The following is a 56222-nucleotide window of genomic DNA, read 5'->3' on the forward strand; positions in this document are numbered from 1 at the left end:
ATCCTCCCCAGGGAGTGGACCCTGGAGAACTACGCCAATGCCCTGGGCCGGAACGGAGTCCCGGCCTCGTTCATCAACAGCATCCAGACCGCCGTGATCAGCACGCTGCTTTCCCTTGTGCTGGCGGTACCGGCGGCCTATGGCATCACCCGGTACAAGACCCTTAGCGGCCGGATCTTCATCATGGCCGCGCTGGTGACCCGGATGGTGCCCCCGGTGGCCATCGGCATCCCGCTGGCGTCCATGATGGCGTCAATGGGCCTTGCCGATACCCCCATCGCCCTGTCCATCGCGCACACCACCATCTCGCTGCCGCTCTCGATCTGGCTCATGTCCAGCTTCTTCGAGGCGGTGCCGAAAGACCTGGAAGAAGCTGCCACGGTGGATGGCTGCAGCAGGCTGGGCGCGTTGTGGCGGGTGGTGATCCCCGTGGTGTCCGGCGGTGTCGCCGTCACCGCGATCTTCGCCTTCCTGGCGTCCTGGAACGAGTTCCTTTTCGCCCTGTTGATGACGGCCATCCGTTCCCAGACAACGCCCGTGGTCATCGCGAACTTCCAGACCCAATTTGGCCTGGACTGGGGTTCCATGACGGCATTGGCCGCCGTCTACTCCATCCCGGTCATCCTTTTGACCCTGCTGCTGCAGCGCAAGATCGTGGCGGGCATGACGCTCGGCGCCGTCAAGGGTTAGACCACCAGCAACGAGTAGCCTACTGGTAACCCCCAGGGGCATCACCAACCATAAGGACGTGGGACGCAGATGAGTAACAGGAACATCGGGATCAAGGACGTGGCCGTAGCCGCCGGCGTGTCCGTGACGACTGTTTCCCACGTCCTCAACGAGGTTTCCTATGCCCGGATCAGCCCCGAAACCAGGGACAAGGTCCGGTCCGCCGCCGAGCAGCTGGGTTATGGCCCCAACCGGCTTGCGCAGGCCCTCCGGACCCAGCGGACCGGGATGCTGGGGCTGGTGAGCGAGGATATCGCCACCACGCCCCACGCCGGCCGGATCATCCTGGGTGCCGATGAGGCCGCGAAGGCCCGGGGGTACAACCTCATGATCATCAACACCTCCGGTTCCGCCAGCCTCGAATCGAGGCAGGCGGATGTTGAGGCCCTCCTGGAGCGCCGGGTGGACGGGATCCTCTACGCCACCATGTACCACCGCACCGTGAAGCTGCCGGCGAACCTGGGCAGCGTGCCCTCCATCCTGGTTGACTCGGTGGCCACGGACGGCAACATCACAGCCGTGATTCCGGACGAAGAAGGTGGCGCACGCGCGGCTGTGGGTGCGCTCCTCGAGGCCGGCCACACGCGCGTGGGCTTCCTCAACAACACCGACGATGTCCCGGCGACACGGCAACGGCTCCACGCCTTCCGGGCCGCACTGGATGAGGCAGGGCTCGATGGCGGCACGGCGCCCGTGGAGGCGGCGGCCTCGGAGGTCCAGGGCGGTTACGAAGCGGCCCTGCGCATCCTGGCCCGCGACGACCGCCCCACCGGGCTCTTCTGCTACAACGACCGCATGGCGATGGGCGCCTACCGGGCCGCCGCGGAGCTGGGACTTTCCATCCCGTCCGACCTCTCCGTGGTGGGCTTTGATGACCAGGAACTCATCGCCGCGAACCTGCACCCGGGCCTCAGCACCGTCGCACTGCCCCATTACGAGATGGGCGCCTGGGCAACCGAACACCTGATTGACGCCGTCGAGGGGAAGACGGACCTTTCCCTCATGGCACTGCATCCGACCATCCTGGGCTGCCCGCTGGTACGCCGCGATTCCATCGCGGCCCCACGCCACTGAGCAGCCAACCCTTCCACTTCCCGGAGGACCGCACCAACATGTCCACCTTCCTTGATGCCGCACGCCCGGAAACACCGGCCGGAACCGCCAGGTTTCGTCCAGCCATCCATTTCACGGCGAGGGACACTTGGCTGAACGATCCCAACGGCCTGGTGTTCCACGACGGCAAGTACCACCTCTTCTTCCAGAACAATCCGTTCGGCAACGTCTGGGGCAACATGTCCTGGGGCCACGCCACCTCTACCGACCTGCTGCACTGGACTGAACACCCGGTTGCCATCGCCTGCGACGACGAGGAGGACATTTTCTCCGGCAGCGTCGTGGTGGACGACGGCAACACGGCCGGCTTTGGCTCTGCGGAGCAGCCCGCACTCGTGGCCATCTACACCAGTGCCTTCAAAGCCGCCTCAGAATTGAACGGCACGCAGGCCCAGTCCCTTGCGTACAGCACCGACGGCGGCATGACGTGGCAGAAATACGACGGAAACCCTGTCCTCACCAGGAATTCGGCGAACTTCAGGGATCCCAAGGTGTTCCGCTACCAAGGGGACCAGGGCTCGTACTGGGTCATGGTCGCGGTCGAAGCGCATCACCAGCAGGTGGTCTTCTACCGTTCGGACGACCTCAAGTCGTGGGATTTCCTGAGCGATTTCGGCCCGGCCAACGCCGACGCCGGTGACTGGGAGTGCCCCGATCTCTTTCCCCTCGCTGTGGACGGGGATCCGGGCAACACCAAATGGGTCCTGATCGTCAACGTCAACCCCGGCGCAGTGGCAGGGGGGTCCGGCGGCCAGTACTTCGTGGGCCAGTTCGACGGCGCCCGGTTCGTTCCGGACGCAGGTTCCCTCGTGGCTCCGGCCGGGCTGCGTACCGTCCCGGACCCTTCGGAGGCTGCGGCGGCGCTGCGGGAATGCCTCTGGCTTGACTGGGGACGCGACTGCTACGCCTCTGTCTCCTTCAGCAACGCCCCGGACGGCCGCCGCATCGTCATCGGCTGGATGAACAACTGGGATTACGCCAACGAACTGCCCACCGCACCCTGGCGGTCGTCCATGACCCTGGCCCGCGAATTGCGGCTCGCCACGGTCAACGGCTCCGCCCGCCTGGTCCAGCAACCAGTCCTGGCAGGGCGAGGCCAGGAGGGAAGGCTCCCGCGTGCCACAGAGCTGACGGACGCGGGATTGCGTGAGCTGAACGCCGCAGGCCTGCGGCTGCCGGACGCAATCCCCGGCGCCGCCCAGTTCATCGAGGCCGAGCTTGCTCCTGGCGGTGCTGACCGGATCGAGGTCCGGATCTTCGGCAGCAGCGACCGGACGACGGGCGCCGTCCTGAGCTACGACACAGCCAGCGCCCGGCTCAGCCTTGACCGTCGGCACTCAGGCGACACCGGCTTCCATGCCAAGTTCGCCTCGGTCGAATCAGCCCCGCTGGTCCTGGAAGACGGTGTCCTCAAGCTGCAGATCGTCGTCGACCACTGCTCCGTGGAGGTCTTTGCACAGGGGGGCAAGGTGGTGATGACCGACCTCGTCTTCCCTGGCGCCGGGCACCTGCAGACCTGGCTCTCGGCCGACGGGGGCCAGGCAACCGTGCTGCACCTCGCGGTTTCATCACTTACCTAAGGAAGGGTCCAGAATGTCAACAGCCCCGCACCTCCCCGGTGGTTCCGGTCCGGACGTGATCGTGGTCGGTGAAGCCTTGGTGGACATTGTCGCCTCAGCCCACGGCACGGCTGAACATCCGGGCGGATCACCGGCAAACGTCGCCTACGGACTCGGCCGCCTGGGCGTCGATACCGCACTCCTCACCTCGATCGGCGTGGACCGCCATGCAACGGCCATCGAAGAACACCTTCGAAGCGCCGGCGTACGCCTCCTGCCCGGTTCCAGGCGGCCGGGCACGAGCGCTACCGCCACCGCCGTCCTGGCTGCGGATGGATCAGCCCGGTATAACTTCGACATCCACTGGGACCTGCCACGAACGGCGCCTGCCACGCTGCCCAAAATCCTGCACACCGGTTCCATCGCCTCCTTCCTGGCGCCGGGGGCGGCAGCAGTCCGGGACCTCCTTGAGCAATCACACCGGCGCTGCGTTGTGACCTACGACCCCAACATCCGCCCCGCGCTGCTCGGCAGCCACGTCCAGGCGAAGACCACCTTCGAGGAACTCATCCCGTTCACCGAAGTGGTCAAGCTCAGCGACGAGGACGCCCACTGGCTCTATCCGCGGCGGCCACTGGAGGAAGTGTCACGCCATCTCCTGGCCTTGGGCGCCGGGCTTGTCGCCATCACCAAGGGATCGGACGGCTCCATGCTGGCAACACGGGACGCCCAAGTGCTGGTTCCCCCGGTCACCGCCGCGGTGGCTGACACCATCGGGGCCGGCGACTCCTATATGTCCGCCCTGATCTACGGGCTCCTGATGCGCGGCGCAGACGGACTGGCGCCGTCAGTCCTCGAAGCGCTGGGACGGATGGCGTCAAAGGCCGCCGCCATCACGGTTGGCCGCCCCGGTGCCCAACCGCCAACATTGGATGAACTGCAGTCAGACGCGCCTCAACACCAGCCGGCGAACCAGTGAGAACACCAAGGAAAGAAGCTATGTCCAGCAGCAACTACTACGACGTGACGGCGTGGCCCATCGGAAACCCGGCCCAGGACGTCGGGGAAGTCATCAACAGCATCATCGCGGACGTCAAAGAACGGCAGACCGCCACCGATGTGGACCACGGCGGAAAGCCGGGCGCGGTGATCTACCTGCCGCCCGGAGACTACCGGCTCCGTACCCAAGTGGTGATCGACGTCAGCTTCCTCAAGATCCAAGGTTCGGGACACGGCTTCACGTCATCGAGCATCCGATTCAATGTTCCCGAAGGCGAATGGCCCGACCTGCACGAACTGTGGCCGGGAGGCAGCCGGATCCTCGTGGACCTCGTTTCCGGTGGTGAGGCAGGGGACGCAGCGGGAGCCGCCTTCCTCATAAAGCGGGACGGCAGCCCGCGGATCAGCTCCGTGGAGTTCTCCAATTTCTGCATCGACGGCCTGCACTTCGTTCAGGACGGTTCGGGCCTTCACCCGGAGAACACCTACGTCAACGGCAAAACCGGCATCTACGTGGCGAGCGCCAACGATTCGTTCCGCATCAACGGCATGGGGTTCGTCTATCTCGAGAACGCACTGACCATTCACAACGCGGACGCACTGTCCATCCACGACAACTTCATCGCTGAATGCGGAAGCTGCATCGAACTGCGCGGCTGGGGGCAGGCATCGAAGATCACGGACAACCTGGTGGGAGCCGGCTTCAAAGGCTATTCAATCTATGCCGAGAACCACGGCGGACTGTTGGTCACTGCCAACAACGTCTTTCCCCGGGGTGCGAGCAGCGTCCACCTCATGGCGGTCACGCGGTCGAGCGTGAGCAACAACCGGCTGCATTCCTTCTACCCCGGGATGGTGGTCCTTGCGGAAGGCAGTTCCGAGAACCTTGTGGCCACCAACCATTTCCTGCGCGACCACGAGCCCTGGACGCCTTTCCTGGGGATCGGCAACGGGCTGGATGACCTCCACGGGCTGCTGTCCGTCAGTGGCAACAACAATTCGATTATCGGCAACCATTTCTCCGAAGTCATCGATTCGCAGACCATCCGGCCGGAGGGCGCCACCCCGGTGATCATTCGGCTGGTGGAAGGGTCAGCCAACTTCGTCTCCAACAACCATGTGGTTGCCCTCGACGTCAATGCCACCTCGAGCGACTCCTGCTTTGAGGCGCAGGTGGACGCCCTCCTGGCCACGGACGCTGCCGACGGGCTCGCCGTCACGGCCGTACAGGTCGATGCCGGATCCACCCGCAATACGATCCTTGACTCCGGAACCGAAGCCCAGGTGGCCGCCGACAGGGCAGCCAACGCTGTCAGGGCAACCCCGTCAGTAGGTGTCCGGGCTGTTACGGGGCCGGCGGGCCAGTAGGGAAACGACCGGTGCAGCACAAGGTCCCCGGTGCCGGTACCGGCCACCGGGGACCTTCCGCCGGGATTCTAGTGCGTCAGGTCCTTGCCCTTGGTTTCGGGGATGGTGAACACGAAGGCCGCACTGATCACCAGCAGGAGCACCGCATAGACGTTGAACACCTGCGGTGCGCCCAGCGAGGACCCCAGCCACTGCTGCAGGTAGGGGGCGGTGCCGCCGAAGACCGCCACGCAGATGGAGTAGGGGACGCCCACCCCCACGGTACGGATCGACGTCGGGAACAGCTCGGCGTAGACAGCCGGAACGATCGCTGCGCTGGCGGCGATGAAGACCAGCATGACGGACATGCTCACCGCCAGCTGCCAGGCGGAGTCCTTGAGCAGGGCCGTCATCGGGAAGTGCATGATCCCTGCGCCGATGGCCCCGGCCCAGAGGACTTTCTTGCGGCCGATCCGGTCTGAGAGCTTGCCCCAGACCGGCAGCGCCGCGATGAAGACGATGTTGGCGGCCACGCCTGCCCAGAGTGCCTCGCCGCGGTCGATCTTCAGCGCCGTGGTGGCGTAGCTTGGCGCCACCACACCCCAGATGTAGTAGATCACCGTAAGGCCAACGGTCAGGCCGACCACCTGCAGCGCCTGCTTGCGGTAGCGGACAATCTGCGGCCAGATCGCAGCCCGCTTGGCCGTGGCTGCCCCCTCAAACGCTTCGGTTTCATGCAGCCGTGACCGCATGATCAATGCGTACAGGCCCATGGCCGCGCCGATCAGGAACGGGATCCGCCAGCCCCAGGCGTTCATCGCTTCCGTGGTCAGCGCCATGTTCAGGACAGCCCCCAGGAGGGTGCCGAACAGGATCCCCACGGTTCCGGACGTGTAGATCAGCGTGGCCCAGAATCCGCGGTGCTCCTTGGGTGCCATTTCGGACAGGTACGTTTGCGACGACGGCAGCTCCCCGCCGTGGGCCAAGCCCTGGACCAGCCGTGCCACCAGGAGCATGAGTGACGCGAACGCGCCGACGCTGGCGAAGGTTGGCGCAACACCGATCATCAGGCTGCCCAGCGAGGCAAGGCCCACGGCGAGCGTCATGGAAGTCTTCCGGCCCACCCGGTCGCCGATCCAGCCGAACAGGAACCCGCCGAACGGCCGGGCCACGAAGCCGACGGCGAAGATCGCCAGGGTGGACAACACGGCCGATGCCGGGTCTTCCTTGCTGAAGAGCTGGCTGGCGATGAAGGGGGTGAACGTGGCATAGATTGCCCAGTCGTACCACTCAACGGCGTTTCCGATGCCGGTGCCAACGATGGTTTTCGCGGTGGACATGCGTCCAGTCTGGGGCTTGCTTACTGCGACGGACATGGTGTTCTTCCTGGTCGGTTGGGTTCGGGGGAGGCAGGTTGCGCTGGTGTCGGAGCCTAGGAGGCCGGGGCGAGGGCACCCAGCCGCGACATGGCGAGTTCCGCGTACAGCGCGGCCCCGTCAGCCAGCACGCCGTCGTCGAACGTTGCGTACGGTGAGTGGTTGAACGGTGAGGTGGCCGGATCGCCGCCGGGGGCCACGGCGCTGAGGCCCACGAAGGTGCCGGGCACCTCGGCCAGCACCCTGGAGAAGTCCTCGGAGCCGCTGAGCGGGGTTGCCCAGCGTGAGAGCCGGCGCTCGCCGAACAGTTCGGTGATCACCCTCTCGGCCGTGCGTGTTTCGTCCTCGCTGGTGATGGTGAGGGGGTATTCCTGCAGGTAGTCGACGGCCACCTCCACCCCGTGCGCTGCCGCGATCCCCTTCAGCAGGCGCGGGACCGCGTCCATCATCTTGTGGCGTGATGCGTCGGAAAAGGTCCGGATGGTGGCCTCGATGCGGGCCGATTCGGGGATGACGTTCCGTTTGGTGCCGGCATGCAGCACGCCCACTGACAGGACCACGGGATCGAACATGTTGAACTGCCGGGTGACCATCACCTGCAGGGCGGTCACCATCTCGGCGGCAACGGTGACCGGGTCCTTGGCCGAATGCGGCGCAGAACCGTGGCCGCCGGCTCCGAGGACCGTGACTTCCAGCCCGTCCGAGGCGCTGAGCATGACGCCGGGCTTGGTGCAAAAGGTGCCGTGCGGCTCCAGTGCGGAGAACACGTGCATTCCGTAGGCTGCCTGGACGCGGGTTCCGGTGGCGTCCAGGACGCCTTCGCGGATCATGTAGCTTGCGCCGTCGAACCCTTCCTCGCCCGGCTGGAACATGAGGACGACGTCGCCGCCGAGCAGGTGCTTCTTGTCGGCCAGGAGCGTTGCGGCTCCCACGAGCATGGAAGTGTGCAGGTCGTGGCCGCAGGCGTGCATGGCCCCGTCCGCCTGCGACGTAAAGTCGACGCCGGTCTTCTCCTGCACGGGCAGTCCGTCCATGTCGGCGCGCAGCAGGACTGCGGGGCGGGGGCCAACGGACTCCCCTCCGGGGTGCCCGCCGCGCAGGACTGCGGTGACCGACGTCGTGTCCTTGCCCAGCGTGATCTCAAGGGGGAGTCCGTCCAGTGCCTGGAGCACCTTCTCCTGGGTGCGGGGGAGTTGGAGTCCGATTTCCGGTTGGCGGTGAAGGTCGTGGCGCAGGCGGATGAGCTCTTCCTGCAGGTCCGTGGCGTCGGCGGTGGTGGGCACGTGGCACTCCTTGGCAATTGGCATTCGGGCTTGTGGACTATTCTGGAGTGGCGTGGTTCACACTCAGCGAAACCGCTGGAATTATGCTCGAAGCCACGCTTTGGAACAGGATTCACGCAAAGGAAGAGCTGTGTCGGAAGAGCTGAGCGAAGACGATCTTGCCCTGATCCAGGTCCTGCAGGCCTCCCCGCGGCTGGGCTGGGCGGATGCTGCCAAGGTCCTCGGCGTACACCCCACCACGTTGGCCGCCCGCTGGGAGCGGCTGACGTCGAGCGGCGCATCGTGGGTTACTGCCCACCTTGCCGGGGATCCGAAGCAGATGCTCCTGGCCTACGTTGCGGTGGACTGCGAGATGACCCGGCGCGAAAGCGTCACAGCCCAGCTGGCAGCCGTCCCGGAGATCGTCACCGTGGAAGAGGCGGCCAGCAACCGGGACCTGATGCTGACCGTCATCACCCGCTCGCTGGAGGAATTCAGCGCCAAGATCGTCTCCAGGCTCAAGGCCATCGAGGGCCTGACCAAGTACCAGGTGGCCCTTTGCACGCGGCTGCACAGCAGCGGGGACGACTGGAGGCTGAACGTCCTGAGCCGGTCTCAGCTGGCTGCACTCCGGGCGCTCGGTACCCAGCCCATGTCCGAACCGGGTCCGGCCGCGGGCCGGCTGCCGGAGAGCCACCTCGACCTCCTGCCGTTTTTGGCCAGGGACGGCCGCGCCACCGCCGCGGACATTGCCCGCGCGCTGGGCCGCCACCCGGCCACGACGCAGCGCCAGCTGAACCGGGTGCTGGCCAGCGGCATCCTGTCCTTCCGCTGCGAAATCGCCCAGCGCTATTCGTCGTTCCCGGTGACGTGCCAATGGTTTGTCAACGTCCCGGCCGGCGGCCACGATGCGGCGGCGGCGGAAATCCGGACCATCAGCAACGTCAGGCTGAGTGCCTCAACCACAGGACCCACCAACTTCGTGATCATCATGTGGCTGCACTCGCTCGCCGACATCATGTCGGCCGAGCTGGCGCTGCAGCAGAAGGTGCCCGGCATCGAGATCGTCGAAAGCGCGGTGATGCTGCGGACGGTCAAGCGGGTTGGTTGGATGCTGCGGGAAGATACGACGGCGACCGGTGCCGTGGTGCATGAAGCGAGCCTGGGCGCTGCAGAGTGAGGGCGCGGTGCGCTACGCCGTGCGGCCGCCGCCGGCCTCGCTGCTTGCCTGCCGCACGTTCTTCCTGTCCCGGATGCTGAGGAGCACTGCTCCGGCAGTCCCGATGCCCAGGGCCACGAGGATACTGGGCCCGGCTCCGCCCGCCGGCCCGAGGGTAGCCGCCAGGATCTGGCGCGACAGCATGGCCATCTCCTGGAAGTCGCCAAGGTAGACGCGGGTCCCGAGGACGTAGTTCACGCTGGTGAAGAGCGCTGGGACAAGCCAGAGCAGGGCTGCGTCGGCTGCCCACACCAGGAGCCGGACGAGCGGCCTGAATCCACACCACGCCAAGGCCACGCCAACCAGGACCGCCGGAAGCCAGCGCCACGCCATGCTGATCGGGGCGGGGACGGCGTCCGCGCCCGCCATGAAGGTGGTGGCGGCGGCCAGCCAGGAGGCGAAGGGCACGGCCATGAAGCCGACGCCCAGCGCGGCCACGGCGCGGGATCTTGCGGCGAGCATCAGCAGCGCCAAGACGCCGGCAGCTATGGCTGCGATGGTGCCCCCCAGCAGGCCGGCGAAGTACAGGGCTGAGCTGGATCCGGGCGCCAATCCACTGTTGAGTGCGCTGAATGACTGGATGGTGGCACCTGTATGGACCAGCAGCACGCCGGACAGGGCGCCGGCCGTAGTGAGGCCGCGGCGGCCCGGTTTCCACACGCGGAGGGCCAAGCCCGCGGCCGCGGCGCCAACGGTCAAGAGCGCCACAATGGTTGTACCCCGGTATTGGCTCAGCGGCAGGAACGTGAGGGGCATGTCCGCCGGAAGGGCGTCGCTGGCCCACAGATTCTGCAGCGGGAGCCGGGCTCCCGTAGCCAGCCACGGAGCGAGTCCCACGAGTGCGGCAGCGATGCCGAGCAGGACGGCGATGCCGGTTTCCGCGGCCGGAGTCCGGCCTGCGGGCGTGCGGTCGGTCCGGCCGCGGCGCCGGGAGGCTGGGTCCGTGACGGATGTTCCGGTGTCCTGCGGCGGGCGGGTCGTGTCCTGCGCGGGGTCTTCCATGGGGTCCCTTTGTTCGCCGACGTTGCTGGTCCGCCGGTGCGGCCTTGGCTGGTTGGACTATAGCCGCAGCAATAATACAGCGTGTGGAATAAATACTTTAATATTTCCGCATTACGGATTTATCTTTCCGGAAACATGGGTTACCTACGTTTGGGATGACCCTGCGGCGTTCTGGCGCCGCCATCCGAAGCAGGCGCCGCTCCCGTATGGCGTCCTTCCCAACGAACAGGCACACAGCATGAAGATCACCGCCTCCACCACGCCGCTGCCGCCGGCCCAGGATGCACTCAGGAAGCCGTTGTACAGGTCCCTTTTCATCCAGATCCTCGTGGCGGTGGTGGCGGGCATCCTCATCGGCCACTTCTGGCCGGACCTCGGCGCAGGACTCCGCCCGCTCGGCGACGGCTTCATCCAGCTGATCAAGATGATCATTGCGCCGCTCATCTTCCTGGTGATCGTCACCGGCATCGCTGCGGTCAGCGACGTCAAGGCCGTGGGCCGGGTGGGTGTCAAAGCCTTGGCGTACTTCACTGGCGCCACGCTGTTCGCCTTGGTCTTCGGGCTCGTGGTCGCCAACCTGGTGCAGCCGGGCGCCGGCCTCAACATCGATCCCGCCACGCTGTCCCAGGACGCACTCAACGCCAAAACCTCCACCGCCCCGCCCAAGGATGCCGGCGCCTTCCTGCTCGGCATCATCCCCACCAGCGTCGTTGGCGCCTTTGCCGGCAACAACCTCCTCCAGGTCCTCTGTTTCTCCGTCTTCTTCGGCGCGGCGATCGTCGTCGTCGGCCGTGAACGCTGCCTGCCAGTGATCACCCTGATGGAAACCGTGCTGGAACTGTTCTTCAAGATCATGGGCTGGGTGATGCGTGCCGCGCCCGTGGGAGCGTTTGGCGCCATGGCCTTCATCATCGGCCAGTACGGCCTCGATTCCCTCGGGACCTACGCGGTGCTGATCGCCGCCTGCTACGGCGCCGCAGCAGTGTTCATCGGGCTCCTCTTCGTGGTGGCATGGGCCTACCCCAGGGTGCCGCTGTGGCAGTTCCTCAAGTACACCCGGGAGGAATTCCTGCTGGCCCTGGGCACGGCATCCACCGAGTCCGTCCTGCCGCGGATCATGACCAAACTGACCAACGCGGGCTGCTCCCGCGCCACTACGGGCCTAGTGGTTCCCACCGGCTACTCGTTCAACCTGGACGGAGCAGCCATCTACCTCTCCATCTCCCTGCTCTTCCTGGCCCAGGCCTTTGGCTACAACCTTGACCTGGGCCAGCAGCTCGCGGCCCTGGGCATCCTGATGCTGACGTCCAAGGGCATGGCCGGAGTTCCCGGATCTGCCTTCCTTGCCTTGTCCGCAACCGCTGGTGCGCTGGGCATCTTCCCGGTAGCCGGCGTCGCGCTCCTCCTCGGCGCCGACCGACTCATGGATTCCATGCGTGTTGTGGTGAACCTGCTGGGCAACTGCGTGGCTACGTTTGTGGTGGCCAAATGGGAAGGACAGTTCGATCGCGAGGCCATGCTCCGGGCGTTCGCCGGCGGGGACGCTGCGACGGAATCCGTCGGTGGAGGCACGACGACGGCAGCCGAGGGACAGCCGGACGTTGCCGCGGTGCCGCAGGGGGAGGCAGCGGGACCCGGCGCCGAGTTCACGCACCCGGGCGCAGTGACTGCACAGCCGGCAAGCGCTGCGTCGGCGGCAGTCCGGTAGGCACGCGCGTCCCGGCCGCCTGTCCTGCCTTCCGCGCCCACCATGTTGCCCCCGCCCGGCGGTCCGTCCCCCTGAGACTGTTGTCCGGCCCGTGTTGCACACTGTCCCTATGACTTTTGCCAATGTGGGAATGCTCGGAACCAAGCCCGGCCAGCGCGATGCCCTGGTGGCCATCCTGCTCCGGCCCAAGCCCGGGATGAGGGAGGCCGGCTGCCTGCTGTACGAGGTGGGGGTGAATGACGAGGTTCCGGACACGGTTTTCGTCTCCGAACTCTGGGAATCCGCCGAGGCGCACCAGGCATCACTGCAGTTGGACAGCACGCGCGCAGCCATCGCTGAGGCCATGCCGTTGCTGTCCGGGGAAATGGCCGGCCACCGGTTCACGGTGTTGGGCTCGCCGCTGGAGTAGGCCGGTGCGCGCCACTCGTTGAAACGCCCGGATTCCGGAGCGGGAATTTTGTTCCGGGATCCGGGTACCGTTCCAGCCTGAGTGGACTACGGTAATCGGGGTAAGGAGGACACATGAAACCGCTGCCCGCGCTTGAACTTGTCACCCGCCTCGAGGACGCCGACTGGCTTGATCCCCTGGCCAAGAGTGTCCGGAAAGCCGTAAAGAAGGTCATCCCGGCCCGTTGGGCCCGCGATGTCCTGCACGGCGTCCCTGTCGGCCACCCGGTCCATCCCCTCGCCGTCCAGGTGCCTATTGGCGCTTGGCTTTCGGCCGGCGTGCTTGATGCAGTTCCGGGAGGCGAGAAGGCCGCCAGGCTCCTGATTGGAGTCGGCGCGGCCAGCGTGGTTCCGTCCGCCCTGGCCGGGTTCACCGACTGGTCGCAGCTGCACCCGCAGCAGCAACGGGTGGGGCTGGTGCACGCAGCGGCCAACGTCACGGCCACCGGGCTTTACCTTGCCTCGCTGGTGCAGAGGGCAAGGGGCAGCCAAGGCAGCGGCAAGGTGCTGGCGTACCTGGGGCTGGCCACGGTGAGCGCCGGCGGCTTCCTGGGCGGCCACCTCACGTACCGGCAAGCCGCCGGGGTGAACCACAGCGAGGAAATCCCGCACCGGTTCCCGTCCGGCTGGCAGCCCTTGGCGCCGTTGGTTGACCTGCCCGAAGGCGGCCTCCACAAGCGCGACGTGGCCGGGATCCCCCTGCTGGTCCACCGCGAGGGTGGCACCGTCAACGTCCTGTCCGACGTTTGCAGCCACCTTTCCGGACCGCTTCATGAAGGCAAGGTCAAGGACGACGGCGGGGACCCGTGCGTCGTCTGCCCTTGGCACCGGAGTACCTTTTCGCTGCGGACCGGCGAGGTCAAGGCCGGGCCTGCCACCGCCCGCCAGCCGGTCTTCGAAACGCGCACCAATGGCGGCCTCGTGGAGGTGTGCCTGCCCGGGGCTGACTGAGCGGGGAGCCCCGGCCTGCGCGCCAAGGCCGTTCGGCCCTACTGCGCGGTACGGAACGACGAAAGAATTGGCCCATGGCGGGTGCCGGCGGAGTGGAACCATGAGTCAACGCCGCAGCGTCAACATGGAGCTGCGTTCGGTGATACGCCACGCGGGGGTGCGACTGGACGATGCGTGTTTCTGAACCCCGGGAGATCGCTTCCGGCCTCCTGCTCCTGACCTCCGGCAGCGGGCCACTGGCTTCGAACTTCTACCTTGTCCGGACCGGGCCGGCCTGGGTGCTGGTGGACTGCGGTTGGGGAAGCGGCGCGGAACCAGCACGCATCGCCGTTGAGCGCGTCCTCGGGCCGGGGGCGAAACCTGACGCGATCTTCCTGACCCACATCCACCCGGACCATTCCGGCGCCGCGGGCGCGTTGGCCCGCGCGTGGAAGGTGCCGGTGTACGCCCACCAGGCCGAGTTGCCCATGGCTGCCGGAAGATATGTCCCCGCGCGGTCCATGCCGCTGGACCGGTGGATTACAGCCCCGCTGATGTGGTCGCTGCCGGCCCGTGCGCGTCGCAGGATTGAGGCCGCGGGTGACATTTCGGACCTCGTGCGGCCCCTTCCCCGCAGCGGTGAGGTGCCGGGCATGCCCGGATGGGTGGCGGTGCCCACGCCGGGCCATACCGCCGGGCACGTTGCCTACTGGCGCGCAGGCGACGGCGTCCTCATCACCGGCGACGCAATCGTCACGGTGAACCTGAACTCCCTCGGCGGGATTCTGCTGGGATTGCCCGACCTGTCCGGGCCGCCCTGGTACACCACGTGGAACATGGACGTGGCCAAGGCCTCGGTCACGCGGCTTGCCGGACTGGGGCCCCGCCTGCTGGCGCCCGGGCACGGGCAGCCGCTGACTTTCGGGATCGCTCCCCGGTTGCGTGCACTGGCCGCGAAGGAGCCAAGGCAGCGGACCGCATTTCGGCGGCGCGCCGCGGGAGCACCCGGGGCTGTCTAATGTGCGGCGATCGAAGCGTCGCCGCTTTGCGGCCGCGGTTCCTCCGGGGCTGGTCAGGCCTAAAGTTCTCAGTCAGCACAGGAACCACAACAAAATACTCAAACGGAGGCCATCATGACGAGCGATAAGAACCGGCCTGACGTCTTTACGCGTTTTACCACCAGGACGGCCAAGATACTCGGACACGCCTGGGTATTCGTCCTCGCCGTGGCTGTACTCATTGTGTGGGCCTTGACCGGTCCGCTGCTGGGGTTTTCAGACACCTGGCAGCTGGTCATCAATACCAGTACGACCATTGTGACGTTCCTGATGGTCTTCATCATCCAGAACACCCAAAACAGGGACACCGCCGCCCTGCATGTGAAGCTCGATGCGCTGATGCTCGAACTCAAGATCAGCAACGCGAAGCTGTACGAGGCCGAAGAGGAAGGCGAAAAAGAAATTGAGCGGCAGCGCCGACGGATCGAGGAAGCAGCCGAAGACGGCGGATAGCAGGGTACCTGTCGTAGGTGCTGGACGATCCGGCGGCGGCTGCATAGCCTGAAATTGACCGCACCAACGGAACTGCGACAGGGCGGAGGTCCCCTCATGACCATCAAGCTGAACGACGCCGGACTTCGTCAGGCCCGGAAGCTGATCAAGGACTCCAGAATCACGCGCGATGCCCGCGACGACTGGAGCGAACATGCCCCGGACACGGAGCAGGAAAATGCGTACATAGACAAGCACGGCTACACCGAATACGGCACCTGGCACCTGGGCGAAGACAGCGACAAAACCCCCGAAACGAAGGGCCGGTACAGCTTTCCCTTCGGGGATTTCCGCCGGCTGCACAGGTGCGCCGTGCTGGCCATCGAAAGCCGGGCCGCCCAAAACAACTACGACGACATCGCCAAGGCGGCAAAGTCGCTGCTTGAGGAACTCGACAAGGACTAGTCGGCCCGGCCAGATCTGCCATGAACGCAGGTGATGAGCCCGGGACCATGCTGGACCGGGCCCAAACACCCGCGGAGCCTGCCCCGATTGCTCAGCTGGGTGCGCTGGCCCATTGGCCCCTGCGCAGCACTGCCGCCAGGCTCAGGTCGTGGTCAAGGACCACGACGTCGGCCTGCATCCCGGCGCGCAGGTCACCGGCCTGCGCCGAGAGACCCAACAATGATGCGGGGACGGCGGAGGCGGAGGTGACGGCATCCCGCAAGGGAACGCCGGCAGCCACGCAGGAGCGGATGACATCCAGCAACGTGCTGGTACCCCCGGCAATGGCACCCGTGGCGTCAACCCGGGCTACGCCGCCGGCAACCGTCACGGCGAGGGAGCCCAGCATGTACTGCCCATCCTCCAGGCCGGTGGCGGCCATCGAGTCGGTCACCAGCGTGATGTTCTCCGGGCCCACGAGGTCAAACACCAACTTCACGGTTTCCGGGGCAAGGTGAACGCCATCGGCAATCAGCTCCACCACGGCCTGCCCGGCCTTGGCCGCACTGAGGCTCGCCGATACCGGCCCGGGCGAGCGGTGGTGCAGTGGCGGCATGGCATTGAACAGGTGGGTCACCGTTGGCCGGTTCCTCCCGGTCGCGTTGCCGGCCGAATCCAAAGCCTCCGCCGCGCGTGCCAGGAAGGCTGCCGCCGTCGCATGGTCCGCGGCGGTGTGGCCCAGGGACGGAATGATCCCTTGGGCCGCAAGCCGGACCGCAAGTTCGGAGGCACCCGGCAGCTCTGCCGCGAGGGTCATCGATACCAGGGATTTCCCCGCCGTGGCCAGCATGCGGGCCACCAAATCCGGATCGGGTTCCAGGAGCAGGCCGGGATCGTGCGCACCGCACTGGTGGCCCGAGAGGAACGGACCTTCCAGGTGCGAGCCGGCAACCAGCTCCTGGCCCGCCAGCTCCCTTAGCATTCCAAGGTTCCGCACCAGGTCCCCGGGCTTTCCGGTGACCAGGCTTGCCACCAGCGTGGTGGTTCCACGGCTGTGCAGGTAGTGCGCCGCCCGCGCCGCGCCATCGGGATCGCCCTCCGAGAAATCCGAACCATAGGCGCCGTGGCAGTGCACGTCCACGAGGCCCGGCATCAAGACCCGGCCGGCGGGTGCCTCGGGCGGAAGAACCCCGGGGAAGCCCCGCGCCGGCCCGGCGAAGGTGACCAGGCCGCCGTCGGCCGCCACCACTCCATCCGCAACATCCAGCGAGGCGGTGACTATGCGGCCGCGAAGAACAACGTCATCGCCCATGGTTCAAGGTCCTTTGTTCGGTGGAATCATCGATGGAAACAGCAGCGGCAATATGTGCTGCCAGTGCGGGGTCCGCGGCGCCGGACCGGTCTCCGCCGCCCGCAGCGCCGCCGTGCCGGGGCCGCGCCGAGGTGTGCACGGCATGGACCCCCGCTTCAAGGAGTGACGGTACCAGCGCCAGGGTGACGCCCCCGCCGGCCATAATCTGGACCGATGGCGCACTGTGGCGTCCCTGCTGCACAAGCCGGCCCAGCATTTCCAACCCCGCGGCGCAGTCGGGACCGCCCCCACTGGTGAGGACGCGGTCAACTCCGGCGTGCTCCAGTAAGGAGAGCACCTCGGCCGGGTCGGCACCAGCTGCCAGGGCTGCGTCGAACGCGCGGTGGAACGTGATTTCGGCTTCCGGTTTCACGGCCCGCGCAGCAGCCACGATGCGGCGGATCGCCGGGATGTCCGGGCTGCCGTCCGGGGACAGGACACCAACCACCACACCCGCGGCTCCGGCGGCCAAAGCCGCGGTGGCATCGTGCTCGATGACATCGAGCTCTTCCGGCGAATAGCTGAAGTCGCCGGGCCGCGGACGCACCAGGACATGGACGGGAAGTCCCAGGCCGCAGGCCTGCCCGATGGTGCCGATGCTCGGCGTGATGCCCTCTGTTTCCGCCAGGGCGGCGCACAGTTCAACGCGGGCAGCGCCCACGGCAGCGGCCAGCCGGACGCCGCCGGCATTCTCCACCGCCAACTCCAACTGCACGGTCCCGGCCCTGGGCACCCGCCTGGAGCTCAGAGTCCCTGCCATGCCGGCTTCCGGCCGAAGGTGTCCTGGTAGTACTCGCGGTGGGCGAGCCGTGAGGCAGCCGCCTCGTCCACGAGCACCGACACGTGCGGGTGCAGCTGGAGGGCCGACGCCGGGCAGACCGCCGCGACGGGACCTTCAACGGCGGCCGCCACGGCCTCTGCCTTGGCCTCGCCCATGGCCAGCAGCAGCAGGTGCCGGGCCTCCCGGATGGTGCCCAGGCCCTGGGTCAGCACATGGTCCGGGACGTCCTCCGGTGCAGCAAAGAAGCGCGCGTTGTCCTGGCGGGTCTGCCGGGTGAGCGTCTTGATCCGGGTGCGGGAGGCGAGCGAGGACATGGGCTCATTGAAGCCCACATGGCCGTCCGTCCCAATGCCCAGGATCTGGATGTCCACCCCGCCGGCGGCGGAGATCCGGGCTTCGTACGCGGCGGCCTCCGCCTGCGGATCCCGGGCCATGCCGTCCAACCCGTGGACCGCGCCGGCGCCGAAGTCCACGCTTGCCGTGAATTCGTCCCGGATGACCGAGTGGTAGGACTGGGGATGCCCGGCAGGCAGGCCCACGTACTCGTCCAGCAGGAAGGCCTGGGCCGAGGCGAAGCTCAGCCCGCCATTCCGGTGCCGGTCGATCAGTTCGCGGTAGGTACCCAGGGGTGTGGAGCCCGTGGCCAGTCCCAGGACGGACGGGCCGCGGCGGACCTGTTCCTCGATGGCATCCGCGGCCGTGCGGGCGACGTCGTCAGGGGTGGGCAGAATGATGATTTCCATGCGGTGTGTTGCTTTCGGCTGGAGGGTGCAGTTGGTGGGCGGTCTACTTTGCGGCTTCGGTTTCCACCGTCACTTCGTCGTCCTCACGGCCCGGCGTGCGAAGGTTCCAGCGCTTGATGACGAACGAGAAGAGGAAGTAGTAGATGGCCGCGTAGCCCAGGCCGATCGGGATCAGCATCCACGCGTTCTGTGCTTTGCCGAAGTTGAGGACGAAGTCGATCAGGCCGGCTGAGAACGTGAAGCCGTCGTGGATGCCCAGTGCGTTCACCAGGGCCATGGAGGTTCCGGTGAGGGCGGCGTGGACGACGTAGAGCGGGAACGCGACGAACATGAACGAGTACTCAAGGGGCTCGGTGATGCCGGTGAAGAACGCCGTGAGTGCGGTGGAGAGCATGATGCCGCCCACGATCTTCTTCTGCGACGGCTTGGCGTGGCGCCAGATGGCAAGGGCTGCGGCGGGCAGGCCGAACATCATGATGGGGAAGAAGCCGGTCATGAAGGTGCCGGCGGTGGGGTCGCCGGCGAAGAAGCGGTTGAGGTCGCCGCGGACCAGGTGGCCGGATGCGTCCGTGTAATCGCCGATGAGGAACCACACGCCCGAGTTCAGGATGTGGTGGAGCCCTGCAGGGATGAGCATGCGGTTGGCGAAGCCGTAGATTCCGCCGCCGAGTACCGCGTTGCCCGCCACAGCCTGTCCCACTGCGGAGAGGCCTGCGTTGAAGAGCGGGTACAGCAGGGCCAGGACGACGCCGGCCACCAGGCTGGTGACGGACGTCAGGATGGGGACCAGGCGGCGGCCGCTGAAAAAGCCAAGGAAGTCGGGCAGCTTGGTGCGGTAGAACCGCTGCCACAGGCCGGCGGACAACAGGCCCACCACGATTCCGGCGAGGACGCCGTAGTTGATCATGGCCGGCTTCCCCGCGGGGTCCAGTTGGCCGTCCAGGACCAGGGGAGACATCGCCTTGAAGACGCCGTCGATCACCATGTAGCCCACCACCGCCGCAAGTGCGGTGGAGCCGTCTGCCTTCTTGGCCCAGCCGACGGCGATGCCCACCGCAAAGATGAGGGGCAGCCAGGTGAAGACGGCGTTGCCTGCGGCGGAGATGACGGACGCCCCGCCTTCGAAGCCGGGGATGGCGCCGAGCAGGTCGGCCTGGCCGATGCGCAGCAGGATGCCGGCGGCGGGAAGGACGGCGATGGGGAGCATCAGGCAGCGGCCCAGCCGCTGAAGGGTGGCGAAGGCCCGATTTGGCTTCTTCTCTGGGGCCAGGGCGGTGGTCTCGGATGTTGGCATGGTTGCACCTCTGCGGGGTTCGGGTGGGGGCTTGTGAAGAATGGGTTCCAGCCGGTACTGTCTGGTTATGACCAGTTCAGTGTGATTCATCCCACGGTCCGGTGTCAAGGAAGGAAAATCCCTCCAGGACGGGCCGCCCGTGGCGAAAGAAGCCAGCATTGGTCGTACCGGGGCCGCCGGCCCAGGTGGAGGAAGATGTGCTCCGTGCGGGCACCGTCAGAAAGGGCAGCCATGTCCAAAGCAGAAAAAATCATCGAAGGCCTGGGCGGAGCCGGCAACATCGTGGAAGTGGAAGCGTGCATCACGCGGCTGCGCACCGAGGTGAAGGACTCCTCACTGGTCAATGAGGCCTCGCTCAAGGCTGCGGGAGCCCATGGCGTCCTGGCCGCCGGCACCGCCGTGCAGGTCATTGTGGGCCCGGAGGCGGACACACTGGCCGAAGACATCGAGGACCTCCTCTAGTGGCGCAGTCCTTGCCGGTCTATGCCCCCATCGGCGGGTCGGTCATTCCGCTGGCCGACGTGCCGGACCCCGTATTCGCAGGCCAGATGGTGGGTTCCGGCGCAGCCGTGGAGCCGCCCGCCGGGGTGGCGTTCGACGTCGTGTCCCCAGTCGCAGGGAAAGTGGTCAAGATGCTGCCGCACGCGTTCGTGGTGGTCGAGTCGTCAGGCCGTGGCGTCCTGACGCACGTCGGCATCGACACCGTCAAGCTCAAGGGCGAAGGCTTTAAGGTGCTTGTGGCGCAAGGCGACGTGGTCGGGGCCGGAGAGCCGGTCATGCATGTGGATCCCACTGCAGCCCTGGCTGCGGGCTACTCAATGGTGAGCCCCGTCGTCGTCCTGGATACCAAGCCGGACACTGCCACCTTGGTGGAGGCCGGGACCGTCAGTGCCGGCGAGCTGCTGTTTACGCTCGGCTGAACCGACTCACAAGCGGACCTCCATGCTGAGGGAATAGCGGTCCGAGCGGTACCAGGAGCGCGAATGCTCGATGGCCAGCGCGCCCGAATAGGACACGCGGTCAAACGCCAGCACCGGCGCTCCGGTGCCAGTCCCCAGGAGTGCCCCGATGTCGGCCGGGGCGCCCTCGGACCGGACGCTTTGGCGCGCCCGGTCGATCTGGTGGCCGAACTGCGCGGCCAGGGCCTTGTAGACGGAGCCGGTGAGGTCGATGCCCAGCAGTCCCGGCGCATGCTGGGGGTTGTACCAGGCGTCGTCCACGCTCACGGGCCGGCCGTCCGCAAGGCGGAGCCGCTTCAGGTGGAACGCCTCCGCGCCCGGGGCGAGGCTGAGTGCGGCGGCCGTGTCCTCGGGGGCCGGGACCTGTTCGGCCACCAGGACCACCGTGCTGGGGACGTGGCCCATCGCCTCCATCTCCTGCGTGAACGAAGCCAGGTGCAGCGTGGACTGGACCGGGGAGTCCGCCACGAACGTCCCCTTCGCCGGAACCCGCACCAAGTGCCCTTCGTTGACCAGGCGGCCGATCGCGGCGCGCACGGTGATGCGGCTGACGCCGTAGGAATCCATGAGGGTCCGCTCGCTGGGAAGCCGGGCGCCGGGCTCCAGCTCCTCCTTGGCAAGTTTGAGGATGATGAGCCGGAGCTGCTCATGCTTGGGGACCTGGGTGTTATTGATGGGCGCGGTGGCCGCCTGCGCCGTGTTGCCGGGTGTGGCGGACATCCAGCCCCTCCTTCGTCTGGAGCGGTCCGGTTAGGACCACTTCCTCGGATTATTCCACACGGAGCCGTCAAGGGGGCGGCGTGCCGGCGGCGGGGGGCCGGACGCCTGGCCGGCAGTGCCAGGAAAGAGGGGAAGGCCAGGACGTCGCTGTCCTGGCCTTCCCCTTTTTTGCCTTTACCTGCCGGGCAGGATGCCTACTGTGCCTTGCTGCCGAACCCTACGCGGGCACTCCCGTCCGCCGGGAGTTCGGGGATGACGTCGCGGGTTGGCGCGCCGCGGAACTTCGGCGAAGGCTCCTGGCCTTCGGTCAGGCGCTGCAGCTCCTGGCCTTCGAAATCCTCTTCCTTGCCGAGCAGGATCGCGGAGTCGTGGTTGGTGATTTCACCTTTGAAGGCCCGCACCATGACGCTGTGGTCGAACTGCCCCTCCCACTTGGACACCACGAACGTTGCCACGCAGTTGCCCAGCAGGTTCACCACCACGCGCATCGAGTCCATGAGCCGGTCGGCGCCGAGGAGGAGCGCGACGCCGGCTACCGGGAAGATGCCCAGTGCGGCGGCCGTGGCCGACAGGGCCAGGAACGACGACCCCGGGACCCCTGCCATGCCCTTGGATGTCAGCAGCAGTACGCCCAGGGCCGCCAGCTGCTGGCCCAGGTCAAGGTGGTGGCCGAAGGCCTGGGCAAGGAACAGCAGGGAGATCGACAGGTAGATCGCCGCGCCGTCCAGGTTGAAGGAGTAGCCGGTGGGAACCACCAGGCCCGTGGTGGCGCGGGAGCAGCCCGCGTTGGTCAGTTTGGTCATGATCCGGGGCATCACCGCTTCGGTGGACGCTGTGCCCAGGGCCAGCAGGAATTCTTCCCGGGTGTATTTGAGGAAATGCCAGAGCGGCACCCGGGCAAAGCCCCAGGCCACGACGAACAGCAGGCCAATGAACACCAGCGCAGCGCCGTAGCAGGCGGCAATCAGGACCGCATACGTGCTCAGCGTGTCCAGCCCGTATTGGCCGATGATGAAGGCCATGGCACCGAACGCGCCGAGGGGAGCCACTTTCATGATCCAGGCCATGATCTTGAAGATCAGTTCCAGGATCGTTTCCATGACGTTGACCACCGGCATGCACCGCTCGCGGCCGATCACGACGATTGCTGCCCCGAAGAAGACGGAGAAGAAGAGGACCTGGAGGAGGCTGTTGCTGGCGAAGGCGCCGATGACGCTGGCGGGAATGATGTCCAGGATGAACGACGCCGCATCCTTGGGTGCCGCGGAACCGGTCTTCGCGTCCAGGTCCGCCTGGGAGAGGGTGGACGGGTCGATGTTCAGCCCGGCGCCCGGCTGGACGATGTTGCCCACGATCAGGCCGAAGACAAGGGCGAACAGCGTGGCCCCGGTGAAGTAGAGCAGGGCCTTGACGCCAACCCGGCCGACCGCTTTGACGTCGCCAACGGCCGATATTCCGGTGACGATCACCAGGAAGATCAGCGGCGCGATGATCATCTTGATGAGTTTGATGAAGCCATCTCCAAGCGGCCTCAGTTGGGATCCGAGGTCCGGCCAGAAATGCCCGATGAGCACACCTGCCACGACGGCGATCAGAATCTGGAAGAAGAGCGACTTATACAGCGGCTTCCTCTTCGCGGGCACCGAACTCGCCTTCAGTGCCTCAGGGTTAGGGATCTTCATTGACCTTTGCCTATCAATTGGGAACAGCCCGTTTTCGGGGCTCGTTTCCAACGTAATCCCGGTCACACTATTCCGCAAGAGGAAAACCAAATTCCACAATACGGAAGTCTAATCCGGCTTTGTGACTGCAGGCAGCGCCAGGCGCGAGGCCAGGTCGGCTGCCAGCTCATGGGCCGGGACCGAGGCGTCCAGCTTCACGAACCCCGCGTACTCCGGCAGTTCCCGGTATCCCGACTGGAATGCGGCGAGGTCATCAAGGGTCTCGGAATCCGTGCCTCGTGCAACGATGCGGCGGTATGCTTCGGCGGGTTCGATGTCCAGGTGGAAGATGGCGTCCGGTTCCGGGAGGCGGGCGAGCAACCATGGAAGCAACCGGCCCCGTGGCAGTCCATTGGCGGTTCGCAGCGCCAGCTGGCAGTAGAGGTGCCGGTCCATGACAACCAAGCCGTCGTAGCGGCTGGCGCGCAGGTGTGAAACCAGCACGTTGCCCACCCTGAGGACGGTCTCGACGGCGTCGGACAACCTGGCGGGCAAGCCAACTCCCAACCTGGCGGCCAGCAGGGACATGACACGCCGGCCCGCATGGTTGTTGACCAACCGGGCCCGGCCTCCCCGGGCCCGGACACCGGCGACCAGGGCACGGGCCGCCGTCGACTTCCCCGATCCGTCGATGCCTGTCAGCACAATGATCATCCGGCCTCCTCCGATGCCCCGTTTAACGCCGCGCCTGGGCGCAACGTCCCGGGTGAGGCGCAATTCACAGGGTGGGGAACGGCCGGGGCCCGGGCAGGCCGCCCGGAGTCAGCCGCCTACATGACCCCGGTAGGTACCAGCAGTGCCCACGCCAGCGCCGGAGCCACCAGGACCACGCCGCCCGCATAGAACATCAGCTGCTTGTAGACCCGCGGGCGGTCGTTGTCGCGGGCGTTGGCCACCACCAGGGCGCCGTCGGTGGAGAAGGGGGAGACATCGACGACGGTGGCGGCGACGGCCAGCGCGGCAATGGTCCCGGAAGGGCTGAGCGAGCTCGTGGCCAGCAGCGGGCCGGCCAGCGGGATGAAGGCGGTCAACAGGGCGGTGGAGGAGGCGAAAGCGGAGCCGACGCCAATCACGTAGCACAGGATGAGGGCGATCAGCAGCGGCGCACCGAGTGCCAGGGCCTCCCCGGCGAGAGTGTCGATCATGCCTACATGCTGCAGCAGGGACACATAGGTGATCATGCCGGCCACCATCAGGACGGTGGACCAGGAGATCCCGCCGATGAACGACCGGTGTTCCCTGACGTTAATGAAGGCCAGCAGGAGGCCCGCGGAGAGCGCAACGAAGCCGATGGGCATGTGGAAGCCGAGGGTACAGACGAGCATGCCGGCAATCAGTGCCAGCGTCAGCACCTGCTGGCCATGCGGGCGGCCGGTAGCGGTGTCGATGTCCTGGCCCCGGACGCCCGCGCCGTCGCGCAGCCTGCCCAGCAGGGCGAACAAGGCGATGGTCAGCACCGAGAGGAGCAGGTTCAGCGCGAAGCTGGCCAGGAACAGGCCCGCCTGGGAGATCGGGAAGCCGTTCCGGAGGGCAATGTCGTGGACCAGGACGCCGGCCACGGACAGCGGTGAGAACCCGCCTGCGTGGGCGCCGTTAACGATGAAGGCGCCCATGACCACCGGGTGGATGCGGGATTCATAGGCGAATCCGATGGCGGCCGGTGCCAGCAGCGCAATCGCGGCGGGGGAGAACGTGCCCAGGGAAGTGAGGGAGGCCGCGATCAGGAAGAACACCCATGGGAGCAGCAGCATCTTGCCGCGGACCATGCGCACGCAGCCCTTGACGATGAGGTCGATCGTTCCGTTCCGCTGGGCCATGCTGAAGAAATACGTGACGCCAATGATGGTCAGGACGATCGTGGCCGGGAAGGCCTCAAGGATCTGCCTGTCCGACATGCCCAGCATGAAGTACCCGACGCCGAAGGACGCCACGAGTCCCATCACGCCGATGTTCAGCGGCCACTTGGTGGCGGCAACAAACATCACCACGAGTATCACCAGCGGGATGATCTGGACTGCAGTCATGCTCGGCTCCGGGTTCTGGGTGGGCGGCTGGCCATGCCGGCCATCGTCCACAGCAGGATACGACGCCGGGCGGAGCCGGACCGGGATGACGTGAAGGTTTCATCGAATACGAAATCCCAGGCCGTAGGCTGGAAGCCGGTCGGGGGTTCCCCGGCCGGTACAGCAGTTCCCAGGTGAAAGGCAGGACCATGACCGTTTCCAGCGACGATCCCCAGAACACCGCAGACCTCCGCGGGCCGGGCGACCCGGACGGGGCCAAGGACGAAACCAAGGACGACGTCACCAAGGCCCCGCAGTCCGGCCAGCACCTGGAACAGCCGGGAGCATCCAACATCCGCGAGGAACAGCAGGGCCATGCTGCCGGAACGGTCCCGGCATCGTATGTGGGTGGCGAAGAGGCTGACCCGGAACAGAAGCCCGAAGAGGCGCTGGCGGAGCCGGGCACCTGGGATGACGAAGTCTGACAATGATCACCCGCGCTGACATCGACCAGGCCGCGCAGCGGACAGCGGGCCTTGTCCGCAGGACACCAGTCCTGCAGGCTGATGCCGGCACCGCCGCCGGCCCGGTCTGGTTCAAATGCGAATTCATGCAGCACACGGGCACGTTCAAGGCCCGCGGCGCCCTGAACCGGATCCTGGCCAGCAAGGAACGGGGTGAACTGCAGGCGGACGTGGGGGTGGTGGTGGCATCCGGCGGGAACGCGGGCCTGGCAAACGCCTATGCGGCGGCCCAGCTCGGGGTGCCTGCAACGGTCTTCGTTCCTGAAGCGGCACCGGCCGTCAAAGTCGGCAAGCTCAGGGCCATCGGTGCCACCGTGGTCCAGGGCGGTTCAGAGTACGCGGCCGCCTATCAGGCCGCCATTGCGCACGCAGAGAAGACCGGCGCCGTCTACTGCCATGCCTACGACCAGCCGGAAATTGCCGCCGGCGCCGGGACCGTGGGCTCCGAGTTGCTGGAACAGGTGCCGGAGGTGGACACCGTCCTGGTGGCCGTGGGCGGCGGGGGACTGATGGCCGGCGTGGCTGCCGCAGTGGAAGGCCGCGCCAAAGTGGTGGCTGTGGAACCGGAAACTGCGCCCACCCTCCACGCCGCCCTGGCGGCAGGGGAACAGGTGGACGTCGCGGTATCGGGCGTCGCCGCGGACTCCCTGGGTGCCCGCCGCATAGGCGACATCGGCTTCTCCGTCGCGGTCCGCTGCGGCGTCAAAAGCGTCCTGGTCTCCGATGAACAAATCGTCGCCGCCCGCTCCGCGCTGTGGAACGACTACCGGATTGTGGTGGAGCATGGCGCCGCAGCCGCCTACGCCGCGCTGGCCTCCGGGGCTTACGTGCCCGGGAAGGATGAACGTGTTGCCGTGATCCTGTGCGGCGCGAATACAGACCCGGCGACGCTCTGAAAGGTCACCGGCCGCCCGGAGGGGCGGCCGGTTCCTTCGCCCGGCAGCCTAGCCGGCGGCCTGGCCGCAGAACTTGCTGTAGGTGCTGCCGGCCTCCTGGTAGCCGGACTGGAGATCGGCGAGCTTGTCCTTGTCCGGGTTCTCCTTGGCCTGCTCATCCGTGTACGCAAGGATCGAAGCGAGGGCGGGCTTGAGATCGTCCGACGCAACGGCGTGGATGGGGCGGATCTGGTTGGCGAGGTTGTTCATGCCCGTCTTGCCGGCGTTGTTGGCGGGGTTCGACACAACAGCCTGGATCCGCTCACAGGTTTCAGCGGTGGTCAGTTGGTGCGAGGCGGAGCAGGCCGTGGCGGAGGCAACGAGGCCGGCGGCAAACAGGGCTGTGGCGAGTTTCTTCATGGGTCCCTCAGTAGTGGTCAGAGGTTTCGATTGTAAGCAGATCGGGTACCTCCCCGCCTTCGGGGCGGCTTTCAATTGCTTCTTTCCTTGGTCCCTTTCTGCCCTGCAGCCGGCTCATCGAGGACCCGCCACGCGCCACCGAGCGCACCACTGGCCGGCAGGAGGACCTGCCGGCCAGTGGTTGAACCCGCTGCTGCAGGGTCAGATGGTCCGCGGGGCCTTGGCCAGGTTGGCGGTCAGCTCAGCGGCCGTCTGCCGCTTCACGTAGGCCGGGCGGTCACGCTCCACCCGCCAGCTTTCCGAGAGCGGGCCGACGTTGACCGTGTCGAAACCGAACTCGTCGTACAGGCGCGTGACCAGTTCGGCGGCCTCCGGGTAGTCGCTGGCGGTGGCCAGCGCACGCCGGTTTTCGGTTCCCGCCGGAGTTCCGTCGGAGGTGATGTCCTTGGCCATGATGTGGTTGAATCCCTTGGCCACCTTGGACTCGGGCAGGTGCTCCTGGAGCAGGCCGGAGGTGGTGGCCTCGCCGTTGTCCAGGGCGGGAATCCTGCCGTCCCGCTCCCAGTAGTAGTTGTTCGTGTCGATGACAATCTTGCCGGCCAGCGGCTCGGCCGGAATGTCCTTGTAGTTCTTCAGCGGCACGGTGACCACGGCAAAGTCCCCGGCGGCCGCAGCCTCGGCTGCGGTGGCGGCGCGGGCCTTGGGGCCAAGCTCAGCCACCAGTTCCTGGAGGGTTTCCGGCCCTCGGGAGTTGCTGATGACCACGTCGTAGCCCAGCTCCACGGCCTTCCGTGCAACCTGGCTGCCAATATGTCCTGCACCGATGATTCCGATTGTTGTCATACGGGCGGCAACACCGGGCCGCGCCAGGATATTTCAGGGCCCTGCCAGTGCGTCAGTCCTGTGGGCTGCGGGAATGCTGTGCGGCCCGGTCCACGATTTCGTGCGCAATCGCATGGACCTTCTTGTTCAGCGACTGGCTTTGTTGGTTGATCAGCTCATAGGCTTCGTCCGCGGTGACGCCGGTGCGGCCCATCAGGATGCCTTTTGCCTGTTCGATGACCGCGCGGTTGCGGGCCGAGGCGGCGACTGCTTCCGTTGCCAGCTGGTGCCGGTCCGTATGGATCGATTGGGTCAGATCCACCACCACACCCCAGACGCCCACCGGGGTACCGTTTTCGATGATGAAGTCCGCCGAGAAGAGCAGCTTGTGCTGCCGGTCCTTTCGGTCCCGGATGGACACGTAGATCGATGACGGGCCGCCCGATGCCGCCACGCGGTCCCAGAACGCCTGCACGGTGGGCCTGTCGTCCGGTTCGATGTGGGCGAGGGCCATGTCCATCGAGGGGATGACGTCGCCACGCTCGTAGCCGTAAATGCGGTACAGGTCATCAGACCAGCGGAAGATACCGTCGGAGAAGAAATATTCCACCAGCCCGGTGGGGCAGTTGAGGTACGCGGGGCTAAGATCCTCCGCTGATTCCGGAAGTGAAGAGATGCTGTTGGAAGTCACAGTGGGGCCGTTCGACGTGCTGTATCCGGGCTCCCCTGGCCCGGAAATTCAAGTGAACAGAATATAGCAGTTCCCGTCGCCGGGATGGGCCCTTGTCCGCTTACATTCCCAGGTAGCGGCCGGGCCGGTGGTTCAGGGCCAGGACCAGGTTCAACAGGGTGGCGCCCACCGCGGACAGGACCACCATCAGCGGAGCAACGAGGACGAGGGATGCCAGGACGATGGCCACGTCAAGCACCATCTGGACGTAGCCTGCGCGCCACGCGAACTTCTCCTGCAGGAGCAGGGCCAGGATGTTGAAACCGCCCAGGCTGGATTTGTGCCGGAACAGGATCAGCAGCCCGACGCCGGCGAGCAGGTTTCCGCCCAGCACGCCGTACAGCGGGTCCAGGTGCACGGAGCCGAATGCGGCCGGGTGCACGCCGGCCAGGACCGAGACCAGTGCGATGGCCGCCCCGGTCCGAAGGGCGAAATCCCAGCCCTTCTTCCAGACTGCCAAGGCGAAGAACGGCAGGTTGACCGCAAAGAAGATGATGCCGAACGGCAAAGGTACGGTGTAGCTGACCAGCAGCGCCAGGCCGGCGGTTCCGCCCGTCACCGCCCCGCTCGACTTGAGCAGGAACAAACCCAAGGATGCTGCGAAGGTGCCGGTAAGGATGCCCAGGACGTCCTCGACTGCCGAATGGCGGACGGCCGACGACGGCCCTGGACGCGCCGCCGTCGGCCCTTCCTGGTGCCCGCGGCCGTCCATGCTGGGTGCGGCGGGGGTTTCCGCGGGGGCGCTCACTGGGCCGCGCCCGTCTGGGGCAGGAAGCGTCCACGATTGGCAAGGACGGCAAGCACCCTGTCGTTCGTGACCGGGTCCGCAAGCGTAATCCGGACGCCGTCCGCTGCGTAGCCGCGGGCCAGGATGTCGGCCTCACCCAGGGCGGCGAGGACCTGTTCGCGGAGCTCGTCGGATGCGCGGAGCCAGTAGAAGTTCGCCTGGCTGTCCGGTACGTCCCAGCCATGGCCGCGGAGGGCGTTGATGACCCGGCTGCGTTCAGCCGCCACCGCCTCCGTCCGCCGGAGGATTTCGTCCCCGGCCGCAAGGGAGGCAACCGCGGCGGCCTGCGCCATCCTGTTCACGCCGAACGGCACGGCGGTGCGCCGGAGGCCCTCCGCGATCTGCGGCCGGGCGATCGCGTAGCCGATCCGCAGGCCGGCGAGTCCGTAGGCCTTGGAGAAAGTGCGCAGCATACAAAGGTTGGGGTACCGGCGGTAGAAATCCAGGGCATCAACGCCGGGTCCGCGCTGGAACTCGATGTAGGCCTCGTCCAGCACCACCAGCACCCGCGGCGGGACGGACTGGAGGAACTCCTCCAGCTGGCCGGCGCTGATGGAGACCCCCGTGGGGTTGTTGGGCGAACACAGGATCACCAGCCGGGTGCGGTCCGTGATGGCAGCCGCCATGGCGGGAAGGTCGTGCTGCTCATTGGCCAGGAGCGGCACGGGCACCGAAATGGCGCCGGCCACCGCCACCAGGATGGGGTAGGCCTCGAAGGAGCGCCATGCGAACACCACTTCGTCGCCGTGGCCGCACACGGCCGAAATCATCTGCTGGAGCACCCCGGAACTGCCCGGGCCGGCAGCGACTTCCTCGGCTGCGACACCGAAATGCCGGGCAATGGCTTCCCGGGCCTCCGGCGCTCCCATGCCGGGGTACCGGTGGATCCGGCCCGCTTCCGCCGAAATCGCCTCCACAACCGACGGCAGGGGAGCGAAGTGGCTCTCGTTGGCGGCCAGGGCGGCCGTCAAATCAGTCTGCGCGCCCTTGCCTGCCACGTAGGCGGGCAGCTGGGCGACGGCGGCACGGAGTTCCGGCATGGCGGCATCGGGAAGGGTAGCGGTCATGGACAGCATGGTGGGGTGAGGCAGGACGTCTGCGCAACACAGACGTCCCGGGCAGGACAGATCAGGCATTTACTTGCCGGGAAAGTGGCAAAATGCTCACTATGCACCACATTGATGCCCTGGACGCCGAGATCCTCCTCACACTCGACCAGGACCCCCAAGCCACCGTCCTTTCACTGTCCCGGACGTTGGGCGTGGCCCGTAACACCGTGCACGCCAGGCTGAGGCGGCTGGTGAACGACGGCAGCCTGGCCCCTTTCAGCCAGCGGGTGCGCACAGCGGCGCTGGGGCTGCCGCTGGTTGCCTTCATCTCGATTTCCATCAGCCAGTCATCCAGCGACCAGGCCGTAGCGGCACTGCAGACCACCCCGGAAATTATCGAAATGCACGCCACGACCGGGGACGCGGACCTGCTCGCCAAAGTGGCTGCGAAGGACCCCGCCGATCTCCACCGGATCACCAACGCGATGCTGGCCATCGACGGCGTCGTCCGCACCAGCACCGCGATGTCTCTGGTGGAAGTGATGCCCACCCGGACCCTGCCCCTGCTGCGGGCAGCCGCGCGGAAGTAGCGGGACCGCCGTCAGGCAAGCTGGTCCAGGGCGTCGATGAGCGCGTCCACGAATGCGGTCAGGATGGCCGGCTGGGTGCGGCCGGTCATGGTCTGGATCTGGCCTTGGCGTTGCCGCAGCACCGGGTGCTCCAGGGTGACGGTCACCAGGTCCTCCTTGTCGCGCCGGTCCAGCGACAGGCCACCCACCAGCGAAACGCCGGCGAACGGAAAGAAACGTAACAGAACAATTTCTCCCATTAGGATCCCGTCAAAGCCTTGACTGAAATTGTCAGGCGCTGATAGACGTTAAGGGCAGAAAGCGTTTCCTCGCAGCAATCCTCCTCAAAATCACTCGTAAGGGGGACTGTCCACTGTTAATGAAACGTTCCAAAATGGCTGGGCGGTGCCCTGTGCTGCCGCCGCATCAAAGGAGATGTTCTTTTGGCAAACCCCTCAATGTATTCCCCGACGCCCCGGACGGGCAGGGCGCCGAAGGCTGCTGCTGCCGCCCTGGCGGCGGCAGCGATTGCCTTCACCGGCCTTCCATCAGCGGCCGCGGACCCCGCGGCGCCGGCACTTCCCGCAACGCCGGCAAATTCCGGCTCCCCGGCTGTCCCGGCAGCGCCGGCAGGGCAGCAGCTGAAGCGGCAGGTGGAAAGCCTTGACCGGGCCCCGGTCGCCGTCCTGACGGACCAGGGCGTCTCGCTGGGCTGGCGGATGCTGGGCCTGGACAAGGACAGCGTGGGCTTCCGCGTCATCCGCGACGGCGTCCAGATCACCGATCAACCCGTTCGTGGCACCACCACCTACGTGGACCGCGCAGGCAAGGCGGACTCCACGTACGTCATCAAGACCGTGGGCAACGGCGAGGGGCAGGACAAGCTGAGCGCCGGGTTCAGTCCGCTGGCCCAAAACTACCTGCCCATCAAGCTGGACAAGCCGGCCGACGGCGTCACCCCGGCGGGGCAGGCCTACACCTACAGTGCCAACGACTCGAGCGTGGCAGACCTGGACGGCGACGGCGCCTACGAAATCATCCAGCTGTGGAATCCCTCCAACGCGAAGGACAACTCTCAGTCCGGGTACACCGGGAACGTCTACGTGGACGCCTACAAGATGGACGGCACCAAACTCTGGCGCATCGACCTGGGCCGCAACATCCGCGCCGGTGCCCACTACACCCAGATGCTCGCCTACGACTTCGACGGCGACGGCAAGGCCGAAGTTGCCTTCAAGACCGCGGACGGCACTACGGATGCCGCGGGCACCGTCATTGGCGACCCCGCGGCTGACTACCGCAACAGCGCGGGTTATGTCCTGTCCGGGCCGGAATTCCTCACGGTGTTCAATGGGGCTGCCGGCACCGTCATGGACACCGTTCCCTATGATCCGCCCCGCGGCGCCGTCACCGCCTGGGGAGACGGCTACGGCAACCGCGTGGACCGGTTCCTCAGTGCTGTGGCATACCTCGACGGCGAGCATCCGTCCATGATGTTCAGCCGCGGCTATTACACCCGTACCGTCCTGGTCAGCTATGACCTGGTGAACGGCAAGCTGGCCAAGCGGTGGAAGTTCGATTCCGACGCTGCCGGGGCCGAATACAAGGGCCAGGGCAACCACAACCTCTCCGTGGCGGACGTGGACCAGGACGGCAAGGATGAGTTCGTCTTTGGCTCCATGACCATCGACGACGACGGCAAGCCGCTGTACAACACCAAGCTGGGTCACGGCGACGCCATCCATACCGGCGACCTCGATCCCTCCCGGCCCGGCCTGGAAACGTTCGCGGTGCACGAGGACATGCGGTCGAGTGGAAACCGCGGTGCCACCTTCCGTGACGCCGCCACCGGTGAGGTCCTGTGGAGCATCCCGGCCTTCAAGGACACCGGCCGCGGCGCCACCGGCGACATCGACCCCCGTTTCCCGGGTTCGGAGAGCTGGGCGGTGGGTGGCGACGCCGCGTGGAACTCCACCGTCGGCTACCTGATGTCCGCCAAGGGTGAGCGGATTTCCGACAAGATTCCTGCCGCCAACTTCATGGCCTGGTGGGACGGCGACCTGCTGCGCGAGATCGTGGACCACGATTTCGACGCCGTGGCCGGCTATGGCGTGCCCACCATTTCCAAGTGGAATTGGGAAACGGAGTCCAGCGACCGGCTGTTGACCGCCACCGGCGCCCGCACCAACAACTACACCAAGGGCAACCCGTCGCTGCAGGCGGACCTCCTGGGCGATTGGCGCGAAGAGCTGGTGTTCCCGTCGGCTGACAGCACCGAGTTGCGGATCTATACCAGCACCTCACACACCGACGTCCGGCTCCGCACCCTGATGCACGATCCCATGTACCGGACCGGCGTAGCGCGCGAGACCGTGGGCTACAACCAGCCCCCGCACCCGAGCTTCTTCCTCGGTGAGGGCATGCAGGCCCCGGCCTTGCCGGCGGTCTACTACGCCGGCAAGGCCAAGTAGCACGGAGAAGAAAGCGCGGCCGCTCCGCCCCATCCGGGGGCGGGGCGGCCGTCTTTTTATGTGCTCGGCCGCGGATGCATGATCCGCATCTGGTCCCAGGTCCGCTCCGAGGCCGCAATGCTCCGGGTGGACCGTTCACGGTCCAGGGAGGCCAGCTCGACGGCCACCGCCTGCACTGCGGCAACGGCTCCCGTGAGGGAGGGGAAGAAGCCCGCGCTTTCGGCGGGGACCACGATCTTATGAACGGCGTGCGCTGCCACCGGCGAACTTGCGGTGTCGGTGATGCTGACGATCCGGGCCCCGAGCTGATGGGCGATGTCCACGGCGCGGACTGTGCTGTCATAGACCCGCCAGAGGCTGATGGCAATGACCAGGTCGTCCGGGGTCAGGCGCGCGACCGCATTGGTCAACGCTGCCACATCGGCATCCAGCAGCCGGACGTCATAGCCGGCGATGATGCCGTTGTGCTCCAGCGCCTTGCCCGGAATGGCATAGCTGCCGGCGGCGACGATGAGGGTCTGCCGCGCACCTGCCATGGCCTCCGCAACGGCATGGATCACGGCAGGGTCCACGGTCCGCTCCAAGTGGGCCAGGTTGGACCGGTCTGTGGTCAGGGATGCCTGCGCCGGGCTGCTCACATGGCCGTTGTGTTGTGCGGCGATCTCCACGGCGCTCAAGGACGCCAGGAAGCGGGAACGGAGTTCGAACTGGAACTCCGCCCAGCCCTTGAAGCCGAGCGTCTGGGCGGTCCGGGTCACGGTTGAGGCATTCGACGACGCTGCGGCGGCTATGTCGCTGACGGAGCCGTAGGAAGCCAGCCGCGGCTGGGAGCGAAGGACGCCCAAGACCTGCAGCTGGCGGGCCGCAAGCTTCCGCCCCTGGGCCTGGCCATCGAGCCATTCGGTCAAGGTGGCGCTGTTAACTTCTTGTTTCACCTATTGACCTCCGCAAGTGATGCACGTAACTTCAATTTACATGCACAGATCTGTGCAAATCCTAAAAACTGTACAACTTGGCCCACTTCGGCAGGATTCCCAATGTCTCTCACAGCACGCCTGGACCGGCTCCCACTCAGTCGTCCACACTACAAGCTCCTCCTCATCGGAGGGCTCGGTTACTCCTTTGACGGCATGGATGGCGCCGTGGTGGCCTTCCTGCTGCCGCGCATCCAGGAGATCTGGGGCCTGAGCACCGCAAGCCTGGGCCTGGTCGGCTCGGCGGCGCCGCTGGGCTTCTTCTTCGGTGCCATCCTGTCCGGCTGGCTGGGTGACCGGTTCGGCCGGAAGAAGGTCATGCTGTGGGCGCTTGCCTTTTACTGCGCCATGTCCGTGGTGGCCGCCGTCGCCCCGAACTTCGAAGTCTTCCTTGTTGCCCGGGTCCTGGCGGGACTCGGGGCCGGCGCGGAGAGCGTCATCATCGCCCCGTTCCTTTCGGAGTTCATTCCGCCCAAGCGGCGCGGCTGGTTCATCGGGACCCTGGCCGGGTTCTTTTCGTTCGGCTTCGTGGCCGCGGCACTCATCGGCCGGTTTGTGGTTCCCCTGGGTGACGACGGCTGGCGGTGGGCCCAGGTCATTACCGCCGTCCCCATCCTCCTGCTTCTTTGGTGGCGCCGCAGCCTTCCCGAATCACCCCGCTTCCTCATGAGCCAGGGCCGTGCGGCGGAGGCTGAACGGGTGGTGGAAGGGTTCGAGCAGAAGGTGCTCCTCGCCACCGGCAAGGAGCTTCCGGTGGTGGAAGCCGGTGGGGAAGACATCACCAAACACGGGCAGAAGATCAGCATCTGGAACGCCCTGAAGGTCATGTGGTCTCCCGCCCTGCGTCGGAGGACCGCCGTGATCTGGCTGATCTGGTTCGTGATCACCTTCTCCTACTACGGATTCTTTTCCTGGATCCCCACCTTGTTGGTGGGGCGCGGAATTACCGTCACCAAGAGTTTCGAATACTCCATCATCATTTACCTTGCGCAGATCCCCGGCTACTTCTCCGCGGCCTGGCTGTGCGACCGGATCGACCGCAAGAACACCATCGCCCTGTACCTGGCGGGCTCGGCCCTCAGTGCGTTCTGGCTGAGCCAGTCCAACGATTCCGGGATGATCCTGGTGGCCGCGGCAACGCTGTCCTTCTTCCTCAACGGCACCTACGCCGGGGTTTACGCCTACACCCCGGAACTCTTCCCCACCTGGATGCGCGCCACCGGCGTCGGACTGGCCAGCGCGGTAGGGCGCGTGGGCAGCATCCTGGCGCCGTCCATCATCGGTGTGTTCGCCGCAACGCTCGGCTTCGGCGGCGTGTTCACCATGACCACAGTGGTCCTGGCCGTGGGCGTTCTCGGAGTCGTCATCTTCGGAACGTCCACGGCGGGCAAATCGCTGGAAGACATCAATGCCCGCACCGAACCCGAGCAGGCTGCCGTGTTGGGAGGCGGCAAATGACGCAGGATCCCAACCCCGCCTTCCAGGAAATCTACGAGCACCTCCGCCGCGAACCGGGCGTCATCCTGTTCACCGCGCTGCGCTGGCTGCCGGGGCCCTCCGTGCTCCGAAGGGTCTCCACCAGCCACCCGGTGGACTACCCGCTGGGTGCCGAAAAGTCGGTGGAAATCTCCGAGGGCTGGCTTGACACCGTCATAGCCAACCAGCAGCCGTTCCTCGCTTCCGATGCCGCCGCCCTCGCGGAGGTGTTCACGGACGTCGCCTTGATCCAGTCCCTGGGCTGCGGCGCAGTGATCAACATCCCGGTGACAAGCCACGGCGAGGTGGTGGGCGTCCTGGCATTGCTCGACGCCGAGGGGCAGTACACCGGCCACAGCCTGGACGCGGCGTCCGCGGCAGTGTCCGCTGCATCCGAAAGGCTTGCCGCAGCCTTCATCGATTCAGACCAAACCATTACGACAGGAAAGGATGCAGTCCTCCCGTGACCTCCTCCACCGAACCACTCGTCATCAGGAACGCCCACGTCCTGGATATCCATGCCGGCACCTTCTCCTTGGCCGACGTCGTGACCTCCGACGGAAAAATCCGCAGCGTTGGGCCTGGTGCGGAAGCGCCGGATAATGCGCGGGTCATCGATGGCACGGGCAAATACGTCATTCCCGGCCTCATTGACGCCCACGTCCACGTGGTGGCTTCCAGCGCGGACTTCCGGTCCTTGACCTGGACGCCCGCCTCGTACGTGTACGCCCAGACTGCGAGGATCATGCAGGGCATGCTGAGCCGGGGCTTCACCACCGTGCGCGACCTCTCAGGCGCCGACTTTGGCCTGGCGAAAGCCCAGGCCGAGGGGCTCCTGGAGGGGCCGAAGCTGCACTTTTGCGGCCGCGCCCTCAGCCAGACCGGTGGCCACGGCGACATGCGCCTTCCCGGCGAGGACCACGAACCCAACGGCCGGGGATGCTGTGGCATCGGGCGGGTGGCGGACGGCGTGGACGCCGTGCGCGCCGCTGCCCGCGACGAGCTCCGCAAGGGGGCCCACCACATCAAGATCATGGCGTCCGGAGGTGTGTCTTCCCCGACGGACCGCATCGACTCCACCCAGTACTCGCTCGAGGAGATGCGGGCCGCCGTCGAAGAAGCGGAAGCGGCCAACCGCTACGTGGCAGCCCACGCCTACACGGCCCGGGCCATCAACCGCGCCCTCGAATCTGGGGTCAGGTCCATTGAACACGGCAACCTCCTTGACGACGAGAGCCTGCGGCTCTTCCTGGAGAGGGATGCCTTCCTGGTGCCCACCCTGGTGACTTACTGGGCGCTGAAGGAAGAAGGCAAGGAGTTTGGCTTGACCGAGGAGATGTGGGCAAAGGTGGATTCAGTCCTCAGCAGCGGCCTGGAAGCGATCGCCCGGGCGCACGAGGCTGGCGTGAAGATGGTGTACGGCTCGGACCTGCTGGGCGGGATGCACCGGCACCAGAACGAGCAGTTCCGGCTGCTGGGCAAGGTCCAGCCGGCCATCGACGCCATCCGGTCCGCGACCACCACCGCCGCCGAACTGCTGGGCCGCCCGGGTGAACTGGGAGTCATCGCCCCCGGAGCGGACGCTGATGTGCTGGTGCTCTCGGCGGACCCGGTGGAGGACATTGCCGTGCTGGCGGACATCGCCGACCACCTGGAATACGTAGTCCAGGATGGCACCGTCGTCGGCGGACGCGCCTGACGCTCCTGCGAACGGAAACGGGCGACGACGGCACCTGGCCAGGTGCCGTCGTCGCCCGTTTGTCCGCGGCGGTGGACTTGTCAGTCCAGGTACTTGCCCACCAATGCCAGGTTCTGGATCACCGCCAGCCCGAACTGCGCCGTGTCATTGGTGGAGACGGTGGGTGCCTCGTCCACGGGCAGTAGTACGTGGGGTGGCTCGATCCGGCGCAGCGTGAAGGCGGATCCGTGGTTCAGGTGCTCGCCACCCTCGGTGAAACTGTCCCAGGCCCGGGCTGCGAGGTCACGATCCTGCAACCTTGCCGCCGCGTACGCCGTCAGCCGGCTGTGCGCCTGCGTCAGGTAGACGCCCTCCAAGGGCTGGCCGACCGCTTCCACCTGCTCCTCCTTGGTGGCCAGGAACAGGCGGCAGTACTGCAGCCAGGCCCGTTCGAAGTCCGCATCCGGCACCAGGTCCACCAGTTCGCTGCAGATCTCCACCAGCCCGAAGACGGCGCTGAGGTGTGAGACCTGGATCTGTTCGCGGCCAGTGTCGAACCGGCCTTTGTCCAGGTCGTACAAGGCTTCGCCGGTGAGGAAGCCGTACTTCAGCGCGCCGATGTCCGCCATGGTGCCCAGCAGCCGGTCCCGGGACCATGGGTTACCGGTGCGTTCCCAGTCGGTGAGCCAGGTAGCGGCCAGGGATCCCCAGTCTGTCCCCAGCCCGACGCCCAGGGCGCCCCGGTTGGGCCGGTAGGTGGCAGCATCGGGGCGCACCTTGCGGACCGGATCCAGGCCCAGGAAGTTCCGGTCGCTGTCCACCAGTTCGCTCAGCAGTTCTCCGGTGCGCTCGTCGGCCGTGAGGTAGTAGTAGAAGCGGCGGTAGGCGGGGGTGCTGATCCGCAGCTGCTTGGCGCTGCAGCCCCAGTGCTGGACGTTGTGCCGGGAACCCAGGCCCTTCCATGGCCCCAGGTGGTACACGTCCACCTCGCCGGTATGCCGGGTCATTGCCTCGGCGAAGCGGAAGATGTCTGCCCGGCCCGAGCGGAGGTAGGAGTACCACAACCACAGGTCGGGGGAGAGCTCGGAGTTGTCCCAGGCGTATCCGCCCACGTCGTAGCGCCACACGTGCCGGTCGAAGTCATACGTGTGCATCACGTCGCCGAAGTTCCAGAAGCCGTACCAGCGGCGCTGCTCCACCTGGCCGGCGTAGAAGTCGAAGAGGAAGTCCAGCTGGTCCTCCAGCCGGGCACGTGCGGGAGTGCTGCGGTCCACCGGGTCCCAGTCACCGAAGACGCCCACGGAGTGCAGGTATTCCGGTGTGGCCTGCAGCAGCGCCGGGGTGGACGCGGCGGCGGCGTCGGCGGCGAGGCCCACGGTGGACGGGGTGGCGTCATAGGCGAACAGGGTCACCTCGTGGGTGCGGGCAATGCCGGTGGGATTGCCGAATCCGGGTTCGTAGTCCTCGTAGGTGATCTCGAGCCCCTCGAGCTGCTCCTCGAACGTGTCCTGGCCCAGGCCGTCGTGGTAGAACCGCAGGTCCATGGGCTGGGCTTCGGGGGAGAACAGCCATGCCGTCAGGGTTGCCTCGCCGGTAGCAGCGCCGCGGATGTCCAGCTGGCCCGGGTGGGACTGCCAGAAATCCTTGATTCCCACGCCCAGGCCTCCGCGGGTGTCGCTCAGGGAGCAGAAGCCTGCCGAGCGGGTGCCGCCGGAGATTCCCACCCAGCCACGGCCGCCGGTGGTCCGCTTGCGCAGTTCGAATCCGTCCGCGTTGAGCTGGGTAAGGGTGTAGTCGCCCCAGCTGGGGATGAGGTGCAGCCGGCCTGAGACCTCGGGGTTCCATGCCTCCGTGGGGGGAGTGGCGCGGCCGGCGATTTGCGCCTCCCGTACGTCCGCGCCGGGGTCCCGGCGCAGCCCGGTCAGGCCGCGCACGGCCTCGGTGAGGAACCCGCCGTCGGCCCCGGCGATCCGGACGTGCCGGTCATGCAGTTCAGCCTCCAGCGGCACGCTGAACCGGACGCCGAGGCCGGCCAGGAAGTCCTGCTCCGGGTCCCCGTCCCAGATGAAGGAGTGCACCATGCGCACGCTGCGGGCGTTGGCGTGGAAGTAGAAGCGCACCACAAACGGCAGCCAGTCGCGATGCGCGTAGTCCGCCAGGTCGGGGTGGTGGCGCCCTTCCAGCCGCACCACCGCGCGCACGGGCCCGGCTTGTTCCAGGACGACGGCGGTCACCTCGCCGGTGAAGGCCTTCCGGCCTGCGGTTCCGGCCCCTTCGGGAACGCCGTCCTGCAGCAGGCTGACCAGCCGTGCGTCGCGGGCAACGGGCCTGCCGTCCCTGGACAGGCTGCTGAACAGGGTGGATCCGCTGCGGTTGATCACCATCTGCAAGACGCCGGTATCAACTGTCAGCGCGCCGGCATCCTCGGTGACCTTGACGGCCGTACCTTCCGGCGCCTGCCGGCCTGCTGCGGCGGGCGTACCGGCGCCGGTCCGCACCCGGTAGGTTTCCGACGGGGTGTCCGTCGCCGGGAGGGCGATTCCCGCCCATTTCAGGGAGCCGTCCGGCCACGTGGCCAACGGCCACGCCTGGCTGGGGAGGGGAGCGCCGGCGGCGTCCGCCACCGAAAGTGCATCAGCGCCGGGCACTGAGCCGCGGGCGAACGGCATGCCCCACGTTGTTCCGCCGCTGATTTCTGCCGGGGCCTGTCCATCGATCCACCTGATGAGGGTGCTGTCCGTCATGTCTTCCGATTCCACTGGTGATTGCCGCGCTCAGGGGTCCCGCCAGAACGCAGGAAAGCGCTTTCTCGATTACGACTACAACGTAGTAGACGGCAATGCCGGGCGCAAGGGGTTTCTGCCTTCCGGACTACCTGCCCGGCTGGTGACGGTCACATCTGATGAGTGTTCGGTCTTCGTGGCCAGGGTCCTGGCGGCCCATGCGCCCGGACGCATCGACGCTTGAACCGGACAATGCCAAGCTTTCACGCTGGCGTCCTGCCGCGGGCGTGAATACGGATGGCCGCCGTCCCAGCGACGGCGGCCATCCGAGCTTGTTAGTCCAGCGGCAGGGTTACCGTCACGCTGGTGCCGCTGCCCGGTGTGGATGTGATCTCCACTGTGCCGCCGGCTTCCTGGACGGCCACCGCCATCAGCCGCAGCCCGTACCCGTGGTGCCGCCCGCACGTGGCGGCGTCCCGGTCAAAGCCCGCACCGTCGTCGGCCACCACCAGGCGGATCCCGTGGTCAACGGCCAGCAGCTGGCCGGTCACTGTGGATGCGCCGGAGAACTTAAAGGCGTTGCTGAGGGCTTCCCGGGCCGACTGGTACAGCAGGGAGGCACAGTCCGCCGGGATCTCGATGCCCCAGTGCGGAGTATCCCAGTGGACCGTAATTCCGTGCTGGCGAAGCGGTGCCGTGAGCCGGTCGATGCATCCGGCCAGCCCCAAAGTGTGGAAATCCAGCGGCTGGAGGTCGGTCAGCACGCCTCCGACTGTGGTGACTTCGTTGTCCAATGCTGTCTTGGTTCCCATGACTTCCTGCTCCCCAAGCTGGTTTTGTCTGATACCTCCAGCGTGGACCTCAAATGTCTAGGGGGTGCAAGATTTGCCTCAAGATCGGATCAATTCTGCGCGGGGCACCATGAGGCGAAGGTGGTCTGTGGTGCGTGCTCCCGGAAGCATGAACGAAATAAGACGAAGGACGTCCCATCTCCTGTACACTAATGGAAGACGAGAGGCCGCCGCCCGGTGCGGTCAAAGGAGATGACGTGACAGTAGCATCCGCAGCGGTACCGCCCGCAAGGTTCAGTGCACAAATCCGGTCCCATGCCCTCCAGACCCGAATCATGGAGCTCATCCTGGAACGTGGCCTGGACGTTGGCGATGCGCTGCCCACCGAGAGCGAGCTGTCCGCAGAGCTCGGCGTCGGGCGGAACACCGTCCGGGAATCCCTCAAGGTCCTCCAAGCCCTCGGCGTCATCGAAATCCGCCATGGCTTTGGCATGTTCGTGGCACCCAACAACTTCAGCGCCCTGGTTTCCGGACTGACGTTCCGCGGCCGGCTGTCCCTTCGGCACAAGGGCGAAGAAGCCATGGAGCTCATCGACGTGCGCCAGGCCCTCGAGTCAGGGCTGATTGGTTCAGCCATCGACCTGCTGACGGAGGAACACCTCGCGGACCTGAAGTCCTCGATGGAGGCCATGCAGGCCGCCGCAGCCCAAGGTGAGCCGCTGGCCGAGCACGACGCGGAATTCCACCGGAAGCTCTATGCCCCCCTGAACAACGAACTCCTGATCAATCTCATGGATGTGTTTTGGCAGGTCTACCGGCAGATCCATGAGGCCCTGGGATCGGGGCCGGTCAACCTGGAGGAACAGGCCAGGATCCACTGGGACATCTACGAGGCCGTGGCCAACCGGGACAAGGCGCTCGCGGCGGAACGTCTGCAGCGCCACTTCGACGGCATCCGCCAAAAACTCAAGGACGTCGCGTCCGCCTAGCGGCGCAAACCCGGATCCACCACGCTTCCGCGGCAGGCGGCCCTACGCCGACCGGCCCGGCTGCCGCATGCCCTGCTTCAGTCCTTCCTTACGAGAAAGCCCAGCCTTGGAAATCTTTGTCGTTCCCGATGCCGCCGCCACCGGTGTGGTCGCCGCCGGGATTCTTGCCGCCGTCGTCCGCTCCAAGCCAGACGCCGTGCTGGGCGTGGCGACCGGAGGCTCTCCGCTTCCTGCCTACGCAGCCCTCGCGGGGCACCGGCTGGACATGTCCGGGGTTTGCGCATTCGCCCTGGACGAGTACGTCGGGCTGCCTGCCGGACACCCGCAGAGCTATGGCGAGGTGGTGCGGCGGGAAGTGACCGAACGGCTGGGAATGGACCCGGCGCTCGTTCGGGTACCCGCCGGCAACGCGGCGGACCCCCGGCAGGCAGCCGAGGACTACGACGCTGCCATTCGTGCTGCCGGCGGGGTGGACGTGCAACTCCTGGGCATCGGGCACAACGGACATCTTGCCTTCAACGAACCCGGATCCGCCTTCTCCTCCCGCACCCGGGTGGAAGTCCTGGCCGAACGCACGCGCGCCGCCAACGCCCGGTACTTCACGTCCGAATCCGACGTGCCGCGCCGGTGCATCACGCAGGGACTCGGAACCATCCTCGAGGCACGGCACTTGCTCCTGATGGTGGCCGGAACTGACAAAGCCGGCATCCTCGCCCGCGCCCTGCACGGCGAGGTCTCGGAGGACTGCCCCGCATCCGCGCTGCAACTCCACCAGCACGTGACGGTGGTGGCAGACGAAGCCGCGGCAGCACTGCTGGCTCCCGGTAGCGGCCAGGTTCCCGTGCGCGTTCCCCGGGAGGCTGTTGGCGTCTAGGACCGTCCCTGCGTGTCCCGGCCGCCACCACAGGATCCTGCCCCTCGGACCGCTGCTGCGGCACGACGGCGAAGGCTGCGACACGAAGGCAAAGCAAAAGGGCGCCCGCCTGCACGGTGTAGCGTGCAGGAAGATCAACAGCCTGAGGGGGCAGCGCTTGAATATCACCGAGTCCGTCACAGCCGTGCCTCCGGCGCACGGAGACCTCGGCCGCGGGCATCCATGAACGCCAAACGGCAGGCGCAACCGTTGACGTTGTTCTGGAAACTCATCATCACCCTCTCCGCCGTGGTGGGCGTGGGTACCTGCGCGGGTCTTTGGCTTATTTACACGCACTTCCTGATGGCAACGCCCGGGACCATGGCAGTGCTGGAACGGCAGCTGACCAAGAGCGACGCCATCCCGGCCATCCAGGACGAGGACGGCGAAGCGGTCATCCGTGAATCCCGGAAGCTCGCCTCCTATGAGTCCATGACCTACTACGCCGCGCCGGCCAGGACGTCAGGCGTCGCATGCCTGGTGGGGAAGTATGACCTGGACCAGGTGTCCTACTGGGAGGCCTGCGACTACATCCCCGACGGCCGGGACATCCTGGCGGAAGTGCAGGACCCCGACGGCAGGGACATTCTCTTTGTCCCCGACCAGTTTGATCACGGCCCGATGGAACGGGACGGCTGGGTCACCCTGCACCGCAACCTGCTGGTCATGCCCTTCACTGAACCGCGGCAGCCCCAAGCTCCCGAACTGCTGACCCGCAACGCAACGTTGCAAAAGACCGGTTAGCCGCGGTTAGGCCAAGGCGTCCACGAACCAGCCGGTGAGGGTGGCGGGGTGCGTTATGGCCGTGCCCACCACCACCGCGAAGGCGCCGGCGTCGAGGGCCTGCCGGGCTTGCGCCGGCGAATGGACACGGCCCTCGGCGATCAGCGGGACACCGAAACCAGCCGCTGCGATATCCGCCAGCAACTCCAGGTCCGGGCCGGCGGTCTTGGGGCGCCCGCCGGTGTAACCGGCCAAGGTGGTGCCGATGAGGTCCGCACCGGCCTCGACGGCGGCGGCGGCATCCTGGAGCGAACCACAGTCCGCCATGACCAGGGCGTGGGATTCCTGGTGGATCCCGGCGACAGTCTGCGCCAGGGTCAGGCCGTCCGGCCGGTCACGGCGGGTCCCGTCCACCGCCACCACGTGGGCGCCGGCGTTGGCCACGGCCAGGGCGTGCCTGAACGTGGGTGTGATGAAGACCCCGTCATGCCCGTCTTTCCAGAGCCCAATGACCGGAACCTCGACGGCGGCGCGCGTGTACTGGATATCGGCCAGGCCTTGCACGCGGACCGCCGCGGCGCCGCCGATCACGGCGGAGGCAGCCACCTGGGCGGTGGTGCGGGGATCCCGCATGGGTTCGCCGGGGTAGGCCTGGCAGGACACGATGAGCCGGCCCCGCAGGGATTCCAAGGCTTCGGGGGACAGGATCATGGAGTGCTTCCTTGGCTGGTGTGGAGGGGCAGAAGAACCAGGCGGGCCGCGCCCACAAGGGCAGCGGCATTGCCCAGGGCCGCGGGTACCACCGGCAGGTCTCCCAGCGCCGGCAGCAGTTCGGCCCGGAGCGCTACCCGCATGGGCTCCCACCACCGCTCCCCGGCATCGGCCAGGCCGCCGGAGACCACAACGATTTCGGGATCGAGGATGTTGGCCAGGCCGCCCACCGCCTGGCCGGCGGCCGCAGCGGAGGCGTGGATGGCCCTGGCGGCAGTGGAGTCGCCGGCGCCGGCCAGGGCGAAGACGCCGCGGGCGTCGCGGGCAGGGGCGGTGCCACCCAGCCGGAGGTAGGCCTCCAGGACGGCCGGGCCGGAGGCGATCGCTTCGACGTGCCCTGACCCGCCGCAGACGCACGCCAGCGCAACGCCCCCGTGAAAGGCGTGCGGTGAGGCGAAATGGCCCACATGGCCGCCGGCATGCCGGTGTCCCAGGACGGGCCGGCCGTCCACCACGAAACTGCCGCCCACGCCCGTGCCGAACGCCACCAGCAACGAACTTGCAGTCCCTGCGGCCGCTCCGATCCAGGCCTCACCCAGGGCGTGGGCGTGGACATCGTTCACTGCCCGGACGGACGACGCCGGCAGGTCCAGCCGGGCGGCCAGGCCTGCGGTCAGTGCCGTCCCGGCCCAGCCCTGGATGGCATCCGTGGCCGAGACCACCACGCCGCGGGCGGAATCGATCACACCGGCGGAGCCGATTCCAACCCCCGACACGGCCAGGCCCTCTTTGCGGGCCCGGCCAATCAACGCGGTAACCAGCGCAGCAGTGGCATCGAGGATGGCGGACCCGCCGTCACGGTTCAGCGTGGGGATGGTCTCCGAAAACAGGACCTCCCCCGCGGCAGAGACCACTCCCGCTGCAGTCTTGGTACCGCCAAGATCAACACCAACGGCGTACATCACCAGCGTTTTACACCAGGCCGTTGCGTTCGAGGATGACCTTGATCGCGGTGGTCTCTTCTTCGTTCAACGCCTGCATGGGTGCGCTCATGGTGTTGGATTCGATGACGCCCATGAGCTGCAGCGCCGTCTTGAAGGCACCCAACCCGGCCGCCCCTCCGGAGACTCGTCCGTTGGGGGTGTAGACGATCTCGAAGAGGTCGGCCAGGCGGTCTTGTTCGGCGGCGGCTTTCGCCCAGTCGCCGGAAGCTGCAGCGTCCACCAGGTTGCGGTAGCCGCGGGGATCCACGTTGCCCAGGCCCGGAACAACACCTTGTGCGCCGCCGAGCAGGGCACCGTCCACCACCACTTCGTGTCCGGTGAAGATGTCGAAGTTGTCGATGCCACGGGCGGCGAGCAGGAGCTGGCGGAAGGCGACGTCGTCCCCGGAGGAGTCCTTGACGCCGGCGATGACGCCGTCGCGGCCCAGCCGGACCAGCAGGTCGGTGGGGAGCTTGAAATGGGTGCGCACGGGGACGTCGTAGGCGAAGACCGGGGCGTCAACGGCTGCATGGATGCTCCGGAAATGCGTTTCGGTTTCCTCGGCGTTGCCGATCGCGTAGTACATGGAGGTGACCACGATGGCATCCGCGCCAAGGTCCACCACCCGCTTGGCTTCCTCGATGACGCGGTTGGTGGTCTGTTCGTTGGCGCCCACGATCAGCGGCACGCGGGCTGCGCCAGCAGCAGAATTCGCCTCGGCGATGGTGCTGACCACCTGTGCGCGTTCGGCGTTGGTCATGTAAGGCACCTCCGCTGAGGAGCCCAGGACGAAGAGCCCGGACACGCCGCCGTCGAGCAGGTGCTTGGTGAGGTTCTGCAGCGAGGCGGTGTCGATGCTGCCGTCTGCGTGGCGGGGGGTGACGACAGGGGGAATGACGCCCGAGAACTGGGAAGACACGGAAAACTCCAATGCGTGGTTGTAAGAGGTCGGGTTGAAAATTTCAGGTGTGCAGCAAACTGGGCGCGGCACCGAGGAGTTTGCGGGTGTAGTCGTTCCGGGGGGTGTCGAACACCTGGGCCGCCGGTCCTTCCTCCACGATTTCGCCGAAGTACATGACGCAGATGCGGTCGGAAACGTACCGGACGGTCTGGATGTCGTGGGAGATGAACACCATGCCCAGGTTCAGTTGGGTCTTCAGGTCCGAGAGCAGGTTCAGCACCTGGGCGCGGACGGACACGTCCAGCGCCGAGGTGGGTTCGTCGGCAACGATGATGTCCGGGTCCAGGGCCAAGGCCCTGGCGATGGCAACACGCTGGCGTTGCCCGCCGGAAACCTGCGACGGCGTTACTTCCGCCGCGGAGGCTGGCAGCCCTACCAGCGCCAGGAGTTCCTTGACTTTGGCGGCCCGGGACGCGGCGTTGCCGATGCCGTGGACCTGGAGCGGGTCGGTCAGGATGTCCTGGATGGTCATGCGCGGGTTCAGTGCCGTGGCGGGGTCCTGGAAGACGACGGAGACGGCGCGGCCAAACTCCTTTCGCATGGCGGCGTCGCGTTTGATGGCCGGTTTGCCGTGGAACAGCACCTCGCCGGATGTGGGCGCCTGCAGCCCCACCAGGACCGAGGCCAGGGTGGACTTGCCGCACCCGGATTCGCCAACGATGCCCACCGTTTCGCCGCGGCTGATGGTGAAGTCAACCCCGTTGACGGCCTTGACGATGTTGGGCCGGAAGAGCCCCCCGGTGCGTGCGCGGTGATGGACCTTTACGTCCTTGAGTTCGATGACCGGTTTGCCGGTGGATACGCTCACTTGGCGTCCTCCTTAAGGTGGCTGGCCCAGTAATGGTCCGAGTCCCCGCCCACGGCGGTGAGGACCAGTGCCTGGTTGGGGTCGGCATCGCTGCGCAGCGACCGGGGTGCGAAGCGGTCGCCGCTGGCGAAATCCTGGGGCGAAGGCACGGTGCCGGGGATCTGGTGGAGGCGGGCAGCGTCCGCTTCGATGGAGAGCACGGCACCCAGCAGGCCGCGGGTGTATTCGTGTTTCGGGTTCCGCAGCAGTTCGGAGGCGCGGGCGGATTCAACCACCTGGCCGGCGTACATCACCGTGATCCGGTGGGCCAGCGAGGCCACCAGCGCCAGGTCGTGGCTGACGAACACCATGGCGAAGCCCAGCTGCTCCCGCAGTTCGTTGAGCAGGTCCACCACCTGCTTCTGGACGGTAACGTCCAGCGCGGTGGTTGGTTCGTCTGCCACCACGATCTTGGGCGAGCGGGAGAGCGCCATGGCGATCAGGACGCGCTGGCGCTGGCCGCCCGAGAGCTCGTGGGGATAGCTGGCCAGGGTGCGGACGGGGTCCAGTTTGACCATCTCCAGCAGTTCGGCCGGTGTCTTCCGGCCGCCGCGGCGGGTCAGCTGCGTCATCTGGTCCTTGATCTTCATGGACGGGTTCAGCGAGCTGAGCGCGTCCTGGTAGACCATGGCGATCTGTTCGCCGCGAAGCCCCTGGTAGGCCTTGACGTTGCTGTGCCCGGTTTTTGGATCCAGCAGTTCCTTGCCGTCGAAGGTGATGGAACCGGTGATCTTCGCTGTCTTGGGCAGCAGGCCCATGATGGCCAGCGACGTGATGGACTTGCCGCAGCCGGATTCACCCACCAGGCCCATGGTTTCGCCTTCGCGGACGGTGAAGGATACGTTGTCCACGATGGCTGTGTCACCGAAGCGGCCGGGGAACCGGATGGACAGGTTCCTGACTTCCAGGACGGTGCGGGTGTTGGCGGGAACCTGGGGCAGCCGGTCGGTGCGGGTGGCCTCGACGGCGGCGAGGAGTTCCAGCTCGCGGTCCAGCAGGGCGTGCGGGGTGGCGGCCGCCGCGCGGCGGTCGGTCAGCAGGGCGGAATGGGCCAGCTCGCGCTCGCCGGCATTCGCAGTTGTTGCCTCGCGGACGCCGTCGAGCTCGTGTTCCTCCACGACTGAGGGTTGCGCAACCGAGGTGGCCACCTCGGTGTCCACCGCGGCGACAGCCGCGCCGGCCACCGATGCCGCGGCGCCGTCGTCGTCCTTCACCGCAGGTGCCTTGCGGAGCCGCGGGTTCACCATGGCATCGGTGAGTCCTTCGGCCAGGATGTTCAGCGCCAGCACGGTCAGCAGGATGGTGAGGCCGGCGAAAGTGGTGGCCCACCACCCGCCGGAGAGGACCAGGTTGCGGCCGTAGGAGATCACATTGCCCCACGACGGGGCCGGATCCTGCACGCCGGCGCCCAGGAAGGACAGCGAGGCTTCGAGGATGATCGCGTCGGCCACCATCACCGTGGCGAACACCAGGACGGGGGCCGCGGTGTTGCGCACGATGTGCTTGGCCAGGATGTAGAAGCGGCCGGCGCCGATGACCCGTTCCGCCCGGACGTAGTCCTCGCCGTACTGGGCGAGCACGTTGGCGCGGACCACCCGGGCCAGCTGCGGGGTGTAGATGATGGCGATGGCCACGATGATGGTGGGCACCGAGTTGCCGAATGCCGCCAGCAGGACCGCCGCCAGGGCGATGCCCGGGAACGCCATGAGGATGTCCATGAGGCGCATGAGCAGTTCGTTCACGGCCTTGCTGGACGTCGCGGCGAGCGAGCCGAGGAACGCGCCGGCGAGGACCGCCAGTGCCACGGCGCCCAGGCCGATCATCAGCGAGGACTGGGAACCGTAGAGCAGGCGGGAGAAGATGTCGCGGCCCAGCCGGTCGGTGCCGAAGAAGTGCTCGGCGCCGGGAGGCGTGGCCGGCAGGAAGGTCTCCAGCGGGTCGTGCGGTGCCAGGACCGGGGCGAAGACGGCCGCGAGGGCGATCACCACCAGGAAGGAGAGGGCCAGGCGGGAGCCCCAGGGCAGGGCCTTGAAGCGAAGTCCGGGGGCGCTCAGACGTTCAGCGAGTTTGCTGCGCATGGGTCACACGGTCCTGATTCGGGGGTTGATGAGCAGGTAGAGGAGGTCCACGGCAATGTTCACCAGGACGAAAGTCACGGAAATGGTCAGGACCACGCCCTGCACCAGGTTCACGTCAAGGTTGGTGATGCCGTTGAGGATCAGCTGGCCCATGCCGGGCAGCGCAAAGATCATTTCAATGACGACGGCGCCGCCCAGCAGGTAGCCGATCCGCAGTCCCAGCACGGTGACCGGAGTGACCAGGGCGTTGCGGAGCACGTTCCTGGAGACCACTTCCCGGTACGGGACGCCGTTGCCGATGGCGGTGCGGACATAGTCCCGGTCCAGCTCCTCCACCATGGAGGTGCGGACCACCCTGATGAGGGAAGCCGAGACCGGGATGCCCAGTGCCAGGGCGGGCAGCGCCATCGAGTTGAGCCAGCCGCCGAAACCGGATTCCGGGGTGGCAATGCCGCCGGACGGGAACAGCGGCGCCGGACCAAGGGCGAACCACTGGATCAGCAGGATGCCCAGCCAGAACGACGGCGTTGCCACCGCGGCGATGGAGAAGACCCGCACCAGCTGGTCCTGCCATTTGTCCCGGTACAAGGCGCCGATGATGCCGAAGACCAGCGAGACCACGACCGCGATGATGACGCCCAGGAACGTCAGCTGCAGCGTCAGGGGGAAGGCTGAGCCGATCATGCTTGCCACGGATTTCGCCGGCGGAGTGGTGACTCCGAGGTCGAGCTGGAGGAGTTTTCCAAGGAAGCGGAAGTACTGCAGCAGCAGCGGATCGTTCAGGCCGTTCGCCTGCCGGTACTGCTCTTTCGCTTCCTCGCTGGCCCCTTCGCCCAGGGCGCTGCTCGCCTGGTCGCCGGGAGCGGCCTGCAGGACGAGGAACACGAGCAAGGTGATGCCCAGGACCATCAGCGGCAGGGCTGCCAGCCTCCGGCCCAGGAGGCGCAATATCGTGGTCAATGTAGTCTCCGGTTGGTGTGGCTAGGCGGTGCGGCCCACACCAACGAAGGAAACTCCGGTGGTGGGAAGGGGCTTGAAGCCGCTGAGCTTCTTTGCATCCCAGGCGCTGGGAAGCTGGCGGTGGAACAGCGGGTAGAGGGGCACCTCTTCGGAGACCAGGTCCACGATCTGCCCGGTGAGCTTCTTGGCGTCATCCTTGGACGACTGGCCGGCCTTGGTCATGAGGTCCACGAGCTGGGCACGCTCAGGCGTCGAGCCCCAGTAGGCGCGGTTCTTCATCCAGGTGTCACCGGCGTAGAACCAGCTCAGCAAGAGGTCTGCGTCGTTGCCGAAGACGGACGGATCGCCTGGCGCCGCAACCACCTTGTAGTCGCCTTTGCCGACGCGGTCCGTATACAAGGCGCCGGACTGCAGGTTCTTGAGGGTCACCTTGACACCGGGGATCTTGTTCCAGGATTCCAGCATCAGGGGAGCAACGTCCTTGACCCACGCGGTGTCCGTGGTGAGGAGCTCGAACTCCAGGCTGGAGACGCCGGCCTGCTTGAGGAGGTCTGCAGCCTTGTTGGGATCGTAGCTGTAGACGTTCTTGGCCTTGACGTAGTCCGGGTGGCCCTCCTGGAAGTAGGAGCTGGCCGGCTTGGCGTTGCCGAACAGGGCTTTCTTGATGATGGAGTCCTTGTCCAGGCCGTAGTGCAGGGCCTGGCGGACCAGCTTGTTGTCGAACGGCGCGGCGGAGCAGTTGAACATCAGGAACAGCAGGCCGAACGACTGTACGGATTCAACGGTGGCTGCGGACTTGAGCCCCTGCATGTCCAGGTAGGGGACGTCCTCGATGGCCTGGACCCGGCCGGACTGCATTGCGGTCACGCGGGCGGCGGCATCGGAGAGCAGCAGCCAGGTCATGCCCTTGGCCAGTGCCGGCATGGGGCCGTTGTAGGCCTGGTTCGCCTCGAAGATGATCTTGTCGTCCTTGACGGCGGAAACCAGCTTGTACGGGCCGGTTCCAACGGGCTTGGCATCGAAGGATTTCAGCTGGTCCGAGCCGGCCGGGAAGTTGGTGAGCGCCTTGGGCACCACCTTTACCACCGAGATCCGGGGTCCGAAGCCGGGGAAGGCGTACTTCAGCGTGAATTCCACGGTCTTGGCGTCGAGGGCCTTGACGTCCTGGATGAACGGGATGAACTGCGAGAACAGGGACTTGTTGGCGGGATCCATGACCCGGGTAAAGGAGAAGACCACGTCCTCGGCGGTGACCGGGGTGCCGTCGTGGAACGTGGCGCCTTCGCGGATGGCCACCTGGTAGGTGGTGGGGTTGACCATCTTGGGATCAGTTGCAGCCAGGGCGTTGTAGGGCTCCCGGGTTGCCGGGTGGAGCTCAACCAGGCCCTCGAAGACGTGCAGGTTGGCGGCCATGGGGGTGGCGCCGGAGGAGGAAATGGGATCGAAGCCGGTGGAGAGGGCGTAAGAGATGCCGGCCTCGATGGTGAGGTCCTTGTTGATCGGCGAGGTGTTGGTGGTTGAGCTGCTGGTGGTGGCGGCCGGTCCACCGCAGGCGGCCAGGGAGCTGGCAAAGGCTGCGGCCAGGCCCATGGCCCCGCCGAGTTTGAGGAAGTTCCGGCGGCTGGCGTCATTGACCAGCGGCAGGTTCTTGATGTTGTTCATTGGCCTCACCGTTCAGGAGATGTTTATCGGATGTAGGATGTCCTAGCTCGTATGGAAAACTGTAAGTCCCATCACAGCCAGCGTCAAGTGGACTAATGTTTCTTGCATTTACGCTTGGCCTGACGCCATACCCTTCGCGAATGGAGCTTCCTTGTCCTTGATTGTCGGCGCCTACCCCGCCCAGCCCGTCGAACTGCAGGAGCAGTTCTACCGGGGCCTCGCTGCCATTTCCCCGATCCGCGGACTTGAGCTTCCCTATGGTCCGCATGGCGGGACCGGCTGGCCCGCCGGGGCGCCGGAGGCCTGGTCCGCGGTGGTCACCGCCATCCCCGGGACCATGCAGCGGCTGGCCGCCAACGCGGCGTTCGGCCTGGCCTCCGCTGACACGGCGGGCCGGCGGGAAGCCCTCGACTTCGCGGCGGGTGTCCGGGAGTATGCCCGCGGGCTGCAGGATGCCGGGCATGAGGTGGAGGCTGTTGAACTCCATTCCGCGCCTACCGGGGGCGCCTCCGCCCGCTGGTTCGAGGAATCGCTCAAGGAAGTCCTGGAGTGGGACTGGGGATCGGCGCGAGTGCTGATCGAACACTGCGACGCCCCACGCCCAGGGGCAAGTCCGGAGAAGGGGTTCTTGTCCTTTGCCGAAGAGGTGGACATCGCCGTTTCGCTCCGGAACCAAGGTTTGGAGCGCGTGGGTGTGACCGTTAACTGGGCGCGCTCAGTCATCGAATCAGGCAGTCCTGAAACGGCAGTTGAACACCTGTCGCTCGGCCGTGAAGCAGGCGTCCTCGAGGGCCTGGTCTTTTCCGGCTGCTCGCCGGAGGAAACCGGCTTCGGCTATGCGTGGATCGACGCGCACCTCCCCGCAGTGGAGATCCAGGGCGCCCCGCCCAGCTCCATGCTGAACCGCCACGAAATTGACCGGTGCCTTGCCGCAGCGGGTCCGCTCCCCATCCTTGGGTTCAAGGTCGGGCTTGGTCCTGACCAGCTGTCGCCGGAAGAACGCGTGGAGCGGCTCCGGCACATGTCGGTCCTGGTGGGGGAATAGCGGCTCAGCGCCCGGTACTCCCGGCCACGGTGATGGCTCCCGACGCGACGTCGCAGCGGAAGGTCCGGGACAGTTGTCGCCTGCCGGCCCCCACCGCTGCTTCCACTGCAAAGGCAACCTCAAACGCATCCTGTTCCACGTCCTCCGCCGTCACGGTGTAGGTGGGCGTGAAGTAGAGAACCTCCTGGCCCGGCGGGAGGTCGGTTGCCGGAAACTCCCCTGCCCCCGGACCGTGCAGGCGCACGTCCCGGGCGGTGTGGCTGCCGTCATTCCGGGCCCTTCCGGTGAATGCCAGAATGTCCCCGGCCTTGTACCCGGGAATGACCGGGCCGTAGTTCAGGTCCTGCGCCTCCCTGGTGCCCAGGACCTGGGCCTGGTCGGGGGAGTAGGCCTGGCCGATCTCCTTCCACGACTCGGCGCCCCAGCCGTCTTTGCCTGGCGCCATCACGTGGAACTCGCCGGCGTTCTGCCACACGTCGGGAAGTCCCGGGGTGATGGACCGCAACTCCATGTCGAAGACCAGGCCCGGCTCCGATGGCGGCAGGCCGGCGTCGGGCCCGGCTGTATCCGGTGACGAAAGCTGGCCGGTGAGCTGGCCGGACGGCACCGAGGCAAAAACGATCTCGCGGTAGCCCTGGCGTTCGTACAGCACACCAATGTTGCCGTCCGGCAGGCGGGTGGCGGTGGAGTACGCCGAGCTGCCCGGGCACAGCACCAGCTTGGCAGGCCAGGTGGCGCCGTCGTCGGGCGACAGGCTCAGCACGGTGTTGCGGCGCAGATTGGGGTCCTGGTTGTTGGTGGCCAATAGCCAGGAATCCGTGGCCGGCGCGGCGAGGCCGGTGACGGACGGCAATCCGTCGAAGCGGGCCAGTGAACCGTTGTCGCTGGGATCGGGAAGGTCCGCGACCGGAACCGGCGTGCTCCAGCTGTGGCCGCCGTCGTCGGAGACGGCCGCAAGGCGCTGCGGCGTGGCCCGGCTGTGCAGGAGCAGCCTGCCATCGCTGAGCGCGGCCACCTTGTTCTCGTTGGGGGCGCCGCCGTCGGCTGTCCCCTCAATCAGCCGGCCAAGCCGCCAGGTATCGCCATGGTCGTCGCTGTAGGCCGAGGCTGCCATGATCCTGCCCCCGCTCAACACCACATACTGCTGCACCAGCCGCCCCTGGTGCGGGCCGCAGTGGACCTGGATCCCTTGGCCGGCCGCGGCGAAGATGCCCGTGATCTCCCGTCCGCTGCTTGCCTTGAGGTCCGCCGTAATGCGCCGGTGCTGCCAGGTCAGGCCGTCGTCGTCGGACATGCTGAGATCGCAATGCTGGACCTGGTGGTCGTGGTGGTCCATCCCCGCTGTGGCCTCGAAGAAGCCGGCATGCGTCCCGGCGGCGTGGAAGAGGAAGATCCGTCCGGTCTCGGCGTCAACGAGCAGGCTGGGGTCCCCGAATCCTTCCAGCCCGGTTCCGGTCCGCACCACTTCCTGGCCACTCCAGGTGCGCCCGCTGTCCGTACTGCGCCGGATCAGCAGGTCGATGGGACTTGGGAGATCGTCCAGGTTGGGCCGGCCGTCATAGGCCGCGAGCAGTGTCCCCCTGACGGTGACGGCGAGGGCGGGGATCCGGTACTGACGGTAGCCGCCGCGGCCGCGGGCCGCCAGGACATGCTCGACGGCGGGCCGCGCGGCGGGGATGGCGGGGCGTGCGGCGCGGGTGGCGGGAAGGAGATGGGATGTCACATCTACAGCATAGCCACCTCTGGCTTTGTGACTGTCGGCACATTACATTGGTAGGACGTCGTACGTAGTAGGAACAACATTTGAAGGTCCTGAACGACGACGCCCTGCCGAGAGCCGCATCGCCGCGGCATCCAGAAAGGTCAGTCCCTTTGCCACATTCCCAAAGACACCGCACACCCCTGACACTGTGCAGAACCGCCGGATCAGCCGCCCTGGCCCTGGCACTGCTTGCCGGAGGTGTTGCGGCGCAGGCGGCGCCCATTCCTGGCAACAGCCCCACCAACCCGCCCGGAACCTTCCAGGAAACCAACCTGGGGTCCGACCGCACCGCGGACAACTTCTTCTACCGCATCCCCGCGCTGACCTACCTTGGCAACGGTGTGGTCCTGGCGGCCTGGGACGGGCGGCCGGGCAGCTCCGCGGACGCGCCCAACCCCAACTCGATCGTCCAGCGGCGCAGCACGGACGGCGGGCGCACGTGGGGGCCGGTGCAGGTGATTGCCGCAGGCCACGTGGCCGATGCCGTGGCGCCGAAATACGGCTACAGCGATCCCTCCTACGTCTACGACGCGGAGGCAGGCAAGGTCTTTGCGTTCTTCGTCTACTCAAAGGACCAAGGATTCGGCGGCAGCCAGTTCGGCAATGATGACGCGGACCGCAACGTCATTTCCTCCGCCGTGATCGAATCCTCCGACGGCGGCCTCACGTGGACCGGGCCGCGGCTCATCACCAACGTCACCAAGCCGGGCGCCAGCAAGACCAGTCCTGCGCCGGGCGACGTCAGATCCAACTTCGCGTCCTCCGGCGAAGGCATCCAGCTCAAGTACGGCCAATACAAAGGGCGGCTGATCCAGCAGTATGCCGGTGACATCCGCCAAGTCGACGGAACGAACAAAATCCAGGCGTACAGCGTCTATTCGGACGATCACGGAGCCAGCTGGCACAAGGGCGCCAACGTGGGTGACCGGATGGATGAGAACAAGACCGTTGAGCTTTCCGACGGCAGGGTCCTGCTGAACTCCCGGGACAACGCCAACCAGGGCTACCGGAAGGTTGCTGTTTCCAGCGACGGCGGGGCCACCTACGGTCCCGTCACGCAGGACACGGAGCTGCCGGATCCGGCCAACAACGGTTCCATCGCCCGCATGTTCCCCAACGCTGCCCCGGGCACGGCGGACGCCAGGAAACTGGTCTTCACCAACGCCAATTCCAAGACCGCGCGCGAGAACGTCTCCGCCCGGGTCTCGTGCGACGACGGCGCCACCTGGCCCGGGGTGCGCACCATCCGTTCCGGGTTCTCCGCCTACTCCACCGTGACCCGGCTGGAGGATGGCAGGTTCGGCGTCCTCTACGAGGGGAACTACATGGACAACATGCAGTTCTCCACCTTCGACGACGCCTGGCTCAACTACGCCTGCGCACCGCTGTCCGTCCCCGCCGTCACCACGGCGCCCGGTGCCACCCAGCAGGTGGCGGTCACGGTGACCAACCAGGAAGCCGCCACCCTGTCAGGGGCCACCGCCACCGTCTATACCCCCACG

General features: G+C 66.7%; 55 protein-coding genes (2 of these 55 only partly in view). 27 read left to right on the forward strand and 28 right to left on the reverse strand.

Features of this window, described 5'->3' with window-relative positions; translation table 11 throughout:
* From C563_RS0104630 to C563_RS0104650, 5 genes are all read left to right on the forward strand, one after another.
* Nucleotides 1-690, forward strand: partial view of a carbohydrate ABC transporter permease gene (locus C563_RS0104630; protein WP_018760868.1) — the 3' portion only. It extends 261 nt beyond the left edge of the window; the window shows 690 of its 951 coding nt (coding positions 262-951); the start codon falls outside the window, past its left edge; its stop codon occupies nucleotides 688-690.
* Nucleotides 691-759: 69 nt separating this feature from the next.
* The gene (locus C563_RS0104635; RefSeq protein ID WP_018760869.1) at nucleotides 760-1803 is read left to right on the forward strand and encodes a LacI family DNA-binding transcriptional regulator; all 1044 of its coding nucleotides are present in this window, start codon (nucleotides 760-762) and stop codon (nucleotides 1801-1803) included.
* Nucleotides 1804-1841: 38 nt separating this feature from the next.
* Nucleotides 1842-3422: a glycoside hydrolase family 32 protein gene (locus C563_RS0104640; RefSeq protein WP_018760870.1), complete on the forward strand. Its 1581-nt coding sequence runs from the start codon at nucleotides 1842-1844 to the stop codon at nucleotides 3420-3422.
* A 13-nt stretch (nucleotides 3423-3435) separates the two neighbouring features.
* Nucleotides 3436-4380 carry a carbohydrate kinase family protein gene (locus C563_RS0104645; RefSeq protein ID WP_018760871.1) on the forward strand — a complete coding sequence of 315 codons (945 nt, stop codon included), beginning with the start codon at nucleotides 3436-3438 and terminating at the stop codon, nucleotides 4378-4380.
* 20 nt (nucleotides 4381-4400) lie between these two features.
* Nucleotides 4401-5768 carry a NosD domain-containing protein gene (locus C563_RS0104650; protein ID WP_018760872.1) on the forward strand — a complete coding sequence of 456 codons (1368 nt, stop codon included), beginning with the start codon at nucleotides 4401-4403 and terminating at the stop codon, nucleotides 5766-5768.
* Nucleotides 5769-5836: 68 nt separating this feature from the next.
* On the opposite strand, the gene C563_RS0104655 is transcribed toward C563_RS0104650, so the two are convergent.
* On the reverse strand, nucleotides 5837-7087 hold the full coding sequence (locus C563_RS0104655; RefSeq protein ID WP_442852924.1) for an MFS transporter: 1251 nt from the start codon (nucleotides 7085-7087) through the stop codon (nucleotides 5837-5839).
* Between the two features lie 92 nt (nucleotides 7088-7179).
* Nucleotides 7180-8406: a M20 metallopeptidase family protein gene (locus C563_RS0104660; RefSeq protein ID WP_018760874.1), complete on the reverse strand. Its 1227-nt coding sequence runs from the start codon at nucleotides 8404-8406 to the stop codon at nucleotides 7180-7182.
* A gap of 130 nt (nucleotides 8407-8536) precedes the next feature.
* On the opposite strand from C563_RS0104660, the gene C563_RS0104665 reads away from it, so the two are divergent.
* Entirely contained in the window at nucleotides 8537-9565 is a 1029-nt protein-coding gene (locus C563_RS0104665; protein WP_018760875.1) for an Lrp/AsnC family transcriptional regulator, read from the forward strand.
* A 12-nt stretch (nucleotides 9566-9577) separates the two neighbouring features.
* On the opposite strand, the gene C563_RS20865 is transcribed toward C563_RS0104665, so the two are convergent.
* On the reverse strand, nucleotides 9578-10606 hold the full coding sequence (locus C563_RS20865; RefSeq protein WP_018760876.1) for a hypothetical protein: 1029 nt from the start codon (nucleotides 10604-10606) through the stop codon (nucleotides 9578-9580).
* Nucleotides 10607-10844: 238 nt separating this feature from the next.
* On the opposite strand from C563_RS20865, the gene C563_RS20870 reads away from it, so the two are divergent.
* The 6 genes from C563_RS20870 (at nucleotide 10845) to C563_RS0104700 (ending at nucleotide 15646) form a co-directional block, all read left to right on the forward strand.
* Complete coding sequence (locus tag C563_RS20870; protein WP_018760877.1) at nucleotides 10845-12314, forward strand: C4-dicarboxylate transporter DctA; 1470 nt, start codon at nucleotides 10845-10847, stop codon at nucleotides 12312-12314.
* A gap of 109 nt (nucleotides 12315-12423) precedes the next feature.
* Entirely contained in the window at nucleotides 12424-12723 is a 300-nt protein-coding gene (locus C563_RS0104680) for a putative quinol monooxygenase (protein WP_018760878.1), read from the forward strand.
* Between the two features lie 113 nt (nucleotides 12724-12836).
* Nucleotides 12837-13712 carry a Rieske 2Fe-2S domain-containing protein gene (locus C563_RS0104685; protein WP_018760879.1) on the forward strand — a complete coding sequence of 292 codons (876 nt, stop codon included), beginning with the start codon at nucleotides 12837-12839 and terminating at the stop codon, nucleotides 13710-13712.
* A 170-nt stretch (nucleotides 13713-13882) separates the two neighbouring features.
* Nucleotides 13883-14710: an MBL fold metallo-hydrolase gene (locus C563_RS20875; protein WP_018760880.1), complete on the forward strand. Its 828-nt coding sequence runs from the start codon at nucleotides 13883-13885 to the stop codon at nucleotides 14708-14710.
* A gap of 114 nt (nucleotides 14711-14824) precedes the next feature.
* Nucleotides 14825-15202, forward strand: a complete 378-nt coding sequence (locus tag C563_RS0104695) for a low affinity iron permease family protein (protein WP_018760881.1) — start codon at nucleotides 14825-14827, stop codon at nucleotides 15200-15202.
* Between the two features lie 96 nt (nucleotides 15203-15298).
* A complete protein-coding gene (locus tag C563_RS0104700) occupies nucleotides 15299-15646 on the forward strand; it encodes a hypothetical protein (protein WP_018760882.1) in 348 nt (115 codons plus the stop codon).
* Nucleotides 15647-15737: 91 nt separating this feature from the next.
* Here the strand turns inward: C563_RS0104700 and C563_RS0104705 are convergent, their stop codons facing one another.
* The 4 genes from C563_RS0104705 to C563_RS0104720 are packed head-to-tail and all read right to left on the reverse strand — an operon-like array spanning nucleotide 15738 to nucleotide 19794.
* Nucleotides 15738-16937, reverse strand: a complete 1200-nt coding sequence (locus C563_RS0104705; RefSeq protein WP_018760883.1) for an N-acetylglucosamine-6-phosphate deacetylase — start codon at nucleotides 16935-16937, stop codon at nucleotides 15738-15740.
* The gene (locus tag C563_RS0104710; protein ID WP_018760884.1) at nucleotides 16927-17736 is read right to left on the reverse strand and encodes a copper homeostasis protein CutC; all 810 of its coding nucleotides are present in this window, start codon (nucleotides 17734-17736) and stop codon (nucleotides 16927-16929) included. The genes C563_RS0104705 and C563_RS0104710 overlap by 11 nt, the downstream gene beginning before the upstream one ends.
* On the reverse strand, nucleotides 17721-18500 hold the full coding sequence (nagB, locus tag C563_RS0104715; RefSeq protein WP_018760885.1) for a glucosamine-6-phosphate deaminase: 780 nt from the start codon (nucleotides 18498-18500) through the stop codon (nucleotides 17721-17723). The genes C563_RS0104710 and nagB overlap by 16 nt, the downstream gene beginning before the upstream one ends.
* Nucleotides 18501-18543: 43 nt before the next feature.
* Nucleotides 18544-19794 (reverse strand): PTS transporter subunit EIIC, encoded by a 1251-nt coding sequence (locus C563_RS0104720; RefSeq protein WP_018760886.1) that lies wholly within the window; start codon nucleotides 19792-19794, stop codon nucleotides 18544-18546.
* 231 nt (nucleotides 19795-20025) lie between these two features.
* Here C563_RS0104720 and C563_RS0104725 point away from each other — a divergent pair, with 231 nt between their 5' ends.
* Complete coding sequence (locus C563_RS0104725) at nucleotides 20026-20256, forward strand: glucose PTS transporter subunit EIIB (protein ID WP_018760887.1); 231 nt, start codon at nucleotides 20026-20028, stop codon at nucleotides 20254-20256.
* A complete protein-coding gene (locus C563_RS0104730) occupies nucleotides 20256-20714 on the forward strand; it encodes a PTS sugar transporter subunit IIA (RefSeq protein WP_018760888.1) in 459 nt (152 codons plus the stop codon). The genes C563_RS0104725 and C563_RS0104730 overlap by 1 nt, the downstream gene beginning before the upstream one ends.
* A gap of 6 nt (nucleotides 20715-20720) precedes the next feature.
* On the opposite strand, the gene C563_RS0104735 is transcribed toward C563_RS0104730, so the two are convergent.
* The 4 genes from C563_RS0104735 to C563_RS0104750 all read right to left on the reverse strand — a co-directional run bounded on the left by C563_RS0104735 (nucleotide 20721) and on the right by C563_RS0104750 (nucleotide 25218).
* Nucleotides 20721-21473 carry a GntR family transcriptional regulator gene (locus C563_RS0104735; RefSeq protein ID WP_018760889.1) on the reverse strand — a complete coding sequence of 251 codons (753 nt, stop codon included), beginning with the start codon at nucleotides 21471-21473 and terminating at the stop codon, nucleotides 20721-20723.
* Nucleotides 21474-21667: 194 nt separating this feature from the next.
* Complete coding sequence (locus tag C563_RS0104740) at nucleotides 21668-23155, reverse strand: C4-dicarboxylate transporter DctA (protein WP_018760890.1); 1488 nt, start codon at nucleotides 23153-23155, stop codon at nucleotides 21668-21670.
* Between the two features lie 108 nt (nucleotides 23156-23263).
* The gene (locus tag C563_RS0104745; protein ID WP_018760891.1) at nucleotides 23264-23848 is read right to left on the reverse strand and encodes a dTMP kinase; all 585 of its coding nucleotides are present in this window, start codon (nucleotides 23846-23848) and stop codon (nucleotides 23264-23266) included.
* Nucleotides 23849-23964: 116 nt separating this feature from the next.
* Complete coding sequence (locus tag C563_RS0104750; RefSeq protein ID WP_018760892.1) at nucleotides 23965-25218, reverse strand: SLC13 family permease; 1254 nt, start codon at nucleotides 25216-25218, stop codon at nucleotides 23965-23967.
* Nucleotides 25219-25406: 188 nt separating this feature from the next.
* Between C563_RS0104750 and C563_RS0104755 the strand changes: the two genes are divergently transcribed.
* On the forward strand, nucleotides 25407-25682 hold the full coding sequence (locus C563_RS0104755) for a hypothetical protein (RefSeq protein ID WP_018760893.1): 276 nt from the start codon (nucleotides 25407-25409) through the stop codon (nucleotides 25680-25682).
* Nucleotides 25683-25684: 2 nt separating this feature from the next.
* Complete coding sequence (locus C563_RS0104760) at nucleotides 25685-26617, forward strand: threonine/serine dehydratase (RefSeq protein ID WP_018760894.1); 933 nt, start codon at nucleotides 25685-25687, stop codon at nucleotides 26615-26617.
* A gap of 48 nt (nucleotides 26618-26665) precedes the next feature.
* Here C563_RS0104760 and C563_RS0104765 read toward each other — a convergent pair whose 3' ends face one another.
* The 5 genes from C563_RS0104765 to hisC form a co-directional block, all read right to left on the reverse strand.
* Nucleotides 26666-27016 carry a hypothetical protein gene (locus tag C563_RS0104765; protein ID WP_018760895.1) on the reverse strand — a complete coding sequence of 117 codons (351 nt, stop codon included), beginning with the start codon at nucleotides 27014-27016 and terminating at the stop codon, nucleotides 26666-26668.
* A 201-nt stretch (nucleotides 27017-27217) separates the two neighbouring features.
* Nucleotides 27218-27886 carry an NADPH-dependent F420 reductase gene (locus C563_RS0104770; protein ID WP_331271247.1) on the reverse strand — a complete coding sequence of 223 codons (669 nt, stop codon included), beginning with the start codon at nucleotides 27884-27886 and terminating at the stop codon, nucleotides 27218-27220.
* 25 nt (nucleotides 27887-27911) lie between these two features.
* The gene (locus C563_RS0104775; protein WP_018760897.1) at nucleotides 27912-28529 is read right to left on the reverse strand and encodes a PAS and ANTAR domain-containing protein; all 618 of its coding nucleotides are present in this window, start codon (nucleotides 28527-28529) and stop codon (nucleotides 27912-27914) included.
* A gap of 100 nt (nucleotides 28530-28629) precedes the next feature.
* Nucleotides 28630-29280, reverse strand: coding sequence for a YitT family protein (locus tag C563_RS0104780; RefSeq protein WP_051083414.1), 651 nt, complete (start codon nucleotides 29278-29280; stop codon nucleotides 28630-28632).
* 32 nt (nucleotides 29281-29312) lie between these two features.
* The gene (gene hisC, locus C563_RS0104785; protein ID WP_018760899.1) at nucleotides 29313-30431 is read right to left on the reverse strand and encodes a histidinol-phosphate transaminase; all 1119 of its coding nucleotides are present in this window, start codon (nucleotides 30429-30431) and stop codon (nucleotides 29313-29315) included.
* Nucleotides 30432-30514: 83 nt separating this feature from the next.
* Here hisC and C563_RS0104790 point away from each other — a divergent pair, with 83 nt between their 5' ends.
* On the forward strand, nucleotides 30515-30994 hold the full coding sequence (locus tag C563_RS0104790) for an Lrp/AsnC family transcriptional regulator (protein ID WP_026264371.1): 480 nt from the start codon (nucleotides 30515-30517) through the stop codon (nucleotides 30992-30994).
* An 11-nt stretch (nucleotides 30995-31005) separates the two neighbouring features.
* Here C563_RS0104790 and C563_RS0104795 read toward each other — a convergent pair whose 3' ends face one another.
* Nucleotides 31006-31233 (reverse strand): hypothetical protein, encoded by a 228-nt coding sequence (locus tag C563_RS0104795; RefSeq protein WP_018760901.1) that lies wholly within the window; start codon nucleotides 31231-31233, stop codon nucleotides 31006-31008.
* Between the two features lie 198 nt (nucleotides 31234-31431).
* On the opposite strand from C563_RS0104795, the gene C563_RS0104800 reads away from it, so the two are divergent.
* Nucleotides 31432-33444 carry a rhamnogalacturonan lyase gene (locus tag C563_RS0104800; protein WP_018760902.1) on the forward strand — a complete coding sequence of 671 codons (2013 nt, stop codon included), beginning with the start codon at nucleotides 31432-31434 and terminating at the stop codon, nucleotides 33442-33444.
* Between the two features lie 56 nt (nucleotides 33445-33500).
* Here C563_RS0104800 and C563_RS0104805 read toward each other — a convergent pair whose 3' ends face one another.
* Nucleotides 33501-34379, reverse strand: a complete 879-nt coding sequence (locus C563_RS0104805) for a MurR/RpiR family transcriptional regulator (RefSeq protein ID WP_018760903.1) — start codon at nucleotides 34377-34379, stop codon at nucleotides 33501-33503.
* Between the two features lie 102 nt (nucleotides 34380-34481).
* On the opposite strand from C563_RS0104805, the gene C563_RS0104810 reads away from it, so the two are divergent.
* Genes C563_RS0104810 through C563_RS0104820 form a run of 3 tightly spaced genes read left to right on the forward strand, consistent with a single transcriptional unit; the run spans nucleotide 34482 to nucleotide 37593 of the window.
* Nucleotides 34482-35876, forward strand: a complete 1395-nt coding sequence (locus C563_RS0104810) for an MFS transporter (protein ID WP_018760904.1) — start codon at nucleotides 34482-34484, stop codon at nucleotides 35874-35876.
* Nucleotides 35873-36361, forward strand: coding sequence for a GAF domain-containing protein (locus tag C563_RS20880; RefSeq protein WP_018760905.1), 489 nt, complete (start codon nucleotides 35873-35875; stop codon nucleotides 36359-36361). Before C563_RS0104810 ends, C563_RS20880 begins: the two co-directional genes overlap by 4 nt.
* A complete protein-coding gene (locus tag C563_RS0104820) occupies nucleotides 36358-37593 on the forward strand; it encodes a metal-dependent hydrolase family protein (protein ID WP_018760906.1) in 1236 nt (411 codons plus the stop codon). Before C563_RS20880 ends, C563_RS0104820 begins: the two co-directional genes overlap by 4 nt.
* An 80-nt stretch (nucleotides 37594-37673) precedes the next feature.
* On the opposite strand, the gene C563_RS0104825 is transcribed toward C563_RS0104820, so the two are convergent.
* Nucleotides 37674-40316, reverse strand: a complete 2643-nt coding sequence (locus tag C563_RS0104825; RefSeq protein WP_018760907.1) for an exo-rhamnogalacturonan lyase family protein — start codon at nucleotides 40314-40316, stop codon at nucleotides 37674-37676.
* Here C563_RS0104825 and C563_RS22375 point away from each other — a divergent pair.
* Complete coding sequence (locus tag C563_RS22375) at nucleotides 40315-40539, forward strand: hypothetical protein (protein ID WP_155845098.1); 225 nt, start codon at nucleotides 40315-40317, stop codon at nucleotides 40537-40539. The two genes, C563_RS0104825 and C563_RS22375, sit on opposite strands and share 2 nt — an antisense overlap.
* Before the next feature lie 91 nt (nucleotides 40540-40630).
* Here C563_RS22375 and C563_RS0104830 read toward each other — a convergent pair whose 3' ends face one another.
* Entirely contained in the window at nucleotides 40631-41107 is a 477-nt protein-coding gene (locus C563_RS0104830; RefSeq protein WP_018760908.1) for a sensor histidine kinase, read from the reverse strand.
* A gap of 236 nt (nucleotides 41108-41343) precedes the next feature.
* Here C563_RS0104830 and C563_RS0104835 point away from each other — a divergent pair, with 236 nt between their 5' ends.
* From C563_RS0104835 to C563_RS0104845, 3 genes are all read left to right on the forward strand, one after another.
* Nucleotides 41344-42075, forward strand: coding sequence for a FadR/GntR family transcriptional regulator (locus C563_RS0104835; protein WP_018760909.1), 732 nt, complete (start codon nucleotides 41344-41346; stop codon nucleotides 42073-42075).
* 106 nt (nucleotides 42076-42181) lie between these two features.
* Nucleotides 42182-42949 (forward strand): glucosamine-6-phosphate deaminase, encoded by a 768-nt coding sequence (locus C563_RS0104840; protein ID WP_018760910.1) that lies wholly within the window; start codon nucleotides 42182-42184, stop codon nucleotides 42947-42949.
* A gap of 222 nt (nucleotides 42950-43171) precedes the next feature.
* Entirely contained in the window at nucleotides 43172-43732 is a 561-nt protein-coding gene (locus C563_RS0104845) for a hypothetical protein (protein WP_018760911.1), read from the forward strand.
* A 6-nt stretch (nucleotides 43733-43738) separates the two neighbouring features.
* On the opposite strand, the gene C563_RS0104850 is transcribed toward C563_RS0104845, so the two are convergent.
* The 7 genes from C563_RS0104850 to C563_RS0104880 are packed head-to-tail and all read right to left on the reverse strand — an operon-like array spanning nucleotide 43739 to nucleotide 51913.
* Nucleotides 43739-44422, reverse strand: a complete 684-nt coding sequence (locus C563_RS0104850) for an N-acetylmannosamine-6-phosphate 2-epimerase (RefSeq protein ID WP_018760912.1) — start codon at nucleotides 44420-44422, stop codon at nucleotides 43739-43741.
* Nucleotides 44419-45384 (reverse strand): ROK family protein, encoded by a 966-nt coding sequence (locus C563_RS0104855; RefSeq protein WP_018760913.1) that lies wholly within the window; start codon nucleotides 45382-45384, stop codon nucleotides 44419-44421. The genes C563_RS0104850 and C563_RS0104855 overlap by 4 nt, the downstream gene beginning before the upstream one ends.
* A 10-nt stretch (nucleotides 45385-45394) precedes the next feature.
* On the reverse strand, nucleotides 45395-46324 hold the full coding sequence (locus C563_RS0104860) for a dihydrodipicolinate synthase family protein (protein WP_018760914.1): 930 nt from the start codon (nucleotides 46322-46324) through the stop codon (nucleotides 45395-45397).
* Between the two features lie 43 nt (nucleotides 46325-46367).
* The gene (locus C563_RS0104865) at nucleotides 46368-47174 is read right to left on the reverse strand and encodes an ATP-binding cassette domain-containing protein (RefSeq protein ID WP_018760915.1); all 807 of its coding nucleotides are present in this window, start codon (nucleotides 47172-47174) and stop codon (nucleotides 46368-46370) included.
* Nucleotides 47171-49291 (reverse strand): dipeptide/oligopeptide/nickel ABC transporter permease/ATP-binding protein, encoded by a 2121-nt coding sequence (locus tag C563_RS0104870; protein WP_018760916.1) that lies wholly within the window; start codon nucleotides 49289-49291, stop codon nucleotides 47171-47173. The genes C563_RS0104865 and C563_RS0104870 overlap by 4 nt, the downstream gene beginning before the upstream one ends.
* Nucleotides 49292-49294: 3 nt before the next feature.
* Nucleotides 49295-50251: an ABC transporter permease gene (locus C563_RS0104875; RefSeq protein ID WP_043423759.1), complete on the reverse strand. Its 957-nt coding sequence runs from the start codon at nucleotides 50249-50251 to the stop codon at nucleotides 49295-49297.
* A gap of 21 nt (nucleotides 50252-50272) precedes the next feature.
* Nucleotides 50273-51913 carry an ABC transporter substrate-binding protein gene (locus C563_RS0104880; protein WP_018760918.1) on the reverse strand — a complete coding sequence of 547 codons (1641 nt, stop codon included), beginning with the start codon at nucleotides 51911-51913 and terminating at the stop codon, nucleotides 50273-50275.
* 151 nt (nucleotides 51914-52064) lie between these two features.
* Between C563_RS0104880 and C563_RS0104885 the strand changes: the two genes are divergently transcribed.
* Nucleotides 52065-52958 carry a DUF4862 family protein gene (locus C563_RS0104885; protein ID WP_018760919.1) on the forward strand — a complete coding sequence of 298 codons (894 nt, stop codon included), beginning with the start codon at nucleotides 52065-52067 and terminating at the stop codon, nucleotides 52956-52958.
* 4 nt (nucleotides 52959-52962) lie between these two features.
* Here the strand turns inward: C563_RS0104885 and C563_RS0104890 are convergent, their stop codons facing one another.
* On the reverse strand, nucleotides 52963-54681 hold the full coding sequence (locus C563_RS0104890) for a sialidase family protein (protein ID WP_018760920.1): 1719 nt from the start codon (nucleotides 54679-54681) through the stop codon (nucleotides 52963-52965).
* A 149-nt stretch (nucleotides 54682-54830) separates the two neighbouring features.
* On the opposite strand from C563_RS0104890, the gene C563_RS0104895 reads away from it, so the two are divergent.
* Nucleotides 54831-56222 carry the 5' end (the start) of an exo-alpha-sialidase gene (locus C563_RS0104895; protein ID WP_018760921.1) on the forward strand. The gene runs 1563 nt beyond the window's last position, so the window shows 1392 of its 2955 coding nt (coding positions 1-1392); its start codon is at nucleotides 54831-54833; its stop codon lies off the right edge, out of view.

Origin of the sequence: Arthrobacter sp. 135MFCol5.1, assembly GCF_000374865.1 — a bacterium.
Lineage (GTDB): Bacteria > Actinomycetota > Actinomycetes > Actinomycetales > Micrococcaceae > Arthrobacter.

Coding starts and splice junctions, on each gene's coding strand:
- C563_RS20865 (WP_018760876.1), bottom strand. CDS start 10,606: ATGGAAGACCCCGCGCAGGACACGACCCGCCCGCCGCAGGACACCGGA.
- C563_RS0104635 (WP_018760869.1), top strand. CDS start 760: ATGAGTAACAGGAACATCGGGATCAAGGACGTGGCCGTAGCCGCCGGC.
- C563_RS0104755 (WP_018760893.1), top strand. CDS start 25,407: ATGACCGTTTCCAGCGACGATCCCCAGAACACCGCAGACCTCCGCGGG.
- hisC (WP_018760899.1), bottom strand. CDS start 30,431: ATGCTGTCCATGACCGCTACCCTTCCCGATGCCGCCATGCCGGAACTC.
- C563_RS0104810 (WP_018760904.1), top strand. CDS start 34,482: ATGTCTCTCACAGCACGCCTGGACCGGCTCCCACTCAGTCGTCCACAC.
- C563_RS0104705 (WP_018760883.1), bottom strand. CDS start 16,937: ATGGGCGATGACGTTGTTCTTCGCGGCCGCATAGTCACCGCCTCGCTG.
- C563_RS0104870 (WP_018760916.1), bottom strand. CDS start 49,291: ATGCGCAGCAAACTCGCTGAACGTCTGAGCGCCCCCGGACTTCGCTTC.
- C563_RS0104800 (WP_018760902.1), top strand. CDS start 31,432: ATGTATTCCCCGACGCCCCGGACGGGCAGGGCGCCGAAGGCTGCTGCT.
- C563_RS0104850 (WP_018760912.1), bottom strand. CDS start 44,422: ATGATCCTGTCCCCCGAAGCCTTGGAATCCCTGCGGGGCCGGCTCATC.
- C563_RS20875 (WP_018760880.1), top strand. CDS start 13,883: ATGCGTGTTTCTGAACCCCGGGAGATCGCTTCCGGCCTCCTGCTCCTG.
- C563_RS0104720 (WP_018760886.1), bottom strand. CDS start 19,794: ATGCCAACATCCGAGACCACCGCCCTGGCCCCAGAGAAGAAGCCAAAT.
- C563_RS22375 (WP_155845098.1), top strand. CDS start 40,315: ATGTCTTCCGATTCCACTGGTGATTGCCGCGCTCAGGGGTCCCGCCAG.
- C563_RS0104735 (WP_018760889.1), bottom strand. CDS start 21,473: ATGTCCGCCACACCCGGCAACACGGCGCAGGCGGCCACCGCGCCCATC.
- C563_RS0104830 (WP_018760908.1), bottom strand. CDS start 41,107: ATGGGAACCAAGACAGCATTGGACAACGAAGTCACCACAGTCGGAGGC.
- C563_RS0104780 (WP_051083414.1), bottom strand. CDS start 29,280: ATGGACGGCCGCGGGCACCAGGAAGGGCCGACGGCGGCGCGTCCAGGG.
- C563_RS0104765 (WP_018760895.1), bottom strand. CDS start 27,016: ATGAAGAAACTCGCCACAGCCCTGTTTGCCGCCGGCCTCGTTGCCTCC.
- C563_RS0104640 (WP_018760870.1), top strand. CDS start 1,842: ATGTCCACCTTCCTTGATGCCGCACGCCCGGAAACACCGGCCGGAACC.
- C563_RS0104845 (WP_018760911.1), top strand. CDS start 43,172: ATGAACGCCAAACGGCAGGCGCAACCGTTGACGTTGTTCTGGAAACTC.
- C563_RS0104745 (WP_018760891.1), bottom strand. CDS start 23,848: ATGATCATTGTGCTGACAGGCATCGACGGATCGGGGAAGTCGACGGCG.
- C563_RS0104645 (WP_018760871.1), top strand. CDS start 3,436: ATGTCAACAGCCCCGCACCTCCCCGGTGGTTCCGGTCCGGACGTGATC.
- C563_RS0104700 (WP_018760882.1), top strand. CDS start 15,299: ATGACCATCAAGCTGAACGACGCCGGACTTCGTCAGGCCCGGAAGCTG.
- C563_RS0104710 (WP_018760884.1), bottom strand. CDS start 17,736: ATGGCAGGGACTCTGAGCTCCAGGCGGGTGCCCAGGGCCGGGACCGTG.
- C563_RS0104880 (WP_018760918.1), bottom strand. CDS start 51,913: ATGAACAACATCAAGAACCTGCCGCTGGTCAATGACGCCAGCCGCCGG.
- C563_RS0104685 (WP_018760879.1), top strand. CDS start 12,837: ATGAAACCGCTGCCCGCGCTTGAACTTGTCACCCGCCTCGAGGACGCC.
- C563_RS0104740 (WP_018760890.1), bottom strand. CDS start 23,155: ATGAAGATCCCTAACCCTGAGGCACTGAAGGCGAGTTCGGTGCCCGCG.
- C563_RS20880 (WP_018760905.1), top strand. CDS start 35,873: ATGACGCAGGATCCCAACCCCGCCTTCCAGGAAATCTACGAGCACCTC.
- C563_RS0104795 (WP_018760901.1), bottom strand. CDS start 31,233: ATGGGAGAAATTGTTCTGTTACGTTTCTTTCCGTTCGCCGGCGTTTCG.
- C563_RS0104855 (WP_018760913.1), bottom strand. CDS start 45,384: ATGTACGCCGTTGGTGTTGATCTTGGCGGTACCAAGACTGCAGCGGGA.
- C563_RS0104725 (WP_018760887.1), top strand. CDS start 20,026: ATGTCCAAAGCAGAAAAAATCATCGAAGGCCTGGGCGGAGCCGGCAAC.
- C563_RS0104825 (WP_018760907.1), bottom strand. CDS start 40,316: ATGACGGACAGCACCCTCATCAGGTGGATCGATGGACAGGCCCCGGCA.
- C563_RS0104655 (WP_442852924.1), bottom strand. CDS start 7,087: ATGTCCACCGCGAAAACCATCGTTGGCACCGGCATCGGAAACGCCGTT.
- C563_RS0104650 (WP_018760872.1), top strand. CDS start 4,401: ATGTCCAGCAGCAACTACTACGACGTGACGGCGTGGCCCATCGGAAAC.
- C563_RS0104790 (WP_026264371.1), top strand. CDS start 30,515: ATGCTCACTATGCACCACATTGATGCCCTGGACGCCGAGATCCTCCTC.
- C563_RS0104750 (WP_018760892.1), bottom strand. CDS start 25,218: ATGACTGCAGTCCAGATCATCCCGCTGGTGATACTCGTGGTGATGTTT.
- C563_RS0104695 (WP_018760881.1), top strand. CDS start 14,825: ATGACGAGCGATAAGAACCGGCCTGACGTCTTTACGCGTTTTACCACC.
- C563_RS0104760 (WP_018760894.1), top strand. CDS start 25,685: ATGATCACCCGCGCTGACATCGACCAGGCCGCGCAGCGGACAGCGGGC.
- nagB (WP_018760885.1), bottom strand. CDS start 18,500: ATGGAAATCATCATTCTGCCCACCCCTGACGACGTCGCCCGCACGGCC.
- C563_RS0104680 (WP_018760878.1), top strand. CDS start 12,424: ATGACTTTTGCCAATGTGGGAATGCTCGGAACCAAGCCCGGCCAGCGC.
- C563_RS20870 (WP_018760877.1), top strand. CDS start 10,845: ATGAAGATCACCGCCTCCACCACGCCGCTGCCGCCGGCCCAGGATGCA.